52 protein-coding genes, 3 pseudogenes and 1 riboswitch (2 of these 56 only partly in view) are annotated in these 56,745 nt (G+C 71.3%); of the genes and pseudogenes, 43 read left to right on the top strand and 12 right to left on the bottom strand.

Annotated features, from left to right (window positions below; translation table 11 throughout):
- Window positions 1-559, bottom strand: partial view of a methyltransferase domain-containing protein gene (locus ACZ4Z5_RS23345; RefSeq protein WP_468265762.1) — the 5' portion only. 269 nt of this gene lie to the left of the window's left edge; only the first 559 of its 828 coding nucleotides appear in the window; its start codon is at window positions 557-559; its stop codon lies off the left edge, out of view.
- Between the two features lie 206 nt (window positions 560-765).
- Here ACZ4Z5_RS23345 and proS point away from each other — a divergent pair, with 206 nt between their 5' ends.
- The 18 genes from proS to ACZ4Z5_RS23435 all read left to right on the top strand — a co-directional run bounded on the left by proS (window position 766) and on the right by ACZ4Z5_RS23435 (window position 15,527).
- Window positions 766-2,178 carry a proline--tRNA ligase gene (gene proS, locus ACZ4Z5_RS23350; RefSeq protein WP_468265764.1) on the top strand — a complete coding sequence of 471 codons (1,413 nt, stop codon included), beginning with the start codon at window positions 766-768 and terminating at the stop codon, window positions 2,176-2,178.
- A 322-nt stretch (window positions 2,179-2,500) separates the two neighbouring features.
- Window positions 2,501-3,094: a hypothetical protein gene (locus ACZ4Z5_RS23355; protein ID WP_468265766.1), complete on the top strand. Its 594-nt coding sequence runs from the start codon at window positions 2,501-2,503 to the stop codon at window positions 3,092-3,094.
- 156 nt (window positions 3,095-3,250) lie between these two features.
- A complete protein-coding gene (gene rpsP, locus ACZ4Z5_RS23360; protein ID WP_468265768.1) occupies window positions 3,251-3,670 on the top strand; it encodes a 30S ribosomal protein S16 in 420 nt (139 codons plus the stop codon).
- Window positions 3,671-3,672: 2 nt separating this feature from the next.
- The gene (locus ACZ4Z5_RS23365; RefSeq protein ID WP_004924853.1) at window positions 3,673-3,912 is read left to right on the top strand and encodes an RNA-binding protein; all 240 of its coding nucleotides are present in this window, start codon (window positions 3,673-3,675) and stop codon (window positions 3,910-3,912) included.
- Between the two features lie 130 nt (window positions 3,913-4,042).
- Window positions 4,043-4,585: a ribosome maturation factor RimM gene (rimM, locus tag ACZ4Z5_RS23370; RefSeq protein ID WP_468265770.1), complete on the top strand. Its 543-nt coding sequence runs from the start codon at window positions 4,043-4,045 to the stop codon at window positions 4,583-4,585.
- Window positions 4,585-5,406: a tRNA (guanosine(37)-N1)-methyltransferase TrmD gene (gene trmD, locus ACZ4Z5_RS23375; protein WP_468265772.1), complete on the top strand. Its 822-nt coding sequence runs from the start codon at window positions 4,585-4,587 to the stop codon at window positions 5,404-5,406. Before rimM ends, trmD begins: the two co-directional genes overlap by 1 nt.
- A 129-nt stretch (window positions 5,407-5,535) precedes the next feature.
- A complete protein-coding gene (rplS, locus tag ACZ4Z5_RS23380) occupies window positions 5,536-5,886 on the top strand; it encodes a 50S ribosomal protein L19 (protein WP_468265774.1) in 351 nt (116 codons plus the stop codon).
- Window positions 5,887-5,929: 43 nt separating this feature from the next.
- Entirely contained in the window at window positions 5,930-6,652 is a 723-nt protein-coding gene (gene lepB / locus ACZ4Z5_RS23385; RefSeq protein WP_468265776.1) for a signal peptidase I, read from the top strand.
- Entirely contained in the window at window positions 6,645-7,742 is a 1,098-nt protein-coding gene (lepB, locus tag ACZ4Z5_RS23390) for a signal peptidase I (protein WP_468265778.1), read from the top strand. The genes lepB (ACZ4Z5_RS23385) and lepB (ACZ4Z5_RS23390) overlap by 8 nt, the downstream gene beginning before the upstream one ends.
- The gene (gene lepB, locus ACZ4Z5_RS23395; RefSeq protein ID WP_468265780.1) at window positions 7,720-8,529 is read left to right on the top strand and encodes a signal peptidase I; all 810 of its coding nucleotides are present in this window, start codon (window positions 7,720-7,722) and stop codon (window positions 8,527-8,529) included. Before lepB (ACZ4Z5_RS23390) ends, lepB (ACZ4Z5_RS23395) begins: the two co-directional genes overlap by 23 nt.
- A gap of 72 nt (window positions 8,530-8,601) precedes the next feature.
- Window positions 8,602-9,333: a signal peptidase I gene (gene lepB, locus ACZ4Z5_RS23400; protein ID WP_468265782.1), complete on the top strand. Its 732-nt coding sequence runs from the start codon at window positions 8,602-8,604 to the stop codon at window positions 9,331-9,333.
- Between the two features lie 228 nt (window positions 9,334-9,561).
- The gene (locus tag ACZ4Z5_RS23405) at window positions 9,562-10,086 is read left to right on the top strand and encodes an NUDIX hydrolase (RefSeq protein ID WP_468265939.1); all 525 of its coding nucleotides are present in this window, start codon (window positions 9,562-9,564) and stop codon (window positions 10,084-10,086) included.
- A 54-nt stretch (window positions 10,087-10,140) separates the two neighbouring features.
- Window positions 10,141-10,449 (top strand): DUF2469 domain-containing protein, encoded by a 309-nt coding sequence (locus ACZ4Z5_RS23410; RefSeq protein WP_468265784.1) that lies wholly within the window; start codon window positions 10,141-10,143, stop codon window positions 10,447-10,449.
- Window positions 10,450-10,533: 84 nt separating this feature from the next.
- Entirely contained in the window at window positions 10,534-10,896 is a 363-nt protein-coding gene (locus ACZ4Z5_RS23415; protein ID WP_468265786.1) for a YraN family protein, read from the top strand.
- Window positions 10,896-12,509 carry a YifB family Mg chelatase-like AAA ATPase gene (locus ACZ4Z5_RS23420; RefSeq protein WP_468265788.1) on the top strand — a complete coding sequence of 538 codons (1,614 nt, stop codon included), beginning with the start codon at window positions 10,896-10,898 and terminating at the stop codon, window positions 12,507-12,509. Before ACZ4Z5_RS23415 ends, ACZ4Z5_RS23420 begins: the two co-directional genes overlap by 1 nt.
- Before the next feature lie 147 nt (window positions 12,510-12,656).
- Entirely contained in the window at window positions 12,657-13,817 is a 1,161-nt protein-coding gene (gene dprA / locus ACZ4Z5_RS23425) for a DNA-processing protein DprA (protein WP_468265790.1), read from the top strand.
- 241 nt (window positions 13,818-14,058) lie between these two features.
- The gene (whiG, locus tag ACZ4Z5_RS23430) at window positions 14,059-14,892 is read left to right on the top strand and encodes an RNA polymerase sigma factor WhiG (protein ID WP_468265792.1); all 834 of its coding nucleotides are present in this window, start codon (window positions 14,059-14,061) and stop codon (window positions 14,890-14,892) included.
- Between the two features lie 77 nt (window positions 14,893-14,969).
- Entirely contained in the window at window positions 14,970-15,527 is a 558-nt protein-coding gene (locus ACZ4Z5_RS23435; RefSeq protein ID WP_468265941.1) for a TetR/AcrR family transcriptional regulator, read from the top strand.
- Window positions 15,528-15,823: 296 nt separating this feature from the next.
- Here the strand turns inward: ACZ4Z5_RS23435 and ACZ4Z5_RS23440 are convergent.
- Window positions 15,824-16,441, bottom strand: a pseudogene (locus ACZ4Z5_RS23440) (peptidoglycan DD-metalloendopeptidase family protein); the annotation flags it as partial.
- 285 nt (window positions 16,442-16,726) lie between these two features.
- On the opposite strand from ACZ4Z5_RS23440, the gene rpsB reads away from it, so the two are divergent.
- From rpsB to ACZ4Z5_RS23485, 9 genes are all read left to right on the top strand, one after another.
- A complete protein-coding gene (gene rpsB / locus ACZ4Z5_RS23445; RefSeq protein ID WP_468265794.1) occupies window positions 16,727-17,593 on the top strand; it encodes a 30S ribosomal protein S2 in 867 nt (288 codons plus the stop codon).
- Between the two features lie 97 nt (window positions 17,594-17,690).
- The gene (tsf, locus tag ACZ4Z5_RS23450; protein ID WP_468265796.1) at window positions 17,691-18,527 is read left to right on the top strand and encodes a translation elongation factor Ts; all 837 of its coding nucleotides are present in this window, start codon (window positions 17,691-17,693) and stop codon (window positions 18,525-18,527) included.
- 149 nt (window positions 18,528-18,676) lie between these two features.
- Entirely contained in the window at window positions 18,677-19,438 is a 762-nt protein-coding gene (gene pyrH / locus ACZ4Z5_RS23455; protein ID WP_468265943.1) for a UMP kinase, read from the top strand.
- Window positions 19,439-19,576: 138 nt separating this feature from the next.
- Complete coding sequence (frr, locus tag ACZ4Z5_RS23460; RefSeq protein WP_468265798.1) at window positions 19,577-20,134, top strand: ribosome recycling factor; 558 nt, start codon at window positions 19,577-19,579, stop codon at window positions 20,132-20,134.
- Complete coding sequence (locus ACZ4Z5_RS23465) at window positions 20,134-21,201, top strand: phosphatidate cytidylyltransferase (protein ID WP_468265800.1); 1,068 nt, start codon at window positions 20,134-20,136, stop codon at window positions 21,199-21,201. The genes frr and ACZ4Z5_RS23465 overlap by 1 nt, the downstream gene beginning before the upstream one ends.
- A gap of 422 nt (window positions 21,202-21,623) precedes the next feature.
- Window positions 21,624-22,733, top strand: a complete 1,110-nt coding sequence (rlmN, locus tag ACZ4Z5_RS23470; RefSeq protein WP_468265802.1) for a dual-specificity RNA methyltransferase RlmN — start codon at window positions 21,624-21,626, stop codon at window positions 22,731-22,733.
- A 65-nt stretch (window positions 22,734-22,798) separates the two neighbouring features.
- A riboswitch (TPP riboswitch) is annotated at window positions 22,799-22,903 on the top strand.
- On the top strand, window positions 22,899-24,005 hold the full coding sequence (locus ACZ4Z5_RS23475; protein WP_468265803.1) for a thiamine ABC transporter substrate-binding protein: 1,107 nt from the start codon (window positions 22,899-22,901) through the stop codon (window positions 24,003-24,005). (Overlaps the previous riboswitch by 5 nt.)
- Window positions 24,006-24,055: 50 nt before the next feature.
- Complete coding sequence (locus ACZ4Z5_RS23480) at window positions 24,056-25,666, top strand: ABC transporter permease (RefSeq protein WP_468265945.1); 1,611 nt, start codon at window positions 24,056-24,058, stop codon at window positions 25,664-25,666.
- Window positions 25,666-26,694 (top strand): ABC transporter ATP-binding protein, encoded by a 1,029-nt coding sequence (locus ACZ4Z5_RS23485; protein WP_468265805.1) that lies wholly within the window; start codon window positions 25,666-25,668, stop codon window positions 26,692-26,694. The genes ACZ4Z5_RS23480 and ACZ4Z5_RS23485 overlap by 1 nt, the downstream gene beginning before the upstream one ends.
- 15 nt (window positions 26,695-26,709) lie before the next feature.
- On the opposite strand, the gene ACZ4Z5_RS23490 is transcribed toward ACZ4Z5_RS23485, so the two are convergent.
- The 5 genes from ACZ4Z5_RS23490 to ACZ4Z5_RS23510 form a co-directional block, all read right to left on the bottom strand.
- Window positions 26,710-27,633: a DMT family protein gene (locus ACZ4Z5_RS23490; RefSeq protein ID WP_468265807.1), complete on the bottom strand. Its 924-nt coding sequence runs from the start codon at window positions 27,631-27,633 to the stop codon at window positions 26,710-26,712.
- A 211-nt stretch (window positions 27,634-27,844) separates the two neighbouring features.
- A complete protein-coding gene (locus ACZ4Z5_RS23495) occupies window positions 27,845-28,981 on the bottom strand; it encodes a hypothetical protein (RefSeq protein ID WP_468265809.1) in 1,137 nt (378 codons plus the stop codon).
- Window positions 28,963-29,694 (bottom strand): ABC transporter ATP-binding protein, encoded by a 732-nt coding sequence (locus tag ACZ4Z5_RS23500; RefSeq protein ID WP_468265811.1) that lies wholly within the window; start codon window positions 29,692-29,694, stop codon window positions 28,963-28,965. The genes ACZ4Z5_RS23495 and ACZ4Z5_RS23500 overlap by 19 nt, the downstream gene beginning before the upstream one ends.
- Window positions 29,695-29,935: 241 nt before the next feature.
- On the bottom strand, window positions 29,936-31,315 hold the full coding sequence (locus ACZ4Z5_RS23505; protein ID WP_468265813.1) for an aspartate aminotransferase family protein: 1,380 nt from the start codon (window positions 31,313-31,315) through the stop codon (window positions 29,936-29,938).
- Window positions 31,300-31,791, bottom strand: a complete 492-nt coding sequence (locus tag ACZ4Z5_RS23510; RefSeq protein WP_468265815.1) for an Lrp/AsnC family transcriptional regulator — start codon at window positions 31,789-31,791, stop codon at window positions 31,300-31,302. Before ACZ4Z5_RS23510 ends, ACZ4Z5_RS23505 begins: the two co-directional genes overlap by 16 nt.
- A 179-nt stretch (window positions 31,792-31,970) precedes the next feature.
- Between ACZ4Z5_RS23510 and ACZ4Z5_RS23515 the strand changes: the two genes are divergently transcribed.
- From ACZ4Z5_RS23515 to ACZ4Z5_RS23525, 3 genes and pseudogenes are all read left to right on the top strand, one after another.
- Window positions 31,971-33,410: a gamma-aminobutyraldehyde dehydrogenase gene (locus ACZ4Z5_RS23515; protein ID WP_468265817.1), complete on the top strand. Its 1,440-nt coding sequence runs from the start codon at window positions 31,971-31,973 to the stop codon at window positions 33,408-33,410.
- 80 nt (window positions 33,411-33,490) lie between these two features.
- Window positions 33,491-34,393 (top strand): annotated as a pseudogene (locus ACZ4Z5_RS23520) (extracellular solute-binding protein); the annotation flags it as partial.
- Window positions 34,386-34,817: pseudogene (locus tag ACZ4Z5_RS23525) on the top strand (hypothetical protein); the annotation flags it as partial. The pseudogenes ACZ4Z5_RS23520 and ACZ4Z5_RS23525, both read left to right, overlap by 8 nt.
- 61 nt (window positions 34,818-34,878) lie before the next feature.
- Here ACZ4Z5_RS23525 and ACZ4Z5_RS23530 read toward each other — a convergent pair.
- Window positions 34,879-35,562 carry a glycerophosphodiester phosphodiesterase gene (locus tag ACZ4Z5_RS23530; protein WP_468265819.1) on the bottom strand — a complete coding sequence of 228 codons (684 nt, stop codon included), beginning with the start codon at window positions 35,560-35,562 and terminating at the stop codon, window positions 34,879-34,881.
- 14 nt (window positions 35,563-35,576) lie between these two features.
- Entirely contained in the window at window positions 35,577-36,602 is a 1,026-nt protein-coding gene (locus ACZ4Z5_RS23535; RefSeq protein WP_468265821.1) for an adenosine deaminase, read from the bottom strand.
- 109 nt (window positions 36,603-36,711) lie between these two features.
- Here ACZ4Z5_RS23535 and ACZ4Z5_RS23540 point away from each other — a divergent pair, with 109 nt between their 5' ends.
- Window positions 36,712-37,551 (top strand): DUF4190 domain-containing protein, encoded by an 840-nt coding sequence (locus tag ACZ4Z5_RS23540; RefSeq protein WP_468265823.1) that lies wholly within the window; start codon window positions 36,712-36,714, stop codon window positions 37,549-37,551.
- A gap of 102 nt (window positions 37,552-37,653) precedes the next feature.
- Here the strand turns inward: ACZ4Z5_RS23540 and ACZ4Z5_RS23545 are convergent, their stop codons facing one another.
- Window positions 37,654-38,202, bottom strand: coding sequence for an NADAR family protein (locus ACZ4Z5_RS23545; protein WP_468265947.1), 549 nt, complete (start codon window positions 38,200-38,202; stop codon window positions 37,654-37,656).
- Window positions 38,203-38,376: 174 nt separating this feature from the next.
- Here ACZ4Z5_RS23545 and ACZ4Z5_RS23550 point away from each other — a divergent pair, with 174 nt between their 5' ends.
- The 7 genes from ACZ4Z5_RS23550 to ACZ4Z5_RS23580 all read left to right on the top strand — a co-directional run bounded on the left by ACZ4Z5_RS23550 (window position 38,377) and on the right by ACZ4Z5_RS23580 (window position 46,233).
- Complete coding sequence (locus ACZ4Z5_RS23550) at window positions 38,377-39,891, top strand: gamma-aminobutyraldehyde dehydrogenase (protein ID WP_468265825.1); 1,515 nt, start codon at window positions 38,377-38,379, stop codon at window positions 39,889-39,891.
- An 83-nt stretch (window positions 39,892-39,974) separates the two neighbouring features.
- Window positions 39,975-41,222: a polyamine ABC transporter substrate-binding protein gene (locus ACZ4Z5_RS23555; RefSeq protein ID WP_468265827.1), complete on the top strand. Its 1,248-nt coding sequence runs from the start codon at window positions 39,975-39,977 to the stop codon at window positions 41,220-41,222.
- Between the two features lie 46 nt (window positions 41,223-41,268).
- A complete protein-coding gene (locus ACZ4Z5_RS23560) occupies window positions 41,269-42,417 on the top strand; it encodes an ABC transporter ATP-binding protein (RefSeq protein ID WP_468265829.1) in 1,149 nt (382 codons plus the stop codon).
- Window positions 42,414-43,343, top strand: a complete 930-nt coding sequence (locus tag ACZ4Z5_RS23565) for an ABC transporter permease (RefSeq protein WP_468265831.1) — start codon at window positions 42,414-42,416, stop codon at window positions 43,341-43,343. Before ACZ4Z5_RS23560 ends, ACZ4Z5_RS23565 begins: the two co-directional genes overlap by 4 nt.
- Window positions 43,343-44,137, top strand: coding sequence for an ABC transporter permease (locus tag ACZ4Z5_RS23570; protein WP_468265833.1), 795 nt, complete (start codon window positions 43,343-43,345; stop codon window positions 44,135-44,137). The genes ACZ4Z5_RS23565 and ACZ4Z5_RS23570 overlap by 1 nt, the downstream gene beginning before the upstream one ends.
- 58 nt (window positions 44,138-44,195) lie before the next feature.
- Window positions 44,196-45,617 (top strand): NAD(P)/FAD-dependent oxidoreductase, encoded by a 1,422-nt coding sequence (locus ACZ4Z5_RS23575; RefSeq protein WP_468265835.1) that lies wholly within the window; start codon window positions 44,196-44,198, stop codon window positions 45,615-45,617.
- A gap of 127 nt (window positions 45,618-45,744) precedes the next feature.
- Window positions 45,745-46,233, top strand: a complete 489-nt coding sequence (locus ACZ4Z5_RS23580) for a bifunctional DNA primase/polymerase (protein WP_468265837.1) — start codon at window positions 45,745-45,747, stop codon at window positions 46,231-46,233.
- Window positions 46,234-46,337: 104 nt separating this feature from the next.
- On the opposite strand, the gene ACZ4Z5_RS23585 is transcribed toward ACZ4Z5_RS23580, so the two are convergent.
- Entirely contained in the window at window positions 46,338-46,865 is a 528-nt protein-coding gene (locus tag ACZ4Z5_RS23585; protein WP_468265839.1) for a phosphatase PAP2 family protein, read from the bottom strand.
- 398 nt (window positions 46,866-47,263) lie between these two features.
- Window positions 47,264-48,598: a 4-aminobutyrate--2-oxoglutarate transaminase gene (gene gabT, locus ACZ4Z5_RS23590; protein WP_468265841.1), complete on the bottom strand. Its 1,335-nt coding sequence runs from the start codon at window positions 48,596-48,598 to the stop codon at window positions 47,264-47,266.
- A gap of 273 nt (window positions 48,599-48,871) precedes the next feature.
- Between gabT and ACZ4Z5_RS23595 the strand changes: the two genes are divergently transcribed.
- The 5 genes from ACZ4Z5_RS23595 to ACZ4Z5_RS23615 all read left to right on the top strand — a co-directional run.
- On the top strand, window positions 48,872-51,247 hold the full coding sequence (locus ACZ4Z5_RS23595) for a type IV secretory system conjugative DNA transfer family protein (RefSeq protein ID WP_468265843.1): 2,376 nt from the start codon (window positions 48,872-48,874) through the stop codon (window positions 51,245-51,247).
- Between the two features lie 424 nt (window positions 51,248-51,671).
- The gene (locus ACZ4Z5_RS23600; protein WP_468265845.1) at window positions 51,672-53,231 is read left to right on the top strand and encodes a PucR family transcriptional regulator; all 1,560 of its coding nucleotides are present in this window, start codon (window positions 51,672-51,674) and stop codon (window positions 53,229-53,231) included.
- Window positions 53,232-53,480: 249 nt separating this feature from the next.
- Complete coding sequence (locus tag ACZ4Z5_RS23605) at window positions 53,481-54,461, top strand: EamA family transporter (RefSeq protein ID WP_468265847.1); 981 nt, start codon at window positions 53,481-53,483, stop codon at window positions 54,459-54,461.
- Window positions 54,462-54,612: 151 nt separating this feature from the next.
- Window positions 54,613-56,058: an aldehyde dehydrogenase family protein gene (locus ACZ4Z5_RS23610; RefSeq protein ID WP_468265849.1), complete on the top strand. Its 1,446-nt coding sequence runs from the start codon at window positions 54,613-54,615 to the stop codon at window positions 56,056-56,058.
- Between the two features lie 579 nt (window positions 56,059-56,637).
- Window positions 56,638-56,745, top strand: the 5' portion of a protein-coding gene (locus tag ACZ4Z5_RS23615; RefSeq protein WP_468265851.1) for an acyl-CoA dehydrogenase family protein. 1,830 nt of this gene lie beyond the right edge of the window; 108 of the gene's 1,938 nt are visible here — the first part of the coding sequence; its start codon is at window positions 56,638-56,640; its stop codon lies beyond the right edge, outside the window.

Below are 56,745 nucleotides of genomic sequence, written 5' to 3' on the forward strand. Positions count from 1 at the left end.
ACGCCGGCGGGCTGTCCTCCATTCGGGTGGCGATCCGCAGGACGGCCGAGGTGCTGCACCGCTCGGGAGGTCCCCAGCCGGTCAGGACGACCGGGCTGCGGCGGGCCAGCATCGGTACGGCCGCCGCGAGTGAGGCGGCGAGCTCCTTCGAGTCCCCGGCCGCCCAGCCGATCGGGCTGAACGCGGTGGCCAGGTTGTAGACGGTCCCCCGGGCCCGGTCTGCCGTGCCCGTCACCAGCCGGGCCCCGCTGCGGGAGCCGTCCGGCGGGAGGAGCCGCTCGCGGGCCAGCGCCATCCGCTCGGCATGGGTGTCGACCCCGGTGACCTCGGCGCCCCGGCCGGCCGCCATCAGCAGCGCGAGGCCGGACCCGCAGCCGAGGCCGAGCAGCCGGGTGCCGGGGCCGACGTCGAGGCGTTCGTACACCGCTTCGTAGAGCGGCACCAGCATCCGTTCCTGGATCTCGGCCCAGTCCCGGGCCCGGGCGCGGGCGTCGTCGGGCCCCGGGGAAGGGGGAGCCGCGGTCGCGTGCGGGTGGTGCCGGACGAGCGTTGGTGTCATGGAAAGCGCCCCAATCCGCCGAGAGGTCGAGTGTGCCGGTGTGACAGCCCCCGTGTCGGTCCGTGCGCTCGCACGCCCCCTTGTGCCAGGGAACTGCGCATCCGTGTCCGCGTCCAGAGGTCGAGCGGAACCGGGTCGCCGGACCAGCCCGGGTCGCGCCCGGGGCGATTCACGAATCATCATGCGTACGCAATACGATTCCCGCCATGGCAAAGGCACCGGTTCTCACGCCGCAGGCGGAAGACTTCCCCCGCTGGTACCAGGATCTGATCAACAAGGCCGAGCTGGCGGACAACGGCCCGGTGCGCGGCACCATGGTGATCCGGCCCTACGGGTACGGGCTGTGGGAGCGGATGCAGCAGGAGATGGACGCCCGGATCAAGGACGCGGGTGCCTCCAACGCCTACTTCCCGCTGTTCATCCCGCAGTCGTACCTGACGCGGGAGGCCGAGCACGTGGAAGGGTTCGCCCCCGAGCTCGCGGTGGTCACGCACGGTGGCGGCAAGGAGCTGGAGGAGCCGGTCGTCGTCCGCCCCACCTCCGAGACGATCGTCAACGAATACTTCTCCAAGTGGGTGCAGAGCTACCGCGACCTGCCGCTGCTGATCAACCAGTGGGCGAACGTGGTCCGCTGGGAGATGAGGCCGCGCGTGTTCCTGCGAACGAGTGAATTCCTCTGGCAGGAGGGTCACACGGCGCACGCCACCTACGAGGACGCCCGTGACTACGCGGCCCGCATCCACCGGGACGTGTACGCCGACTTCATGGTGAACGTGCTGGGCATCGACGTGGTGCTGGGCCGCAAGACGCCGAAGGAGCGGTTCGCCGGCGCGATCAACACCCTGACGCTCGAAGGCATGATGGGCGACGGCAAGGCGCTGCAGATGGGCACGAGCCACGAGCTGGGCCAGAACTTCTCCAAGGCGTTCAACACGACGTACCTGTCGAAGGACGGCAAGCAGGAGCTGTGCTGGCAGACCTCCTGGGGCGTCTCGACCCGGATGGTCGGCGGACTGATCATGTCGCACGGTGACGACAACGGTCTGCGCGTCCCGCCCCGGCTCGCCCCGGTCCAGGCCGTGGTCCTCGCGATCAAGGGCGATGACGCGGTACTGGCCAAGGTACGCGAGATCGGCGACCGGCTGCGGGCCGCGGGTATCCGTGTCCAGGTCGACGACCGCACGGACACCCCGTTCGGCCGCCGGGCCGTGGACTGGGAGCTCAAGGGCGTCCCGGTGCGGATCGAGGTCGGCCCGCGGGACCTGGAGGCGGGTACGGCGATGCTGGCGCGGCGGATCCCGGGGGGTAAGGAGCCGGTGGCGATCGACGGCCTGGCGGAACTGCTGCCCGCGGTACTGGAGGAGGACCAGGCCCTGCTGCTGAGGCAGTCCCGTGAGCGCCGCGAGTCCCGGACGGCCGACGTGGCGACTCCGGAGGAGGCCGTGGAGGCCTCGGCGACCGGCTGGGCGCGCATCCCGTGGGCAACGCTGGGACCCGAGGGCGAGGCGCGGCTGGCGGAGCACTCGGTGACCGTGCGCTGTCTGCTCGCCGAGGACGGGTCGGTGCCGGATGCCGACGACGCTCCCGGTACCGTCGCAGTCGTGGCACGCGCCTACTGAGCGAAAGCCGCCGGGCGTCCGTATCTCCTGGAGTGGAGTCCTGACGCGGGAGTCCTGACATGGGGAGTCCTGGCGTCCTGTCCCGATGGCGAACAGCGCGGGACTCCGGGCGTCCGCGTCCTGTGCCCAGCGCACGTCGGTTTCCCGCGCGCTGGGGCGTACAAGCCGGTAAGTACCGGCTTGTAGTGAGCTGCGCGGCTTCTCCGCAGATCAGGGCACCCGCCCTCGTCCGGACGCATGAATGGCAACTGACTGGTTGGTGCAAATTATTTGGGATGCCCCGGAATAGGAACACCGGGGCACTCAGGCTCGTTGTCACGACGTGAGCACGACACCACCTGTCCTCGCCGCAGAGCTGGCGCACGCGTGGGCCGACATTCAGCGGTACCACCCCGAGCTGCCGGACCTTGCCGCGCCCGAGTCCCTGATCGGAGAGTCGTCGTCCGCCTGCGGCGCCGAACTCTCCTTCGAGCGACTGCTCCACGAGGCAGTCCACGGCATCGCCGCCGCCCGCGGTGTGCGAGACACCTCCCGCGCCGGCCGCTACCACAACCGCAGATTCCTGGCGATCGCCGAGGAACTCGGCCTGGACCATCCGGAGGAGCCCCACCCCAGCAGTGGCTTCTCCCTGGTCACGCTGAACGCCGAGGCGCGCAGGCGATACCGGCCCACCATCGAGCGGCTGCAGCGTGCGCTGCGGGCGCACAGCGCCGCGACCGCCGCGGACACCAAGCGCAGTTTCCGCGGACCGGCCGCCCGGCACGGCTCCTCGGGAGGGGGCGTACGGGTCAAGGCGGTCTGCGACTGCGGGCGCAATGTGCGCGTGGTGCCGTCGGTGCTGGCCCAGGCCCCGATCGTGTGCGGCGGCTGCGGCAAGCCGTTCCGCATCCCGGAGCCGGTGGCCGCGGCGGGCTGACCGTACGGCGTGTGGCACAATGGCTAGCTGTACTCGACAGTCGCACAGGACCCCTCTCTCCTCCGGCTGACGCGTCCATCGGGCCGATCGGGTACCGCAACCCCACGCGGCATCTCGTAGTGCCCAACCACGTCAAGACCAGGAGACACCACTCCCGTGGCAGTCAAGATCAAGCTGAAGCGTCTGGGCAAGATCCGTGCGCCTCACTACCGCATCGTCGTCGCCGACTCCCGTACCCGCCGTGACGGCCGGGCCATCGAGGAGATCGGTCTGTACCACCCGACGTACAACCCGTCGCGCATCGAGGTCGACGCCGACCGCGTTGCGTACTGGCTGGGTGTCGGCGCGCAGCCGACCGAGCCCGTGCTCGCCATCCTGAAGAAGACCGGCGACTGGCAGAAGTTCAAGGGCGAGCCCGCCCCGGCGCCGCTGCTCGTCGCCGAGCCGAAGGCCGCCCGCCCGTCCTTCGAGGCCCTGGGCACCGGTGACGAGCCCAAGGGTGAGGCCATCACCCAGAAGAAGAAGGCCGAGAAGAAGGACGAGGCTGCGGCCGAGTCCGAGTCGACCGAGGCCTGAGCATGCTCGAGGAGGCTCTCGAGCACCTCGTGAAGGGCATCGTCGACAACCCCGACGACGTGCAGGTCGCCTCGCGCAACCTGCGTCGCGGGCGCGTGCTCGAGGTCCGGGTGCACCCCGACGACCTCGGCAAGGTGATCGGCCGCAACGGCCGCACCGCGCGCGCCCTGCGGACCGTCGTGGGCGCCATCGGCGGGCGGGGCATCCGTGTCGACCTCGTCGACGTGGATCACGTTCGCTGAGAACGTCGAATCACCGGCTCGGGCCGGGGAGCGGTGACACCGTGCGGCTCTGGCCGTGCGGTGGGGCCGCTCCCCGGCCCGTGGTCGTCTGTGCTGCGGCACACTTCATCGAGGACAGGAGAAGTCAGACGTGCAGCTCGTAGTCGCGCGGATCGGCCGCGCCCACGGCATCAAGGGCGAGGTCACCGTCGAGGTGCGGACCGACGAGCCGGAGCTGAGGCTCGGGCCCGGCGCCGTGCTGGCCACCGACCCGGCGTCCCGCGGCCCGCTGACCGTCGAGTCCGGCCGGGTGCACAGCGGCCGCCTCCTGCTGCGCTTCGAGGGCGTCAAGGACCGCAACGGCGCGGAGGAACTCCGCAACACCCTCCTCATCGCCGACATCGACCCGGACGAACTGCCCGAGGACCCCGACGAGTACTACGACCACCAGCTGATCGACCTCGACGTGGTCACGGCCGACGGCACAGAGGTCGGACGGATCACCGAGATCGCGCACCTGCCGTCGCAGGACCTGTTCATCGTCGAGCGTCCCGACGGCAGCGAGGTCATGATCCCGTTCGTCGAGGAGATCGTCGGCGAGATCGACCTGGAGAACCAGCGGGCCGTCGTCACCCCGCCGCCGGGCCTGATCGACGACCGCGCCGTGATCGCCTCCGACCGGGATGAGGCCTGATGCGGATCGACGTCGTCACGATCTTCCCCGAGTACCTGGAGCCGCTGAACGTCTCGCTCGTCGGCAAGGCCCGTGCCCGCGGGGTGCTCGACGTCCACGTCCACGACCTGCGGGACTGGACTCACGACCGGCACAACACCGTCGACGACACCCCGTACGGCGGCGGCCCCGGCATGGTCATGAAGACCGAACCCTGGGGCGAGGCACTCGACGACGCCCTGGCGAACGGATACGAGGCGGGTGCCCACGGCCCCGCCCTGGTCGTCCCGACGCCCAGCGGCCGGCCGTTCACCCAGGAAGTCGCCGTCGAGCTCTCCGCCCGCCCCTGGCTGATCTTCACGCCCGCCCGCTACGAGGGCATCGACCGCCGGGTGATCGACGAGTACGCCACCCGGATACCCGTGTACGAGGTGTCCATCGGCGACTACGTCCTCGCCGGCGGCGAGGCCGCCGTCCTGGTCGTCACCGAGGCCGTCGCCCGGCTGCTGCCCGGTGTCCTCGGCAACGCCGAGTCGCACCGGGACGACTCCTTCGCCCCCGGCGCCATGGCGAACCTCCTGGAAGGCCCCGTCTACACCAAGCCCCCGCAGTGGCGCGGCCGCGGCATCCCCGACGTGCTGCTCAGCGGCCACCACGGGAAGATCGCCCGCTGGCGCCGCGACGAGGCGTTCCGCCGCACCACCCTGAACAGGCCCGACCTGATCGAACGCTGCGACCCCTCCGCCCTCGACAAGAAGGATCGCCAGATGCTCGCCGAGCTGGGCTGGCGCCAGGGTCCGGACGGCCGATTTGGGCGTCCGGCCGAGCACGTGGAAGAATAGGCGGCTGCTGTGCGTCCGGCGTGCGCCCCTGCCACGGGGGGAACGACGCCGCCCGACGTGAACGGCACTCAGAACCCAAGCACGAGATTCCGCCCATGACCTGTGGCATGGGCGAAGAAAGCAGACATCATGTCGCACCTGCTCGACACCGTCGACGCCGCGTCGCTGCGCACCGACGTCCCCGCCTTCCGTCCGGGTGACACCGTGAACGTCCACGTTCGCGTCATCGAGGGCAACCGCTCCCGGATCCAGCAGTTCAAGGGTGTCGTCATCCGCCGCCAGGGCTCCGGCGTCCGCGAGACCTTCACGGTCCGGAAGGTCTCCTTCTCCGTCGGCGTCGAGCGCACCTTCCCGGTGCACAGCCCGATCTTCGAGAAGATCGAGCTCGTCACCCGCGGTGACGTCCGTCGCGCCAAGCTGTACTACCTGCGCGAGCTGCGCGGCAAGGCTGCGAAGATCAAGGAGAAGCGCGAGAACTGATCGCGCGCTCCGTTCCACAGGGAGGCCGGATAGGCTCCCTGTGATGGACACCGAAGCACCAGCCACCGAGCGCGACCGCTCTCCCGGATCCCCCAGCGGGGAGGGAGAGGGGTCGCGCTCGGTGCGTTCGGTCAGCCGTCCGGGTGGTCCGGCCGGCCGGCTCCTGGTGTCCTTCCGCACGTTTGTGGTGCTCGTCACCGGGCTCCTGACCGTATTGCTGCTGGTCACCACGTTCGTGGTGCAGCCCTTCCAGATCCCCAGCGTCTCCATGGAGCCCACGCTCCAGGTCGGAGACCGGGTGCTCGTCAACAAGCTGGCGTACCGTTTCGGTTCCGGGCCGCAACGCGGTGACGTGGTCGTGTTCGACGGCGAGGACTCCTTCGCACGGAGCGGGACCACCGGCATCGACTTCGTGAAACGCGTCGTGGGCGTGGGCGGCGACCGCGTGGCCTGCTGTGACGAACGGGGGAGGATCCAGGTGAACGGCAGAGCTGTGGACGAGGAGTACCTGTATCCGGGAGACACTCCCTCCGAGGTGCCCTTCGACGTCGTCGTCCCGTCCGGCACGCTGTGGGTGATGGGCGACCACCGCAGCAGGTCGAGCGACTCGCGCGACCACCTCGGCGAGCCCGGCGGCGGGATGGTGCCGCTCGACAGGGTCCTCGGCCGGGCCGACTGGATCGCCTGGCCCCACGGCCGCGCCGGGGGTCTTTCCCCCACCGGCGTCTTCGAGGACGTGCCGGTCCCTGGAGGTGCCCATGGGTAGCCGGGGCAAGCCGCGCACCGCGGTCCCCCTGGACGATGTGCTGCCGAACGGGATGCGGCCCACCGGTCCGCGCCCGATGCCCGGCCGCGCCGAACGGCGCAAGCTGGCCCGCAAGGTGAAGCGGCGCCGACGCCGGTCCACGGTCAAGGAAGTGCCGCTGCTCATCGGAGTGGCGCTGCTCATCGCGCTGGTCCTCAAGACCTTCCTGGTACAGGCGTTCGTCATTCCCTCGGGTTCGATGGAGCAGACGATCCAGATCGGCGACCGGGTGCTGGTCGACAAGCTGACCCCGTGGTTCGGGACGAAGCCGCAGCGCGGCGACGTCGTCGTGTTCAGGGACCCCGGCGGTTGGCTGGAGGACGAACAGCTCGACGGCGAGGAGGACCCGGTGGTCGTCAAGCAGGCCAAGGCCGCCCTGGCCTTCATCGGTCTGTTGCCCTCGGACGACGAGCAGGACCTCATCAAGCGGGTCGTGGCAGTCGGGGGGGACACGGTGCGGTGCTGCGACCAGGACGGCCGTGTCACCGTCAACGGCGTGCCGCTGGTCGAGCCGTACATCCACCCCGACAGCAAACCTTCACAGATGCCCTTCGAGGTCCGGGTGCCGCAGGGACGGCTGTTCGTCCTGGGCGACCACCGCTCCGCCTCGGCCGACTCCCGGTTCCACCTGGACGAGCCCGGTCAGGGCACGGTCGGCGAGGACGGCGTCGTCGGACGGGCCGTGGTGATCGCCTGGCCGTTCGACCACTGGCGGGGCCTGGAGGAGGCCGACACCTTCGCGGGTGTTCCGAGCGCGCGGCCGGGGTCGGACACGACGCTCGGTGCTTCGCATAGTGTGTCCCCGGATCACAACGACACGGTCCGGCTCCCGACCCCTGCGGAACTCCCGCTCGTTATGGGAGTGGTGGGCCTGCATCTTGCACGGATCAGGCATGGGTACGGAGTAAGGAGTGAATGTGGGGGATTTGGCGGTCGGCGCACGATCCGGACACGACGAGCCGGAGGAGGGGCCCGCGAGGGCTGCCGGGCACGTCCACGGTTCCGCCGGCGAGATCCCAACCAATGCCATGGACGAGAACCCCGCAGATGAGGCCGAGCCCGGAACGGACGACGAACAGCCCAAGCAGCGCTCGTTCTGGAAGGAGCTGCCGCTGCTGGTCGGCATCGCCCTCCTGCTCGCTCTGCTGATCAAGACGTTCCTGGTCCAGGCCTTCTCGATCCCCTCGGACTCGATGCAGAACACCCTCCAGCGCGGCGACCGGGTGCTGGTGGACAAGCTGACGCCGTGGTTCGGGTCGGAGCCCAAGCGCGGTGAGGTGGTCGTGTTCCACGATCCGGGCGGCTGGCTGGAAGGAACCCCGACGCCCGAGCCGAATGTGGTGCAGAAGTTCCTGAGCTTCATCGGTCTCATGCCGTCCGCCGAGGAGAAGGACCTGATCAAGCGGGTCATCGCGGTCGGCGGCGACACGGTGGAGTGCAAGAAGGGCGGCAAGGTCACCGTCAACGGCAAGCCGCTCGACGAGCCGTACATCTACCCCGGGAACACTCCCTGCGACGACTCGCCGTTCGGACCGATCAAGGTGCCCGAGGGCCGGATCTGGGTGATGGGCGACCACCGGCAGAACTCGCTCGACTCCCGGTACCACCAGGAGCTGCCGGGCAACGGCACCGTGTCCAATGACGAAGTCGTGGGCCGAGCCGTCGTCGTCGCCTGGCCGCTGGACCGCCTGTCGACGCTGCCGGTGCCCGACACCTTCGACCAGCCGGGCCTCAACGCCGCAGCGGCGGCCGCGCCGGGCGTGATCGGCGTCGCGGGTGCCCTGCCCGTGGTGCTGTGGCGCAGGCGACAGCTGACCTCCGGGCGCAGCGACGGATAGGGTTCCGTCCCGAAGCATCGGTTTCCGGGCCGTGTGCCGAGAGGCACCGCGGGTGCCGGGAGAGGAGCGGGGATGGGCGGAGCAGGACGTACGGGCGACGGCCACGGCCGGCTCGGCAGTGTGCTGTCGGGTCTGGCCGTGGCCGTCGGCTGTGTGCTCTTCCTCGGCGGCTTCGTCTGGGGAGCGGTCGTCTACCAGCCCTACACCGTGCCCACCGACTCGATGACGCCGACCGTGAAGGCCGGCTCCAAGGTGCTCGCCGAGCGAATAGACGCCGACCAGGTGCGACGCGGCGACGTGGTCGTCTTCACGAACGAGGTGTGGGGCGACGTCCCGATGCTGAAGCGTGTCGTCGGGATCGGCGGGGACAAGATCGTGTGCTGCGACAAGCAGGGCCGGCTCTCGGTGAACGGCGACCCGCAGGACGAGCCGTACCTCGACGGCGGCGGCCCCGCCTCGACCGTCGGTTTCAGCGCGGACGTGCCGAAGGGCAAGCTGTTCCTGCTCGGTGACGAGCGGGCCACTTCCGTCGACTCGCGCGGACACCTCAACGACTCCACGCAGGGCACCGTCCCGGTTTCCGCGGTAAAGGCGCGGGTGGACGCGGTGGCCTGGCCCAGCGTGTCGATGGTGGAGCGCCCGGCCAACTTCGCGGACATGCCCGGAGGCGTCTCCCGGCCGGGACCGCTGAAGCTCGTGCTCGGCGTGGTCGTCGCCGGGGCGGTGCTGATCTTCGGCGGTGCCGGGATCGGGCCGGCCGTCAGGCGACTGGGGCGCGGAAGGGCCACGAGCCGTGCCGTCTGATCCGCCGGGCGGTCCGCAGGGGACGGCTGGACCGGAGGATCCGGCGGGCTGCCGGAGACGGGCGTACCGGGGGTGAAGGGTGTGAGCGGCGGGCTGCCGGAGACGGGCGTACCGGGGGTGAAGGGTGTGAGCGACGGGCTGCCGGAGACGGGCATACCGGGGGTGACGGGTGTGAGCGACGGGCTGCCGGAGACGGGTGTACCGGGGGTGACGGGTGTGAGCGACGGGCTGCCGGAGACAGGCGTATCCGGGGAGCCGGGCGGGACCGGCGGGCTCCGGAAGGTGGCCCGTGTGGTACTCCTCGACCCCGAGGACCGCATTCTGCTCCTGCACGGCTTCGAACCGGACGATCCCACGGACAACTGGTGGTTCACCCCGGGTGGCGGCGTCGAGGGGGACGAGACGCGAGAGGAGGCCGCCCTGCGGGAGCTCGCGGAGGAGACGGGCATCACCGACGTCCGCCTCGGTCCTCTGCTGTGGCGGCGGACCTGCTCGTTCCCGTTCGACGGACGCCGCTGGGACCAGGAAGAGTGGTACTACCTGGCGCGCACGTCACAAACCGAGACGGCGGGCCCCGTCGCGCTCACCGATCTGGAGGAGCGCAGTCTCGGTGGCCTGAGATGGTGGACGTCCGCCGAACTGTCGGCGGCGCGTGAGACGGTGTATCCGACCAGGCTCGCCGAGCTGCTGCGCACGCTGCTCGACGAGGGTCCTCCGGAAGTGCCGGTGGTCCTGGCCCCGGAAATCGCCTAGGGCCGTGGGCACTGGCGCACAATGGGGGGACGCACGGCTGAAGGGGAACATGCCATGAGCGCCGAGGACCTCGAGAAGTACGAGACCGAGATGGAGCTGAAGCTCTACCGGGAGTACCGCGACGTCGTCGGCCTGTTCAAATACGTGATCGAGACCGAGCGGCGCTTCTACCTCACCAACGACTACGAGATGCAGGTGCACTCCGTGCACGGTGAGGTCTTCTTCGAAGTCTCCATGGCGGACGCCTGGGTCTGGGACATGTACAGGCCGGCCAGGTTCGTGAAGCAGGTCCGTGTCCTCACGTTCAAGGACGTGAACATCGAGGAGCTGAACAAGACCGACCTCGAGCTTCCGGGTGGCTGAGTTATCCACAACCGGTGAGTTGTCCACCAAGATCCACTCCTGAGGATCCAGTGCGTCACAGTCGGTGCCGGAGGTGGTGCCGAAATGAACGCAACGGGGGCATTGGGACGGTACGGCGAGGAAGTGGCGGCCCGACGGCTGGCCGAGGAGGGCGTCTCCGTGCTCGCCCGCAACTGGCGGTGCGGGCGGAGCGGTGAGATCGACATCGTCGCCCGGGAAGGCGACGTCCTGGTCGTCTGCGAGGTCAAGACCCGCCGGGATGGGACCTTCGAACACCCGATGGCGGCCCTCACGCCCGCGAAGACGGCCCGTCTGCGCGGCCTCGCTGAGCGCTGGATCGCCGAACACGGCGGGGCACCACCGGGCGGCGTCCGCATCGATCTGATCGGTGTCGTCCTGCCGACCCGGGGCGGGCCCCTCGTCGAGCACGTGCGAGGGGTGGCCTGATGGGATTCGCCCGCACATGCTCCGTGGCACTCGTCGGGGTCGAGGGGGTGGTCGTCGAGGTCCAGGCCGACCTCGAACCGGGGGTGGCCGCGTTCACCCTCGTGGGGCTTCCCGACAAGAGCCTCGTCGAGAGCAAGGACCGGGTCAGGGCCGCGGTCACGAATTCGGGGGCGGCCTGGCCCCAGAAGAAGCTGACCGTCGGACTCAGCCCGGCGTCCGTGCCCAAGGGCGGCAGCGGCTTCGACCTGGCCGTGGCCGTCGCCGTCCTCGGCGCCGCCGAATGCATCGACCCGGAACAGATCAGCGATCTCGTGCTGATCGGCGAACTGGGACTGGACGGACGGGCACGGCCGGTGCGCGGAGTCCTGCCGGCCGTGCTCGCCGCCGCCGAGGCCGGATACCGGCAGGTCGTCGTTCCCGAGCAGACCGCGGCCGAGGCCGCCCTGGTGCCCGGCGTCGCCGTGCTCGGCGTACGCAGCCTGCGCCAGCTGATCGCGGTGCTCACCGACGCACCCGTGCCCGACGAGGCGCCGGCCGAACCGGGCCGCCCGGACGCCGGACTCTCCGGCCTCCTGGTCCCGGGCGCGGGCCTCGGCGCCGGCCTCGCCACCGCGGGTTCGGCCCGTCCGGACCTCGCGGACGTGGCGGGGCAGCACCTCGCGCGCAGAGCCCTGGAGGTCGCCGCGGCCGGCCGCCACCATCTGCTGCTCTCGGGGCCGCCCGGCGCGGGCAAGACCATGATCGCAGAGCGTCTGCCGGCGATCCTGCCACCCCTCACCAGACGGGAATCCCTCGAGGTGACCGCGGTGCACTCGGTCGCGGGAATCCTGCCGCCCGGCGAGCCGCTCATCGCCACGGCGCCCTACTGCGCACCGCACCACTCGGCGACGATGCAGGCACTCGTCGGAGGGGGCAACGGCCTGCCGCGTCCGGGCGCGGTGTCCCTCGCCCATCGCGGGGTGCTCTTTCTCGACGAGGCGCCGGAGTTCAGCGGCAAGGCCCTGGACGCCCTGCGCCAGCCGCTCGAATCGGGCCATGTGGTCGTGGCCCGCGCCGCCGGGGTGGTGCGGCTGCCCGCCCGTTTCCTGATGGTGCTCGCGGCCAACCCCTGCCCCTGCGGTCGGCACACCCTCACCGGCGACGGATGCGAATGCCCCGCCTCGGTGGTCCGCCGCTACCAGGCACGGCTCTCCGGCCCGCTGCTCGACCGGGTCGACCTGCGCGTCGAGGTCGAGCCCGTGGGACGCGACGACCTGCTCGGCCGCAGCGGGCCGGGCGAGCCGACCGCCGTGGTCGCCGAACGGGTACGCCGGGCCGCCGAACGCGCCGCAGCCCGGTACGCCGACACGCCCTGGACCACCAACAGCGAGGTTCCCGGCCATGAACTGCGCACCCGATGGCAGGCGGCCTCGGGAGCGCTCGCCGTCGCCGAACGCGGCCTGGAGTACGGCCTGCTCACCGCCCGTGGCCTCGATCGCGTGCTCCGCGTCGCCTGGACCATCGCCGACCTCGCCGGACACGACCGCCCCGACGCCATGGACGTCGCGCTCGCCCTCGAACTGCGCACCGGTATCTCCCACGGTGCGCCGGTGCCCGTGGGGGGCTCGTGGTGACGCGGCCGACCATCTGCCTGACGACCGGAGGGACGGCCGGGCCTCCTCGTCGCCGTGCGGCGCGGCCCGGAAGGCGGGGCGGCGGCCGGTGGCGCCGGGCATCGGGACCGGGCATGCGGGCGCGGTGCGGGGACGGGGAGGCGGGGCATGGGGCCGGGTGAGGAGGAGCGTGTCGCCCGGGCGGCCCTGACCCGGATCGTCGAGCCCGGTGACGAGAAGGCGGGGCGGCTGCTCCGACAGCTCGGGCCCCTGGAGATGCTGCAGCGGCTCACCGCCCCCGCCACCGACGCGCCGCCGCTGCCCGGCCTGAGCGCGCGCCGGATCCAGTCGCTCAGGGCACGGGCGGCGCCGGCAGACCCCGAGCGCGACCTCGCCGCGGTCGAGGCCGTCGGCGGGCGCTTCATCTGCCCCGGCGACTCCGAATGGCCCGGACAGCTCGACGACCTCGGTGACGCCGGGCCCATCGGTCTGTGGCTGCGCGGCCCCGCCGGACTGCGGCTCTGGGCGCTGCGCTCCGTGGCCGTCGTCGGCGCCCGGGCCTGCACGGCCTACGGTGCGCACATGGCGGCGGCACTCGCCGCCGGGCTGGCGGAGCGGGGCTGGGTCGTCGTGTCGGGAGCCGCCTTCGGTGTGGACGGAGCCGCCCACCGGGGCGCCCTCGCCGCCGGTGGAGCCACCATGGGGGTGCTGGCGTCCGGTGTCGACGTCGTCTATCCCCGCGGTCACGCGGAGTTGATCGGGCGCATCGCGGAACAGGGCCTGCTGGTGGCCGAGTTGCCGCCGGGCGACCATCCCACGCCCAGCCGGTTCGTCCTGCGGAACCGGGTGATCGCAGCGCTGACCAGAGGAACCGTCGTCGTGGAGGCCGAATACCGCAGCGGTTCCCTCGCGACCGCCCGCGCGGCCCAGCGACTGGGCCGCCACACCATGGGCGTCCCGGGGCCCGTCACCAGTGGTCTCTCCGCAGGGGTCCACGAACTGCTGCGCGGGGAGGCCGCGCTGGTCACCGACGCCGACGAAGTGATCGAACTCGTGGGCAGCATGGGGGACGTGGCTCCGGAGCGCCGTGGCCCGGTGCTGCCGCGGGACCTGCTGGATCCCGCCGCGGCCGCCGTCCTGGAGGCGCTTCCGGCACGCGGCGCGATCGGCCCAGCGGCCGTGGCCCGGGCAGCGTGCACGACCGCCGACGAAGCGCTCGGCAGGCTGTACGAACTCCACTCTTTGGGGTTCGTCGAACGGCGCGGGGACACCTGGCAGTTGGCCTCCGGTGCGCGACGCGCCGGGGGCGCCCCGCCGGGCGGTGCTTGACCTGGGGCGATCCGGTGAAATGGTGAGGGCGATGACCCTCCCCGACCCGCCCGCGCAGGTACCGGGGCCGGCGCACCCCACGCCGCCTCCGGCACCGTGCACGGGCGCAGGCCCGTCATCCCCCAGGAGCGATCCCGGCTCGTTCGCCTACCGCGACGGCTCAGTCACGCTACGCTCACCAGAATTCCGGTCCGGACGGGCGTCTTCGCCCACGTCACAGCAGAACGGCTCGAAGCAACGCATGCCCCAGCACACCTCCGGGTCTGACCGCGCGGCAGTGCCCCCCGCTGCCCGTGGCCCGGTGCGGCCGCCCGCACCCTCGTCGCTCGACGAGCTGTGGCGGTCGTACAAGGCCACGGGTGACGAGCGGCTGCGGGAGCAGCTGATCCTGCACTACTCACCCCTGGTGAAGTACGTGGCGGGCCGCGTCAGCGTGGGGCTCCCGCCGAACGTGGAGCAGGCGGACTTCGTCTCCTCCGGCGTCTTCGGACTGATCGATGCCATCGAGAAGTTCGACATCGAGCGCGCCATCAAGTTCGAGACCTACGCCATCACCCGCATCCGCGGCGCGATGATCGACGAACTGCGCGCACTGGACTGGATCCCCCGTTCGGTGCGGCAGAAGGCGCGCGCCGTGGAACGCGCCTACGCCACGCTGGAGGCGCAGTTGCGGCGCACCCCGTCGGAGAGCGAGGTCGCCGCCGAGATGGGCATCGGGCTGGAGGAACTCCACTCCGTCTTCAGCCAGTTGTCCCTTGCGAACGTCGTCGCGCTGGAAGAGCTCCTGCACGTCGGCGGCGAGGGCGGTGACCTCAGCCTGATGGACACACTGGAGGACACCGCCGCCGACGACCCCGTCGAGGTCGCGGAGGACCGGGAGGTGCGCCGCCTCCTCGCGCGCGCCATCAACACCCTGCCCGAACGTGAGAAGACGGTCGTCACCCTCTATTACTACGAGGGACTCACCCTCGCCGAGATCGGCAACGTCCTCGGTGTCACCGAGAGCCGGGTCAGCCAGATCCACACCAAGTCCGTGCTCCAGCTCCGGGCCAAGCTCGCCGACGTCGGCCGCTGAGCCGATTCGGCGGCAACGCTGAATCGTCCCTGTCCGATCCGTAGAGTGGAGAGGTGCCAAGGATTCGAGCGGCCTCCGTGGCCGAGCACCGCACGATGCAGCGCGACGCCCTGCTGGACGCCGCCCGCACCCTGCTGTCCGAAGGCGGCACGGAGGCCCTGACCTTCCCCGCCCTCGCCGAGCGCACCGGACTCGCCCGGTCCTCCGTCTACGAGTACTTCCGGTCCCGCGCCGCTGTCGTCGAAGAGCTGTGCGCCGTGGACTTCCCGGTCTGGGCCGCCGAGGTCGAGGCCGCGATGGAGCAGGCCACCACCTCCGAGGCCAAGGTCGAGGCCTATGTGCGGACCCAGCTAGCGCTGGTGGGGGACCGCCGTCACCGGGCCGTCGTGGCCATCTCGGCCAGTGAGCTGGACGCCGGTGCGCGCGAGAAGATCCGCGCCGCGCACGGCGGTCTGGTCGCCATCATCGTGGCGGCGCTCGGCGACCTCGGACACGAGCAGCCGAGACTGGCCGCGATGCTGCTCCAGGGGATCGTCGACGCGGCCGTCCGGCGTATCGAGCTCGGCGCCGCCGAGGACCCGGAGGTGATCGCGGACGCCGCGGTCGCGATCGCCCTGCGGGGTCTGCGGGGCTGACGCCTCCGCGCCGCCGAGGCCCGCCCGGTCACCACGGCCGCTGCCAGGCCGGCCGTCCACAGCACCTCCGGCCACGTCGGCGCACCCCTCCCGGCAGCGGTCGACGCTATGGACGCCCCGGCGCCCCGCAGAGTGAAGGGCCCCGCCGCGCGGGCGGAGCCGGGCAGCGGTAAACCGTGCAGGGGCAGCAGCCGTGACGGACCCCTCCGCAGCATCGCGGGCGGTAGCAGCGTCAACGGATCGAGGTAGACGTCACCACGGCGCAGCCCCCAGTGCAGGCACCCGGGCGCACAGTGGAACGGTCCGCTTTCGAGCACGCCCACCAAAGAGCCCGCCGCGACCTCGTCGCCCTCGGCTGCCAGCGCCCGCACCGGCTCGTACGTCGTGCGCAGCGGCGGGTCGCCGGTGCCGGACAGCTCGATGGTGAGCACACCGCGCCCGGCCACCCGGCCCGCGAAGGCCACCCGTCCCGGCGCGGCGGCCAGCACCCCGTCGCCGGGGGCGGCGGCCAGGTCGACGCCGCGGTGACCCGGACCGTACGGGGACGCGGGAGGGGCCCAGCCCCGCACGACCGAAGGCCGTCCTTCCAGCGGCCAGCTGCGGTCCCCCGTACGGGGCGTCGCTCCTATGGGTGCTGTTGCTGTTGCTGTTGCCGCGGCCGTCGCCGTCCCGGCGGGTGCCCGCGCCGCGGCCGTCGCAGTCCTGGCGGCCCCCGCGAGAAGCACGGCGACAAGCACGGCGACGAGCACGGCGACCAGGCCGAGGACGGAAGCCGGGACGAGGACGGAGGCGGCGGGCAGGAGAACCGGCCGACGGTCCGGGGCGAGGGCCCGTGCGGGAGCAGGTGCGAGGACGGGGACGACGACCGGGGCGCGGACCGGGCCCGCGACGAGGGCGGAAGACGTACGACGCATGCCCCACACCGTCCCGCCGCCCCGCGCCGGCGTGTGGATCTTGGCCTGGATCTGTGGACTACTCGCCGGTTGTGGACAGCGCTGTCACCCGGCACCGTACGGGTCCCGTACACTTCATTTGGCGACCCGGGCCACCGGGTCGACTTCGCACGCCCCACCACTCCTTCGAAAACTCGAGAAGAGCGTGGCTGCGCCTCTCGGTCCTCCGCGGCACGGCGCATCGGGGCGTCAGGCGCGACCGCCGTCCGGCGGCCGCGACAACCGAGTATTCCGAGGAGTACGGCCATGGCCGTCGTCACGATGCGGGAGCTGCTGGAGAGCGGCGTCCACTTCGGTCACCAGACCCGCCGTTGGAACCCGAAGATGAAGCGCTTCATCTTCACGGAGCGCAACGGCATCTACATCATCGACCTGCTCCAGTCGCTGTCGTACATCGACCGCGCCTACGAGTTCGTCAAGGAGACCGTTGCGCACGGCGGCTCCATCATGTTCGTCGGCACCAAGAAGCAGGCCCAGGAGGCCATCGCCGAGCAGGCGACCCGCGTCGGCATGCCGTACGTCAACCAGCGCTGGCTGGGTGGCATGCTCACCAACTTCTCCACCGTCTACAAGCGCCTTCAGCGTCTGAAGGAGCTCGAGGCGATCGACTTCGAGGACGTGGCCGCCTCCGGCCTCACCAAGAAGGAGCTCCTGGTCCTCTCCCGTGAGAAGGCCAAGCTGGAGAAGACCCTCGGTGGTATCCGCGAGATGCAGAAGGTGCCCAGCGCCGTCTGGATCGTCGACACCAAGAAGGAGCACATCGCCGTCGGTGAGGCGCGCAAGCTCCACATCCCGGTCGTCGCGATCCTCGACACCAACTGCGACCCCGACGAGGTCGACTACAAGATCCCGGGCAACGACGACGCGATCCGCTCCGTCACCCTGCTCACCCGCGTCATCGCCGACGCCGTCGCCGAGGGCCTGATGGCCCGCTCCGGCGTGGCCGAGGCCGGCAAGGGCGACAAGGCCGCCGGCGAGCCGCTGGCCGAGTGGGAGCGCGACCTGCTCGAGGGCGACAAGAAGGCCGAGGAGGCCCCGGCCGCCGAGGTCCCGGCCGCCGAGGCTCCGGCCGCCGAGGCCGAGAAGCCGGCCGCGGACGCCGAGCAGGCCTGACCCGACCGGACCGGTAGTGGGACGGCGGGGGCCACAAGCCCCCGCCGTCCACCCGTAGATCTCCAGATCTTCGACTTCGAGAGAGATTCACAGAATCATGGCGAACTACACCGCCGCTGACGTCAAGAAGCTCCGCGAGCTCACCGGCGCCGGCATGATGGACTGCAAGAAGGCGCTGGACGAGGCCGAGGGCAACGTCGACAAGGCCGTCGAGCTGCTGCGCATCAAGGGCCAGAAGGGCGTCGCCAAGCGTGAGGGCCGCACCGCCGAGAACGGCGCCGTGGTCTCCCTCATCGCCGACGACAACACCTCCGGTGTCCTGCTGGAGCTGAAGTGCGAGACCGACTTCGTCGCCAAGGGCGAGAAGTTCGTCTCCGTGGCCGAGGCCCTCGCCGCCCACGTCGCCAAGACCTCCCCGGCCGACCTGGAGGCCCTGCTGGGCTCCGAGATCGAGGCCGGCAAGACCGTCCAGGCCTTCGTCGACGAGGCCAACGCGACCCTCGGCGAGAAGATCGTCCTCGACCGCTTCGCGCAGTTCTCCGGCGGCTACGTCGCCGCGTACATGCACCGCACCAGCCCGGACCTGCCCCCGCAGGTCGGCGTCCTGGTCGAGCTCGACAAGGAGAACGCCGAGGTCGCCAAGGACGTCGCGCAGCACATCGCCGCCTTCGCGCCGAAGTACCTCACCCGTGACGAGGTCCCGGCCGAGACCGTCGAGAACGAGCGCCGCGTCGCCGAGGCCACCTCGCGCGAGGAGGGCAAGCCCGAGGCCGCCCTGCCGAAGATCGTCGAGGGCCGGGTGAACGGCTTCTTCAAGGAGGTCGTCGTCCTGGAGCAGGCGTTCGCCAAGGACAACAAGAAGTCCGTCCAGAAGGTTCTGGACGAGGCCGGTGTCACGCTGAAGGGCTTCGCCCGCATCCGCGTCGGCGCCTGAGTCCGTACCGCGATCGACCCGGACCCGGATAGGGTCTGGAGCAGTCGGCCGCGCACCTTACGGACGACCGCAGATCTGACGAGGAGGCCATTGCCGCTCAGGGACACCTGAACCCACCGGCAATGGCCTCTTCGTATGTGTACGAGGAGATCTCCATGAACAAGGCCGACAAGAGCGACGACGGCAAGAAGGCCGGCCGCTTCCTGCTGAAGCTCTCCGGTGAGGCGTTCGCCGGTGGCGGCGGGCTCGGCGTCGACCCCGATGTGGTGCATGCCATCGCCCGGGAGATCGCCGCGGTGGTGCGTGACGGCGCCCAGCTTGCGATCGTCATCGGCGGCGGGAACTTCTTCCGCGGCGCCGAACTCCAGGTGCGCGGTATGGACCGCGCACGCTCCGACTACATGGGCATGCTGGGCACGGTCATGAACTGCCTCGCCCTGCAGGACTTCCTGGAGAAGGAAGGCATCGACTCCCGGGTCCAGACCGCCATCACCATGGGCCAGGTCGCCGAGCCCTACATCCCGCTGCGTGCCGTGCGGCACCTGGAGAAGGGCCGGGTCGTCATCTTCGGCGCCGGTATGGGCATGCCGTACTTCTCCACGGACACCACCGCGGCCCAGCGGGCGCTGGAGATCGACGCCGAGGCCCTGCTCATGGGCAAGAACGGAGTCGACGGGGTCTACGACTCGGACCCGAAGGCCAACCCGGACGCCGTGAAGTTCGACGCCCTCGAGTACGGCGAGGTGATCTCCCGCGACCTCAAGGTCGCCGACGCCACCGCCATCACTCTCTGCCGGGACAACAAGCTCCCCATCCTGGTCTTCGAGCTGCTTGCCGAGGGCAATATCGCTCGGGCCGTCAAGGGTGAGAAGATCGGCACGCTTGTGAGCGACCAGGGCACCCGGTCCTGACCCCGGGGACGCCCCTCGGACTCCGGGGGTGTCCCTCGAAGGATGGACAAAGCCCTGCCGGGCGTAAGACCGTGCAGGGGAAGACGCGACGCAAGGCCTGACACTCCGGGCCCCACTCAAGACACGCAGGAGCAAGTGGTGATCGAAGAAACTCTCCTCGAGGCCGAGGAGAAGATGGAGAAGGCCGTCGTGGTCGCCAAGGAGGACTTCGCCGCGATCCGCACCGGTCGTGCGCACCCGGCGATGTTCAACAAGATCGTGGCCGACTACTACGGTGCGATGACGCCGATCAACCAGCTGGCCTCGTTCGCGGTTCCCGAGCCGCGGATGGCCGTGATCACCCCGTTCGACACGAGCGCCCTGCGCAACATCGAGCAGGCGATCCGCGACTCGGACCTGGGCGTCAACCCCAGCAACGACGGCCGTATCATCCGGGTGGTCTTCCCCGAGCTCACCGAGGACCGTCGCCGCGAGTACATCAAGCTCGCCAAGAGCAAGGGCGAGGACGCCAAGGTCTCCATCCGTTCCGTGCGCCGCAAGGCCAAGGACGCCATCGACAAGCTCGTCAAGGACGGCGAGGTCGGCGAGGACGAGGGCCGCCGCGCGGAGAAGGAGCTCGACGACACCACCGCGAAGTACGTCGCGCAGGTCGACGAGCTGCTGAAGCACAAGGAAGCCGAGCTCCTCGAGGTCTGATGAACGACTCTTCGTGGGGGGCCCCGACGCCCGCCTACCGGTGGCCTCACGACCAGGGGCCTTCCACGGCGGGTCCCGCGTACGATGCGCAGCAGGCCCAGCAGACTGCGGCCATGCCCATCGTGCCGGACGCAGGCCGCGACGCCGACGACCACGATCACCGGGACCGGGGGGCAGCTCCACGGAGCGGCCCCCCGTTCCGCGACGAGAAGCCGCAGGAGCCCATGGCCAGCACCACGCCGCCGCAGAAGAAGCGGGCGGGCCGAGATCTGCGTGCTGCCATAGGGGTCGGCGTCGGACTCGGCGCGGTCATCGTCGCCTCGCTGTTCGTCTTCAAAGCCGTCTTCGTCGGCGTGATAGCGGTCGCCGTCGTCATGGGCCTGTGGGAGCTGACCTCCCGCCTCCAGGAACGCAAGGGCATCAAGGCGCCGCTGGTGCCGCTCGCCGTCGGCGGCGCCGCCATGGTCGTCGCCGGGTACGTCCGGGGAGTCGAGGGCGCCTGGGTCACCATGGCGCTCACCGCGCTCGCGGTGCTCGTCTGGCGGATGACGGAGCCGCCCGAGGGCTATCTGAAGGACGTCACGGCGGGTGTCTTCGCGGCGTTCTACGTGCCGTTCCTGGCCACGTTCGTCTCGCTGATGCTGACGGCCGGGGACGGCCCCGAGAGGGTGCTGACGTTCCTGGTGCTCACCGTGGTCAGCGACACCGGTGCGTACGCCGTCGGCTGGCGTTTCGGCAAGCACAAGCTGGCGCCACGCATCAGCCCCGGGAAGACCCGCGAGGGTCTGTTCGGCGCCGTCGCCTTCGCGATGGTCGCCGGTGCGCTGTGCATGCAGTTCCTCATCGACGGGGGCTCGTGGTGGCAGGGCCTGCTGCTGGGCCTCGCCGTGGCGGCCAGCGCCACCCTCGGGGACCTGGGCGAGTCGATGATCAAGCGGGACCTCGGGATCAAGGACATGGGCAGCCTGCTCCCCGGTCACGGCGGCATCATGGACCGGCTGGACAGCCTGCTGCCGACGGCACCGGTGGTGTGGCTGCTGCTCGTCCTGTTCGTCGGGGCAGGCTGACCGGGGCCGTCCTGATTGTCGGGGCCTGCCGTCCGAGGGCCTGTTCGTCGAGGCCTGTCGTCCGGGGCCGTCCCCGTCGTCCGGACCTGTCGTCCGGGGCCGTCCTGTTCGTCGGGACCTGTCGTCCGGGGCCGTCCCCGTCGTCCGGACCTGTCGTCCGGGGCCGTCCTGTTCGTCGGGGCCGGCCGACCGAGGCCGCCTCGTCGTCCGGACCTGCCGACCTAGGCACTCCTCGTCGTCGGAACCGGCTCGCCGAGGGGCCGGTTACTCTTGAAGGGCGCGCTGCTCATGAGCGGCGCGCCCTTTCGGCCCCGCGACCGCGGGGAGGATCCGGTGAGGTCTCCCGGCTTCGGCACCGCCCTGCCGTCGGCTCCGCAGGAGTGGAGACGCCCAGGCCTCGACGCACTGAGGAGTAACCACTCATGGCCCCCGCCCCGGGAGAACTGACCTTCGTCGCGCCGCGCGGAGCCAAGAAGCCGCCGCGGCACCTGGCCGATCTCTCGCCCGCCGAGCGCCGTGAGGCCGTCGCCGCGATCGGCGAGAAGCCGTTCCGTGCCAAGCAGCTGTCCCAGCACTACTTCGCGCGGTACGCCCACGACCCGGCCGAGTGGACCGACATCCCGGCCGCCGCCCGGGAGCGGCTCGCGGGGGAGCTGCTGCCCGACCTGATGTCCGTGGTGCGGCACATCTCCTGTGACAACGACACCACCCGCAAGACCCTGTGGCGCCTCTTCGACGGCACCCTCGTGGAGTCCGTGCTGATGCGCTACCCGGACCGGGTCACCATGTGCATCTCCTCGCAGGCCGGCTGCGGTATGAACTGCCCGTTCTGCGCCACCGGCCAGGCGGGCCTGGACCGGAACCTCTCCACCGCCGAGATCGTGCACCAGATCGTCGACGGGATGCGCGCCCTGCGCGACGGGGAGATCCCGGGCGGCCCCGCGCGGCTGTCCAACATCGTCTTCATGGGCATGGGCGAGCCCCTGGCCAACTACAACCGGGTCGTCGGCGCCATCCGCCGGCTCACCGACCCGGAGCCCGACGGGCTCGGCCTGTCCCAGCGCGGCATCACCGTCTCCACGGTCGGTCTGGTGCCCGCAATGCTGCGGTTCGCCGACGAGGGCTTCAAGTGCCGTCTCGCCGTGTCGCTGCACGCGCCGGACGACGAGCTGCGCGACACGCTCGTGCCGGTCAACACCCGCTGGAAGGTGCGCGAGGTGCTGGACGCGGCGTGGGAGTACGCCGAGAAGTCCGGCCGTCGCATCTCCATCGAGTACGCCCTGATCCGTGACATCAACGACCAGGCCTGGCGCGGCGACCTGCTGGGCCGGCTGCTCAAGGGCAAGCGGGTGCACGTCAACCTGATCCCGCTCAACCCCACACCCGGTTCGAAGTGGACCGCGAGCCGTCCGGAGGACGAGAAGGCGTTCGTCGAGGCGATCGCCGCCCACGGGGTGCCGGTCACGGTCCGGGACACCCGGGGCCAGGAGATCGACGGGGCGTGCGGGCAGCTCGCGGCGGCTGAGCGCTGAGCGGGGCCCGCCGGCGGGGCTGATACTGTGCCCCGTGCCTGTGCCTTCGCACAAATGAACAACGAACATTCCGACAGGGGAGCGCACACAGCGCTGAGAGTGCGGCGAGGCCGCAGACCCTCGGACCTGATCCGGGTCATACCGGCGTAGGGAGTCAGCACCATCATGAACAGCCAGCTTCGGCGTGCCGTCGGCACCGCACTCGCCGGTGCCCTCGGCGTCACTCTCCTCACCGCCTGCGGCGAGGAGAAGCCCTCCGGCTCCGGGGAGTTGCCCGGCGGGGGAACGAAGTCGAAGACCGTGACCCTGGTCAGCCACGACTCGTTCAACGCCTCCGACGGCGTGCTGAAGGAGTTCACCAAGCAGACCGGCTACACGGTCAAGGTCCTGAAGAGCGGCGACGCCGGTGCCGCCCTCAACCAGGAGATCCTCACCAAGGGCTCCCCGCGCGGCGACGTCTTCTTCGGCGTCGACAACACGCTGCTCTCACGGGCCCTCGACAACGGCCTCTTCACCCCGTACGAGGCCAAGGGACTCGACCAGGTCGCCGCCGACGTCCAGCTCGACAAGGACGAGCACCGGGTCACCCCCGTCGACTCCGGCGACATCTGCGTCAACTACGACAAGAAGTACTTCGCCGACAAGAAGCTCGCGCCGCCGCAGTCCTTCGACGACCTGATCAAGCCCGAGTACAAGGACCTGCTGGTCACCGAGAACGCCGCGACGTCCTCGCCCGGCCTCGGCTTCCTGCTCGGCACCGTCGCGAAGTACGGCGACTCGGGCTGGCAGGACTACTGGACGAAGCTCAGGGCCAACGGCGTGAAGGTCGTCGACGGCTGGGAGCAGGCCTACAACGAGGAGTTCTCCGGTTCGGCCGGAGGCAAGAAGGCCAAGGCCGACCGTCCGCTCGTGGTCTCCTACGCCTCCAGCCCGCCCGTAGAGGTCCTCTACTCCGAGCCGCAGCCCGCAGAGGCGCCCACCGGGGTCTCCACCGGCACCTGCTTCCGCCAGATCGAGTTCGCCGGCCTGCTCAAGGGTGCGAAGAACGAGGCGGGCGGCAAGGCTCTGCTGGACTTCCTCATCGGCAGGAAGTTCCAGGAGGACATGCCGCTGAACATGTTCGTCAACCCGGTCGTGAAGAGCGCCGCGCTGCCCGAACTGTTCACCAAGCACGGCGTGACGATCGCGAAGCCGGAGACCGTGGCCCCCGAGCAGATCGCGAAGAACCGTGAGCAGTGGGTCAAGACGTGGTCCTCGCTCGTGGTGAAGTGACCAAGGCGGCACCCCCGGCCGGCGGCGGCGCCCTGGGCAGACTCGGCCTGATGGCCCTGCCCGTCGCGTTCTTCGCGGTCTTCTTCGCCTGGCCCGTGGCCGCCATCGTCGGCCGCGGGCTCAGGACGGACGGCGGATGGCAGTTCGGCCGGTTCGGCGAGGTGCTGTCCGATCCGGGTCTCCGGGACGTCCTGTGGTTCACCACCTGGCAGGCCCTCGCCTCCACCGCGCTCACCCTCGCGCTTGCCCTGCCCGCGGCATGGGTCTTCGCCCGCCTCGACTTCCCCGGCAAGCATGTGCTGCGGGCCGTCGTCACCGTCCCGTTCGTGCTGCCCACGGTCGTCGTCGGCGCCGCCTTCCTCGGTGTCGCCGGCCGGGGCGGACTGCTCGACGAACTGTGGGGCGTACGGCTCGACACCACCGTCTGGGCCATCCTCCTGGCCCACGCCTTCTTCAACTACGCCGTCGTCGTCCGGACCGTCGGCGGCCTGTGGTCGCAGCTCGACCCGCGGCAGGAGGAAGCCGCGCGGATGCTCGGCGCCGGACGGTTCACCGCATGGCGGCGGGTCACCCTGCCCGCGCTCGCGCCCTCCGTCGCCGCCGCGGCCGTCATGGTCTTCCTCTTCACGTTCACCTCCTTCGGCGTCGTGCAGATCCTCGGCGGACCCGCCTTCGCCACGCTGGAGGTGGAGATCTACCGGCAGACCGCCCACCTCTTCGATCTACGGACTGCCGCCGTGCTCACCATGGTGCAGTTCGCGGCCGTCGGTGTGATCCTCCTCGTGCACGGCTGGACCGTACGGCGCAGGGAGACCGCGCTGCGCCTGGTGGACCCGGCGCTCACCGCACGGCGGCCGCGCGGCGCGGGCCAGTGGGCGCTGCTCGCCGGAGTGCTCACCACCGTGACGGTGCTGATCCTGGTACCGCTCGGGGTGCTCGTCGAACGCTCCCTGGCCACACCGGACGGCTACGGCTTCGCCTACTACCGGGCCCTCCAGTCGCCGGACACCGACGGCACCTTCCTGGTCCCGCCCCTCGAAACGGTCTGGAACTCGCTCCAGTACGCCCTCGCCGCGACGGCCGTCGCCGTCACCGTCGGCGGGCTCGCGGCCGCGGCGCTCACCCGCCGGGCGGGGCGGCTGGTGCGCGGCTTCGACGCCCTGCTGATGCTGCCGCTGGGGGTCTCCGCCGTCACCGTCGGCTTCGGTTTCCTCATCACCCTCGACGAACCACCGCTCGATCTGCGCACCTCGTGGATCCTGGTGCCGCTCGCCCAGGCACTGGTGGGCGTGCCCTTCGTCATCCGCACCATGCTGCCCGTGCTGCGCGCGGTCGACGACCGGCTGCGCGAGGCCGCGGCCGTGCTCGGCGCTTCACCGCTGCGCGCCTGGCGCGAGGTCGATCTGCCGATGGTGCGCCGGGCGCTGCTGATCGCGGCCGGATTCGCGTTCGCCGTCTCCCTCGGCGAGTTCGGGGCGACCGTCTTCATCGCCCGGCCCGACAATCCGACGCTACCCGTGGCCGTGGCCCGGCTGCTGGGACGGCCAGGCGAACTCAACTACGGGCAGGCGATGGCCCTCAGCACGATTCTGATGGCGGTGTGCGCGGTGGCGCTGCTCCTGCTGGAACGCGTCCGCACGGACAGGACGGGGGAGTTCTGATGAGCCTGCTGCGACTGGACGCGGTGACCGTACGGTTCGGGACGCGGACCGCTCTGGACGCGGTCGGGCTCGATGTGGCCGAGCACGAGATCGTCTGCGTCCTCGGGCCCAGCGGCTCCGGCAAGTCGACCCTGCTGCGGGCCGTGGCGGGACTCCAGCCGGTCGACTCCGGCCGGGTGCTGCTCGACGGCGTCGACCGGACCCGAGTACCCGCGCACAAGCGGGGCGTCGGACTGATGTTCCAGGACCACCAGCTGTTCCCGCAGCGGGACGTCGGTGCCAATGTCGCCTTCGGCCTGCGGATGCGCGGTCTGCCCCGGGCCGAACGGGACGCCCGGGTCGCCGAGCTGCTCGACCTCGTCGGGCTGTCGGACGCCGGACGCCGGGCCGTCGGCGAGCTGTCCGGCGGTGAGCAGCAACGGGTCGCGCTGGCCCGTGCGCTGGCCCCCAGCCCGCGGCTGCTGATGCTGGACGAACCGCTCGGCCAGCTCGACCGCACGCTCAGGGAACGGCTCGTCGTCGAACTGCGCGGTCTGTTCGGGCGACTGGGCACCACCGTCCTCGCCGTCACCCACGACCAGGGCGAGGCCTTCGCCCTGGCCGACCGCGTCGTGGTGATGCGGGACGGCCGGATCGAGCAGGCCGGCAGCCCGCTGGAGGTGTGGCAGCGGCCGGCATCCGCATTCGTGGCCCGGTTCCTCGGTTTCGAGAACGTGGTCGAGGCGACCGTCGCCGGGGAGGCCGCGGACACACCGTGGGGCAAGGTCCCCGTACCCGGTGGCGCTCCCCAGGGCCCCTGCCGCCTCCTCGTACGGCCCGGGGGCATCCGGTTCGTCCCCGTGGCGGAGGGCCTGAACTGCACGGTGGAGTCCCGGACGTTCCGCGGCGCGCACGTCGCGGTGCGGCTGCGCCCGGACGAGGGCGGCCCGCGGATCGAGGCGGAGTGCGCGCTGCGGGACGCTCCGGAGCGCGGAGCCGGAGTGGGCGTCGTGTTCGCTCCGGCCGAAGTGGTGGTCCTGCCGGGCTGAGCGTCCCGGCCGCGGTCAGGGCCGCCCGGCTCCCACCAGTTCGCGGGGGGACTCCTGTGCCCCGGCGGGGGCGTCCGGTTCGCCGAACCAGGCGACGGCCACCGCGCCCGCCACCGCCAGGAGGAAGCCGACGACCGCCGCCCAGGCGAAGCCGGGGCGGGAGGCGTCGCCGAGCCAGACCACGCCGATCATGCCCGGGAGCACGGTTTCGCCGACGACCAGTGCGGCAGTCGCGCCGTTCACCGAGCCGATCTGGAGCGCGATGGTGTGGAGGTACATGCCGCCGATACCGGAGACGAGGATCGCGTAGAGCGCGGGGTCGGTCAGCAGCGCTCCGAGGTCGAACGGGTCGATGCCGTTCAGTACGCGGACCCCGACGCCCAGGGCGCCGAAGCCGAGGCCGGACAGCAGACCGGCGAGGATCGCGGCGCTCGCGCCGAGGAGCCGTACGGCCACCGTTCCGCCGACCATCAGCAGCAGCGACACGGCGAGCAGCCACCAGTGGGTGGAGATCGGGGTGTCACCGCTGCCCTCCGGGCCGGCCGCGGTCGCCAGCAGCACCAGGGAGGAGCACACCACGGCGATGGAGGTCCACTCCTTGCCGTTCAGGCGGATGCCGAGCAGCTTGACGCTCAGCAGGGCCGTGATCACGAGATTGGCGCTGATGACGGTCTGGGACAGGAACAGCGGCAGCAGCCGCGCGGCGAGCGCGCCGAGTCCGAAGCCCACGAAGTCCAGGATCGTGCCGACGATGAACTCCCAGGTCATCGCGGCTTTCGCGGTCGAGGAGAGGCTGGGTCCGCCGTGCTGGGTGGTGCCGGTCGTCGAGGACGCCGCCGCCTCGCGCCGGGCGGACTTGCGGGACCCGACGGCTTGCAGGACCGAGCCCGTGCCGTAGCAGATCGATGCCGCTATTGCGGTGATGAGACCGATGAGCACCAAGAGCTCCGTTCAGGCGTGGTTCGGATGCTTGCTCCGAATGCCAGACGCGAGTTCCGGCGCTGACGTTGCCTCCCGACCCGTCCGGGATTCGTCCCGGATCCGTCCCAAGGGCGTTGCCGGCCGCCTGTCCTGGCTGTGGCTCAGGCGGCCGCGCCCGTGGGCGAGCGGCGCCGAGTGCGGCCGGGACGGCCTCCGCGGCCGGGTGCGCTCACGACAGCGGCACCGCGGCCAGCTGCGCGACGATCAGCGTGAGTGGGGCGAAGACCACCAGCACCGCGGCGGCCCGGAGGGTGGCCGCGGTGCGCAGCAGTCTCACCGGGGCTCCGTGCCGGATGAGGATCGTGCGGGTGGCGGCGTGTGCCTGCCGGGATTCGATGACCGTGGTGAGGACCGTGGCGAGGGCGCAGCCGAGGACGACGGTGGCGCCCAGTGCGGAGAGGGGACCGTAGGGGCGGGCGGCTGTTCCCCCGTGTGCGGCGGAGACGGCGACGGCGGCCGCGGCGACCGCGCAGAGGAGACCGAGGGGCGGTCCGATGCGCCGGGCCTCGGCCTGGAGGGTGCGGCCGGCCAGCAGGCGTACCGCTCCCGGGCGGACCGACTGCAGGAGTCTGCCGCACAGATGAGTGAGGCCGGGGCCGACGAGGGCCAGGCCGACGGCGGCCGGGACCCAGGCGGCGAGCATGCCCCAGGGCAGCCGCATGCCGTGACCGTCGACGGACGGCAGATGGCCGACCGCGGCCTCCATCGCCAGCCCGGCCGCGATCAGGGCCATACCCCAGGGGAGACCCGCCGGAGGGGTGAGGAGACGGGCGGGACCGGTTCGGTCGGGGCGCGGCCGGAGCGCCAGGGCGCTGGCCACGGCCCCGAGGGCGGGCGGCAAGCCGGCCAGGGTCAGTGCCGCGGGCACCGGCAGGGGCCGCCCGGCCCCCAGGAACTCCGCGGCGGCACGGTCGAAGGGCAGCCCGGTGATGTCGCCGCGCAGATGGAGGAAGAGCAGCAGGGCCGACGTGCTGCCGACGGCACAGGAGAGCGCGGTGCTCACGGCGGCGAACAGCGACTGCCTGACCGGCCCCAGCCCCATCGCCGCGACCACGGGCAGCCCCGCCCCGGGCCGGGCGCCGGGGTCGGTGCGGGCGACCGCGACCGCGAGGTGCACCGTGGCCGCGAGCGGCACCATGCACCAGAGCAGCCGCAGCAGCGAGCCCGTGGTGGCGTCCGCGTGCGCGAGGGCGTGTCCGAGGGCGCACAGCAGGAGGAACGCCGTGCCGGCCGAGGCCGCGGCGACCAGGAGCCGGCGGAACAGCACCAGCGGGTGGGCGCCGCGGGCTAGACGGAGAGCGAGCACGCGACGGTCCGGCCTTCGGTGTCGGAGGTGTGTCCGGTGGCGACCAGCCTGCCGTCCAGCAGGGTGACGGAACGGTCGGCGAGGGTGGCGACCTCGTCGTCGTGGGTGGCCAGGAGCACGGTCATGCGGTGGGAGCGTGCGGCCGTGGTGAGGGTGCGCAGCGCGAGGGTCCGGTCGAAGGTGTGCAGGCACGCGGTGGGTTCGTCGGCGAACAGCACGGACGGCTCGGTGACGAGGGCGCGGGCGAGGGCGACCCGCTGCCGCTGGGCGTGGAGCAGGTCGTGCGGCCGTTTCCGGGCGTCGGCGCCGATGTCGAGGCGCTCCAGCCATTCGAGGGCGACGGTGCGGGCGGCGCGGTGGGAGGCGCCGCGCAGCAACAGCGGCAGTGCGGCGTTCTCCCAGGCGGTGAGCTCCGGTACGAGGCCGGGGTCGGCGTCGATCCAGCCGAACCGGTCGAGCCGCAGCCGTTCGCGGGCCGGCGGCCCCATGGTGTGGACGGGGGTGCTGTTGAACCACACCTCGCCCTCTTCGGGGAGCAGCTGGCCGGAGAGGCAGCGCAGCAGGGTCGTCTTGCCGGCGCCACGGGGGCCGCGGACGGCGAGGATCTCACCTTCCTGGACGGCCAGGGAGACGCCGGCGAGTGCGGGTGACCCGTTGTGGGAGTAGTGCAGGGAGCGCGCCCAGAGCACGTCGTTGTCCGGCGGGGCAACCATGCGAGCACCTCGGTTCAGATCGGATTCCGTCCCCCGTCCGGGGGAACGAGATCGCGGCCGATGAGTCACTGGCACGGTAGGGACCGGGATGCGGCGGGTGCGGAAAGCACGCGGCCCGGGTGCGTCCGTTCTCACTCGAACGGACGCACCCGGGCCTGTCGTCCGGGACCGCAGGCCGCACCGCACGGCCGCCGGAGGACGACGGGGTGGGAGCGGGTGCGGCACGGGTGCCGCGCGGGGATCAGAGCTTGGTCCAGGCCTCCGCCAGCACCGACCGCAGGATCTGCTCGATCTCGTCGAACGTCGACTGGTCGGAGATCAGCGGCGGGGCCAGCTGCACGACCGGGTCGCCGCGGTCGTCGGCACGGCAGTACAGTCCGGCGTCGAACAGCGCCTTGGAGAGGAAGCCGTACAGGACGCGCTCGGTCTCCTCCTCGTTGAACGACTCCTTGGTGTTCTTGTCCTTGACCAGCTCGATGCCGTAGAAGAAGCCGTTGCCGCGGACGTCGCCGACGATCGGCAGGTCGTGCAGCTTCTGCAGCGTCGACAGGAAGTTGCCCTCGTTGTCGAGCACGTGCTGGTTGATCTTCTCGCGCTCGAAGAGGTCGAGGTTGGCGAGGCCGACGGCCGCGGAGACCGGGTGGCCGCCGAAGGTGTAGCCGTGCAGGAAGGTGTTGTCACCCTTGTAGAACGGCTCGGCCAGGCGGTCGGAGACGATGCACGCGCCGATGGGGGAGTAGCCCGAGGTCATGCCCTTGGCGCAGGTGATCATGTCCGGCACGTAGCCGAACTTGTCGCAGGCGAACACCGTGCCGAGGCGGCCGAAGGCACAGATGACCTCGTCGGAGACGAGCAGCACGTCGTACTGGTCGCAGATCTCGCGGACCCGCTGGAAGTACCCGGGCGGCGGCGGGAAGCAGCCGCCGGCGTTCTGCACCGGCTCCAGGAAGACCGCGGCGACGGTGTCGGCGCCCTCGAAGAGGATCTGCTGCTCGATCTGGTCGGCGGCCCAGCGGCCGAAGGCCTCCGGGTCGTCGCCGTGGATCGGCGCGCGGTAGATGTTGGTGTTGGGCACCTTGTGCGCGCCTGGGACCAGCGGCTCGAAGGGCGCCTTCAGGCCCGGCAGGCCGGTGATGGACAGGGCGCCCTGCGGGGTGCCGTGGTAGGCGACCGCACGGGAGATGACCTTGTACTTGGTCGGCTTGCCCTTGAGCTTGAAGTACTGCTTGGCGAGCTTCCAGGCGGTCTCGACGGCCTCGCCGCCGCCGGTGGTGAAGAAGACCTTGTTGAGGTCGCCCGGGGCGTGCTGGGCGAGCCGCTCGGCGAGCTCGACGGCCTTCGGGTGCGCGTACGACCACACCGGGAAGAACGCCAGTTCCTCGGCCTGCTTGGCGGCGACCTCGGCGAGTTCCCTGCGGCCGTGGCCCGCCTGGACCACGAACAGGCCGGCGAGGCCGTCGAGGTAGCGCTTGCCCTTGTCGTCGTAGATGTAGGTGCCTTCACCGCGCACGATGGTGGGGACGGGGGCGTTCTCGTACGACGACATGCGGGTGAAGTGCATCCACAGGTGGTCGTAGGCGGTCTTGGAGAGGTCCTTGCTCACGGCTATCGGGTTCCCCACATGTAGGTCTGCTTCTTGAGCTTGAGGTAGACGAAGCTCTCGGTGGAGCGCACACCGGGGAGGGTGCGGATGCGCCGGTTGATCACTTCCAGCAGGTGGTCGTCGTCCTCGCAGACGATCTCCACCAGCAGGTCGAAGGAGCCCGCGGTCAGCACCACGTACTCCACTTCCGACATGGCGGTCAGCGCGTCCGCCACGGGGTCGAGGTCGCCCTCGACGTTGATGCCGACCATCGCCTGGCGCCGCAGGCCCACGGTGAGCGGGTCCGTGACGGCGACGATCTGCATCACGCCCTGGTCGAGCAGCTTCTGGACGCGTTGCCGTACGGCCGCCTCGGACAGGCCGACGGCCTTGCCGATCGCGGCGTACGGGCGGCGCCCGTCCTCCTGGAGCTGTTCGATGATGGCGAGGGAGACGGCGTCGATCATCGGGGACGAGCCGGTCCCGGGCCTGGAATCTGCGCTTCGACTGACCACAGCCTCACTGTGCACCGAACCTGTCGTTCTTGCAAGCCCGAATCGATGAAATCCGTTGTGATTGGCTCCCCACATCACTGAATCCGAAGATGCGGCCTGTCAGGCCTGTCGAAATAGTGGCCCGTCGCATTAGGGTGGATGCCTCCCCCAAAGGACATCTGAACAGGAGGGGTGGCAACGTGACCACCGAACTGCGTCGTCTGCGCAACTACATCGACGGAGAGTTCCGGGACGCCGCCGACGGTCGGACCATCGAGGTGGTCAATCCGGCCACCGGAGAGGTCTACGCGACCTCGCCGCTCTCCGGGCAGGCCGACGTCGACGCCGCGATGGACGCGGCCGCGCGGGCCTTCCCGGGCTGGCGCGACACCACGCCCTCGGAGCGCCAGAAGGTACTCCTGAAGATCGCCGACGCCATCGAGGAGCGGGCCGAGGAGCTCATCGCGGCCGAGGTCGAGAACACCGGCAAGCCGGTGGCCCTCACCCGGTCGGAGGAGATCCCTCCGATGGTCGACCAGATCCGGTTCTTCGCCGGCGCCGCCCGCCTCCTGGAGGGCCGCTCGGCCGGCGAGTACATGGAGGGCATGACCTCCATGATCCGCCGTGAGCCGATCGGCGTCTGCGCGCAGGTCGCGCCGTGGAACTACCCGATGATGATGGCCGTGTGGAAGTTCGCCCCGGCGCTCGCCGCGGGCAACACCGTGGTGCTCAAGCCCTCCGACACCACCCCGGCGTCCACGGTCCTGCTGGCCGAGATCATCGGCGCGCTGGTGCCCAAGGGTGTCTTCAACGTCATCTGCGGCGACCGCGAGACCGGCCGCGCGATGGTCGAGCACTCCGTCCCCGCCATGGCCGCGATCACCGGCTCCGTCCGGGCCGGCATGCAGGTCGCCGAGTCCGCCTCCAAGGACGTCAAGCGCGTCCACCTGGAGCTGGGCGGCAAGGCTCCCGTCGTGGTCTTCGAGGACGCCGACATCGCCAAGGCCGTCGAGGACATCTCGGTCGCCGGCTACTTCAACGCCGGCCAGGACTGCACGGCCGCGACCCGCGTCCTGGTCCACGAGTCCGTCCACGACGAGTTCGTCGCCGCCCTGGCCAAGGCCGCCGCCGATACCAAGACCGGCCAGCCGGACGACGAGGACGTGCTCTTCGGCCCCCTGAACAACGCCAACCAGCTGAAGCAGGTCTCCGGCTTCATCGACCGCCTCCCCGCCCACGCCAAGGTCGAGGCGGGCGGCCAGCGGGTCGGCGACAAGGGCTACTTCTACGCCCCGACCGTCGTCTCCGGCCTGAAGCAGGACGACGAGATCGTCCAGCACGAGGTCTTCGGCCCGGTCATCACCGTCCAGTCCTTCTCCGACGAGGACCAGGCCGTCGAGTACGCGAACGGCGTCGAGTACGCCCTCGCCTCCTCGGTGTGGACCAAGGACCATGCGCGCGCCATGCGGATGTCCAAGAAGCTGGACTTCGGCTGCGTCTGGATCAACACGCACATCCCGCTGGTCGCCGAGATGCCGCACGGCGGCTTCAAGAAGTCCGGCTACGGCAAGGACCTCTCCGCGTACGGCTTCGAGGACTACACGCGCATCAAGCACGTGATGACCTCGCTCGACGGCTGACGCACGGCCACACCCGCGGGGCGGGCAGTGGACACAATGTCCATTGCCCGCCCCGCGGCGCGTCGCCGAAGCTGTGGACCATGGCTGACACGGTGGTCCCCCGCCGCACGGCGCACGTCTCCCGGCGCACCGCGCTGCGCGGTCTCGGTGCGGCAGGAGTCCTCGCCGCACTGACCGGATGCGGCATACCCGCCGCCTATGTGGAGCCGGGCGACCGGGCGCGGCGCGACGTGAGCGGACGCGAGAAGAGCCTCGCGTTCGCCAACTGGCCGCTCTACATCGACACCGACGACGAGGACGCCACCCGGCGGCCCACCCTCGACGCGTTCACCGAACGCACCGGGATCTCCGTCCGGTACGCCGAGGAGATCAACGACAACGACGAGTTCTTCGGCAAGATCGGCCCGGCCCTGATGAACCACCAGGAGACCGGCCGTGACCTGGTGGTCGTCAGCGACTGGATGGCCGCCCGGCTCGTACGCCTGGGCTGGGTCCAGGAGATGGACCGCGACCGCCGGCCGAACGTCGACAAGCACCTCGATCCCCAACTGCGCTCGCCCGCCTTCGACGAGGGCCGCCGCCACACCGTGCCATGGCAGTCGGGCATCACCGGCATCGCGTACAACCGCAAGGCCCTCGGCCGGGAGATCCGCCACACGGGCGATCTGTGGGCCGACGACCTGCGCGGGAAGGTCACCCTGCTGTCCGGGCTCGACGAGTCCTTCGCGCTGCTGATGCAGGGCGACGGCGTGGACGTCACCCGCTGGACCGCCGACGACTTCCACCGTATGTGCGACCGGGTCGAACGGCTGGTGCACCGCGGCCACATCCGCCGTTTCACCGGCAACGACTACATCAAGGATCTCTCCTCGGGCGATGTGCTCGCCTGTCAGGCGTACTCCGGTGACGTGGTCCAACTGCAGGCCGACGACCCCGACATCGAGTTCGTCGTGCCCGAGGAAGGCGCCGAACTGGGTGCGGACCGGTCTCGACCGGGCCGATGCCGACCACCCCTTCCTGCTCTACGGCACCGACTGGCTCGCCTTCGCCCACCTCGTCATCGCGGTCGCCTTCTACGGCCCCTACCGCGACCCGGTGCGCAACATCTGGGTGATCGAGTTCGGCGTGATCGCCTGTGCCGGGATCATCCCGCTGGCCCTGATCTGCGGGCCGATCCGCGGAATTCCCTTCTGGTGGTCGGTCATCGACATGTCGTTCGGTGTCTTCGGGGTGATCCCGCTGCTGATCGTGCGGCGCAGGATCAAGCGGCTGGAGGCGCTCACCGGACCGTGGCCTGGTGTGACTGGTGCGACCGGTGCGGCCGGTGTGGCCAGGGCGGAGGCCGGGGCTGCGCGGCCCGGCGACGCTGCCGGGGCCGTGGCGGCTCACGGATCCGTCGACGGCTGACAGCTCGTCAGGGGTCGGACGGCGGCGTGGTGACACCCGCAGGCCATCGGCGCCCCGCCTCTCAACCCCTCGCAGTCCGGGGCGAGTCGGCGAGGACGGAGCGGAGGGCGTCGATGCGGTTGGTGGTGATCGCGTCCACCTCGTGGGCGACCAGACGGCGCATGGTCCACCGGGTGTCCGCCGTCCAGGCGGAGACGAGCATCCCGTCGCCGTGGATACGGTCCGTCAGTTCCCGGCTCAGCAGCCCGAAGCGGTAGTTGAGCCAGCGGGGGCGCAGTGCGTCGAGGAGGACCGGGCGGGGCGGGGCGAGCGTCGTCCAGGTGAGGGCGATCTCCGCGGACGGGTCGACGGCCCGTACGGCGAGCATGGTGGTCGCTCCGCCGCAGTAGTACACGTGCTCGCCCGCACCTGCCTCGTGGACCACGCCGACCACGGCGTCCACTGCCGACGGGGGAAGGTCGATCATGACCCGGTGCGGGCCTGTCTGCCACAGCGTCTCGGCCAGCGTGGGCACGCCCCCGCCGGTCAGCTCGCGCACCTCCCGCAGGCTGAGGTGGGCGAGCGTCCGGTCGTGCCGCCACAGCCGCTCCAGCGTCTCGTCGTGCAGCAGCACGGGAACGCCGTCCCGGGTGAGCCGTACGTCGACCTCCACGGCGTCGGCGCCCCTGGCGAGCGCCGAACGCAGTGAGGGGAGGGTGTTCTCCCGGAAACGGTAGGGGTCGCCGCGGTGCGCCACGGCGGCCACCGGCCGCTCCGCTGCTACCGGGCGAGCCACTGCGCGGTGTACTCGTCGATCTCGGTGATCAGCGCCGCCTTGCCGACCCGGTCGAGGAAGGACGTCTCCACCGCGTTCTTGGCGAGCCGGGCCGTGCCCTGCTCGTCCAGGCCCAGCAGCCGGGCCGCGACCGCGTACTCGTTGTTGAGGTCCGTGCCGAACATCGGCGGGTCGTCGCTGTTGACCGTGACCAGCACCCCGGCGGCCACCATCTCCTTGATCGGGTGCTCGTCGAGGTCGGTGACGGCGCGGGTCGCGATGTTGGACGTGGGGCACACCTCCAGCGCGATGCGGTGCTCCGCGAGGTGGGCGAGCAGGGCCGGGTCCTGGGGAGCGCTGGTGCCGTGCCCGATACGCTCGGCGCGCAGTTCGGTGAGCGCGTCCCAGATCGTCTGCGGGCCGGTCGTCTCGCCCGCGTGCGGCACGCTGTGCAGACCGGCGGCGAGGGCCCGGTCGAAGTAGGGCTTGAACTGCGGGCGGGGCACGCCGATCTCGGGGCCGCCCAGACCGAATGACACCAGGCCCTCGGGGCGCAGGTCCACGGCCAGCCGGGCCGTTTCCTCGGCCGCCTCCATGCCCGCCTCGCCGGGGATGTCGAAGCACCAGCGCAGGATGACGCCGAGTTCCCGCTCGGCGGCCTGGCGTGCGTCCTCGATGGCCTCCATGAAGGCCTTCTCGTCGATGCCCCGGCGGGTCGAGCTGTACGGGGTGATGGTCAGCTCCGCGTACCGGATGTTCTGGCGGGCCATGTCCCGGGCGACCTCGAAGGTCAGCAGCCGCACGTCCTCCGGGGTGCGGATCAGATCCACCACGGACAGGTAGACCTCGATGAAGTGCGCGAAGTCCGTGAACGTGAAGTAGTCGGCGAGTGCCTCGGGGTCGGTCGGCACCTTGGAGTCGGGGTGGCGGGCCGCCAGCTCGGAGACGATCCGCGGCGAGGCGGAGCCCACGTGGTGCACGTGCAGCTCGGCCTTGGGAAGGCCCGCGATGAAGGGGTGCAAGTCGGTCATCGGTTCCTCCGCATCGGAACGTCCGGCATGTCAGGGATCATGGTAGGCGGGGGTGGCTGGGGCCGGAGGGGCAGGCCGTAGCATGACGGAATCACGTTGGGGGAGGCCCATGTCAGACCATGCCGAGCAGCCGCAGGGCACGCCGGGGCCGGCCGAGCCGCCGCAGGACGCGCCGGAACCGTTCGACCCATGGGCCCCGCCCGGGGGACCGGTCTCCTTGGACAAGGGCCCCGATTCCGCGCCGTCACCGTCCCTTTCCCCGTCCCCGTCCCAGTCCCCGCCCGGCGCCCCCCTGCCGCCCGGCGCGTTCCCGCCGCCGTCCCACGAGGGGCGGACCGCGGACTCTACGCCGGGCGGTCCGTCGTCCTCCGGCTTCCCGCCCCCGGCGGGGCAGGCCATGTCGGGGCAGGCCACGGGGGCGGCGACGCCGGACCCGTCGGCGGGCTTCGGTCCGGTCCAGCCGCCGGACGCCGTGCCGCCCCCACCGGTCGGCCCCCACGGCCCCGGCCACGCCGTGCCGGGCAGCTACGGCTACCCGGTGCCGCCCGGTGCCGACCCGGCCGCGGTGTACGGCGCCGGTTACGGCTACCCGGGCTACCCCCACGCCTGGGCCGGTGTCCCCGCGCCGCAGAACGGCATGGGGACGGCGGCCATGGTGCTCGGCATCCTGGCCGTGTGCCTGCTGTGCATGTACGGCATCCCCAGCGTGGTCCTCGGTGTGCTCGCCCTGGTCCTCGGGATCATCGGCCGGAAGAAGGCCGGCCGGGGCGAGGCCGACAACGGCGGCCAGGCGCTCGCCGGCATCATCCTGGGGTCCGTGGGCCTCGCCCTCGGCGCGCTGATCATCGGTGTACTGGTCTGGCTCGTCGCGCACGCCGACGAGTTCGCCCCGGAGGACCCGGACGACGACCCCTTCGCCACCTCGCTCGTCGTGGACGGGCCGCGCTGACGGCCACCGGCTCGCCCCGGGGTGAGCCGTAGGCACAGCACGAGCCCTACCCGCGGGACCAGCCGTACCCCCGCCCCACGACCATGGCCCCGCGCCGGGCCCTCAGCCGCTGCGCAGCCGGTCCCTCGCGTCCATGAGTGCGAAGCCCAGGAGATTGAGTCCCCTCCAGCGGAACGGGTCCGAGGCGCGCTCGTCGTCGGCCGCGAGGCCGATGCCCCAGATACGGTCGACGGGGCTGGCCTCCACCAGCACGCGGTCACCCGTGGACAGCAGGAAGTCCCGCAGGGCGGGGTCCGAGGCGAACTTGTGCACGCTGCCCTCGACGACGATCTCGTAGCGCTCCCGCTTCCACACGCTCTCGTCGAAGCCCCTGACGAGCCGGCCGGCGTTCTTGGCCTCCGCCGGATGTGTCGCCTCCAGCGCCGCACGCTCCGCGTCGGCGTCCCCGAAGAGCCGGGCCTTCCGCGCCATCATCCAGTGCTCTGCCGTCGCATACTCGACCCCGTGGACCGTGAACGAGGACGGCCACCACTGACTCAGGCAGTTCGCCCCGAGCACCCCTTCCCGCCGTGGGGTGTGTCCCCAGAAGTACAGATACTTGACTCGTGCACCACTGCTGACCTGCTGCGTCAGCTCGTCGATCCGCCCCATGGGGGCGAGTGTGGCAGCCACCAGTGACACTCCGTACGGGATTTTGCCGGGGACGCGACACATGGTCGACAGATTCCGTCGCGTAATCAAAAGGCAACAACGGAATCGCTTGTTGAACGCGGGGTGCTCTGTCAGGATCGGCACTCAAATCGAGCTGGAGCTACGGAGAGCGCGATGGGTAACCGTTTCCGAGCACAGGACCGTCTCGCGGACGGCGCTCAGTACATCGGCGGGCGCCTGCGCCCCGGCACCTCGGGAATCCCGCACGACGTGATCGATCCCGCCACGGGCGAGACCGTGTACACATACGGGCTCGCGGGCACCGAGGACGTGGACGCGGCAGTGGCGGCGGCCGGCGCGGCCTTCCCCGACTGGTCCTCGGCCACGCCCGGCGACCGCTCCACGGCCATGCACCGCTTCGCCGAGGTCCTGGCCGAGAAGGCCGACGAGCTGGCCGGGGCCGAGACCCTGCAGTGCGGCAAGCCGATCCGGCTGACCACCGAGTTCGACGTGCCGGGCACGATCGACAACACTGCCTTCTTCGCCGGTGCCGCCCGCCACCTGGAGGGCAAGGCGGCCGGTGAGTACAGCGGCGACCACACCTCCTACGTGCGGCGCGAGGCCATCGGCGTCGTCGGTTCCGTCGCGCCATGGAACTACCCGCTCCAGATGGCCGCCTGGAAGATCCTCCCGGCGATCGCCGCGGGCAACACGATCGTCCTGAAGCCCGCCGAGCTGACCCCGCTGACGTCCCTGCTGTTCGCCGAGGCCGCGACCGAGGCCGGCATCCCGGACGGCGTGGTCAACGTCGTCACCGGCGCGGGCCGGGTGGCCGGCGAGCACCTGGTCGGCCACCCCGACGTGGCCATGACCTCCTTCACCGGTTCCACCGGCGTCGGCAAGCGGGTCGCCGGGATCGCCACCGCCACCGTGAAGCGGCTCCACCTGGAGCTCGGCGGCAAGGCCCCCTTCGTGGTCTTCGACGACGCCGACCTGGAGGCCGCCGTGCACGGCGCGGTCGCCGGGTCGCTGATCAACACCGGCCAGGACTGCACCGCGGCCACCCGCGCCTATGTCCAGCGCCCCCTCTACGACGCCTTCGTCAGCGGCGTCGCCGACCTCATGGGAACCGTCCGTCTCGGCGATCCGTTGGATCCCACGACGGATCTCGGCCCCCTGATCAGCCACACCCAGCGCGACCGGGTCGCCGGATTCGTCGACCGCGCCCGCAGCCACGCCAGCGTCGTCACCGGCGGAGCGGCCCCGCGGGGCGACCTCGCCAAGGGTGCCTACTACCTGCCGACCCTGATCGCCGGTGCCGCCCAGGACAGCGAGATCGTCCAGTCCGAGATCTTCGGACCGGTCCTCGTCGTCCTGCCCTTCGACTCCGACGACGAGGGCATCCGGCTGGCCAACGACACCCCCTACGGACTCGCGGCCTCCGCATGGAGCCGTGACGTCTACCGGACCGGCCGCGCCACGCGCGAGATCAAGGCGGGATGCGTCTGGATCAACGACCACATCCCGATCATCAGCGAGATGCCGCACGGCGGATTCAAGGCGAGCGGCTTCGGAAAGGACATGTCGGCCTACTCCTTCGAGGAGTACACGCAGGTCAAGCACGTCATGTACGACAACACCGCGGTCGCCGCGAAGGACTGGCACCGCACCGTCTTCGGGGGCCGATAGAGCCGCCGCGGTCCTCCGCGACCACACAGGACCGCCGCCAGAACCAGCGGCACGGAACACCATCCCGAAAGGGCACACAGCGCATGGAGCAGTACGAGCCCGACCGCCTCTCCGCGGCGCAGCTGGCGGCCATCCGGCGCAGCATGAAGAACGGCAGGGCCGCCCTCAGCCGCCGTTCGCTGCTGCGCGCCACCAGCGTCGGAGCGCTCACCGCCGGAGGGCTGGCGGGTCTGAGCGCGTGTGGCATCCCGCCCGCCCAGCGCGGAGGAGAAGGCCCCGCGACCACCGACTACTCGAACGCCGAGAAGGTCATCAACTTCTCGAACTGGACGCAGTACATCGACATCAGCGATGACGAGAAGAGCCGCCCCACGCTGGACGCCTTCGCCAAGCGCACCGGCATCAAGGTCAGGTACACCGAGGACATCAACGACAACGTCGAGTTCTTCGGCAAGATCCGGCCCCAGCTCGCCGCGGGCCAGGACACCGGCCGCGACCTGATCTGCGTCACCGACTGGCTCGCCGGCCGCATCATCCGGCTCGGCTGGGCCCAGCGCCTGGACCAGTCGCTGCTGCCGCACGCGTTCGCCAACCTCTCGGCGCAGTTCCGCAGCCCCGACTGGGACCCGGGCCGTGCCTACTCCTACGTCTGGCAGGGCATCTCCACCGTCATCGCCTACAACGCCAAGGCGACCAAGGGCCGCAAGGTGGAGTCGATCACCCAGATGCTGGAGGACCCCGCACTCAAGGGCCGGGTCTCCTTCCTCTCCGAGATGCGCGACTCCGTCGGCATGACGCTCCTCGACATGGGCCACGACCCGGCCAAGGTCACCGACGACCAGTACGACGCCGCCATCGCGCGCCTCCAGAAGGCCGTCGACAAGAAGCAGATCCGCCGCTTCACCGGCAACGACTACACGTCGGACCTCAGCAAGGGCGACCTCGCCGCGTCCGTCGCCTGGGCCGGCGACCTCATCCAGCTCCAGGCCGACAACCCGGACATCCAGTACGTGATCCCCGAGGCCGGCTACATGACCTCCACGGACAACCTGCTGATCCCGGCGAAGGCCCGGCACAAGGCCAATGCCGAGCGGCTCATCGACTACTACTACCAGCCCCCGGTCGCGGCCGAGCTCGCCGCGTACATCAACTACGTCTCCCCCGTGGACGGCGTACGCGAAGAGCTGGCGAAGATCGACCCGGCGCTGGCGAACAACACACTGATCGTCCCGGACAAGGCGATGGCCGCCAAGTCGCACGCCTTCCGCTCCCTCACCGCCAAGGAAGAAAAGGTGTACGAGGAGAAGTTCGCCAAGCTCATCGGCGCCTGAGCCGACCGTTCCCCGCCCGTCACCCACCACCCCGGGACCATGACCCATGACTGACAAGAACGCTGGCGGAGACGTCCGTCTCACCGGGATCAGCAAGACGTACGGCGCGTTCACCGCCGTCCATCCCCTCGACCTGACCGTGCCGCAGGGCTCCTTCTTCGCCCTCCTCGGCGCCTCCGGCTGCGGGAAGACCACCACGCTGCGCATGATCGCCGGCCTGGAGGAGCCCAGCACCGGAACCGTGAAGCTCGGCGACCGGGACGTCACCGACCTCCCGCCCTACAAGCGCCCGGTCAACACCGTCTTCCAGAGCTACGCCCTCTTCCCGCACCTCGACATCTACGAGAACGTCGCCTTCGGTCTGCGGCGGCGCGGCATCAAATCGGTGAAGAAGCAGGTCGAGGAGATGCTGGACCTCGTCCAGCTCGGCGACTTCGCCAAGCGCAAGCCGCACCAGCTCTCCGGCGGACAGCAGCAGCGCGTCGCCGTGGCCCGCGCCCTCATCAACCACCCGCAGGTGCTGCTCCTCGACGAGCCGCTCGGCGCCCTCGACCTCAAGCTGCGCCGCCAGATGCAGCTGGAACTCAAGCGCATCCAGACCGAGGTCGGCATCACCTTCATCCACGTCACGCACGACCAGGAGGAGGCCATGACCATGGCCGACCAGGTCGCCGTGATGAACGCCGGACGGGTCGAGCAGCTCGGCGCCCCCGCCGACCTTTACGAGAACCCGAAGACCACGTTCGTCGCCAACTTCCTGGGCAGCTCCAACCTCATCGAGGCGAAGGTCGTCCACGCCGCGGGCGACATCGTGGTGGAGGCCGGCGGCACCAGGCTGCGCCTGCCCGCCGGACGCACGTCCACGCAGACCCGTACCGGTGAGCCGCTGCTGGTCGGCATCCGCCCCGAGAAGATCTCCCTGGTCCCCGCCGGCGAGCAGGACACCATCGGCAGCGACCGCAACCAGGTCACCGGCCGGATCGTCGACTCCAGCTTCATCGGCGTCTCCACGCAGTACGTCGTGGACAGCCCGGTGGGCAAGGGCCTCTCGGTCTACGAGCAGAACGTCGAACGCCGTGAGGGGCTGCGCCCCGGCGACGAGGTCGTCCTGCACTGGAACCCCGCCCACACCTTCGGACTCGACGCCGAGCAGGACATCGAGGCGGGCGTCGCCCAGGTGGAGGAAACCGCGTGACCGCCACCGAAGCACCACCCGCAGCACCGGCGCCCACCGAGCCGCCCGTGCACCGGACGTCGACCCGCAAGCGGCTCGTGCCGTACTGGCTGCTGCTGCCCGGAATCCTGTGGCTGCTGGTCTTCTTCGTCCTGCCGATGCTCTACCAGGCGTCGACCTCCGTGCAGACCGGCTCCCTCGAAGAGGGCTTCAAGGTCACCTGGCACTTCCAGACCTACTGGCTGGCGCTCCAGGAGTACTACCCGCAGTTCATCAGGTCCCTGCTGTACGCGGGCACGGCCACGGTCCTCTGTCTGGTCCTGGGCTACCCGCTCGCGTATCTGATCGCCTTCAAGGCGGGCCGCTGGCGCAACGTCCTGCTGATCCTCGTCATCGCGCCGTTCTTCACCAGCTTCCTGATCAGGACCCTGGCCTGGAAGACGATCCTCGCGGACGACAGCACGGTGGTCACCGTGCTGGACACCCTGAAGGTGCTGGACGTGACCAGCTGGCTGGGCCTCACCGAGGGCGACCGGGTGCTCGCCACCCCGCTCGCCGTGGTCACCGGTCTGACCTACAACTTCCTGCCGTTCATGATCCTTCCGCTCTACACCTCGCTGGAGCGGATCGACACCCGGCTCCACGAGGCGTCGGGCGACCTCTACGCCACGCCGGCCACCACCTTCCGCAAGGTGACCTTCCCGCTCTCCATGCCCGGTGTCGTCTCCGGCACCCTGCTCACCTTCATCCCGGCGAGCGGCGACTACGTCAATGCGGAGCTGCTCGGCTCGACCGACACCCGCATGATCGGCAACGTCATCCAGTCGCAGTACCTGCGGATCCTCGACTATCCGACGGCCGCAGCGCTGTCCTTCATCCTCATGGCGATCGTCCTGCTGATGGTCACCGTGTACATCCGCCGCGCCGGGACGGAGGAACTGGTCTGATGCGTTGGCTGCGACGAAACTTCGTGGTGATCGCGGGCCTGTGCACGCTCGCGTACCTGATCCTGCCGAACATCGTCGTGACGGTGTTCTCCTTCAACGACCCCGTCGGGCGGTTCAACTACTCCTGGCGGAAGTTCTCCCTGGCCGCCTGGGAGAACCCCTGCGGCGTCGCCGACATGTGCACCTCGCTGTCGCTGTCGCTGCAGATCGCCCTCTGGGCCACGATCGGCGCGACGGTGCTGGGCGCGATGATCGCGTTCGCCCTGGTGCGCTACCGCTTCCGGGCCCGCGGCGTCGTCAACTCGCTGATCTTCATGCCGATGGCGATGCCGGAGATCGTGATGGCGGCCTCGCTGCTCGCCCTGTTCCTGAACATGGGCATCGAGCTGGGCTTCTGGACGATCCTGATCGCCCACATCATGTTCTGCATGAGCTTCGTCGTGGCGGCGGTGAAGGCACGCGTCCTGTCGATGGACCCACGGCTGGAGGAGGCCGCCCGCGACCTCTACGCCGGGCCGGTGCAGACCTTCCTGCGGGTCACCCTGCCGATCGCCGCGCCCGGTATCGCGGCCGGCGCGCTGCTGTCGTTCGCCCTGTCCTTCGACGACTTCATCATCACCAACTTCAACTCGGGCAACACCGTCACCTTCCCCATGTTCGTGTGGGGTTCGGCGCAGCGCGGTACGCCCGTCCAGATCAATGTCATCGGTACGGCGATGTTCGTCATCGCGGTGCTGGTGGTCCTGTTCGCCCAGATCATCGCGGGCCGGCGGAAGAACGCCGTGCGCACCTGAGACGCACGGCTCCCGCCGTCCCCTCCCCTGCAACCCAGGCCAAAGGGAGTTGAAAGTCATGGCCGTGTCCCGAGCCATGCGAACCGCTGCACAATCCCTCACGGACGCCCAGCCCGTCCCGTTCTGGCTGGAGGACCCCGGCAGGCCCGACCCCCTGCCGGCGCTCGCCGGAGACGAGCGCTGCGATCTGCTCGTCGTCGGCGGCGGGTACAGCGGACTGTGGACCGCGCTCCTGGCCAAGGAGCGCGACCCGCAGCGCGATGTCGTCCTGATCGAGGCCAAGGAGGTCGCCTGGGCGGCCTCCGGCCGCAACGGCGGGTTCTGTGCGGCCTCCCTCACCCATGGCCTCGGCAACGGCCTGGCCCGCTGGCCCGGCGAACTCGCGAAGCTGGAGGAGCTGGGCGCGCGCAACCTCGACGACATCGAGGCCACCGTCGCCCGCTACGGCATCGACTGCGGGTTCGAGCGCACCGGCGAGATCGACGTGGCGACCGAACCGCACCAGGTCGACGAGCTGGAGGAGCTGTACGAGGAGGCGCAGCGGCTCGGCCTCGGCGACGGCCTGGAACTCCTCGACCAGGAGGCGGTGAGGGCCGAGGTCGACTCGCCGACCTTCCTGGGCGGCCTCTACGACCGGCGGGGCGTCGCCATGCTGCACCCCGCCAGGCTCGGCTGGGGCCTCAAGCAGGCCTGCCTGGACCTCGGAGTGCGGATCTACGAGCGGACGCCCGGCCTCCGGATGACTCCGGCCGGCGCGGGCATGATGGTCCGCACCCCGTACGGGCGGATCGCGGCGCGCCGGGTCGCCCTGGGCACCAATGTCTTCCCCTCCCTTGTCCGGAGGGTCCGCCACTACATCGTCCCGGTGTACGACTACGCCCTGACGACCGAACCGCTGACGGACGCCCAGCTCGCCTCGATCGGCTGGAAGCACCGGCAGGGACTCGGCGACAGCGCCAACCAGTTCCACTACTTCCGGCTCACCTCGGACAACCGCATCCTGTGGGGCGGCTACGACGCCATCTATCCCTACGGCGGCAAGGTCCAGGCCGAGCTGGACCACCGTCCGGAGACCTACCTGAAACTGGCCGAGCACTTCTTCGACTGCTTCCCGCAGCTGGAGGGCATCAGGTTCAGTCATGCGTGGGGCGGCGCGATCGACACCTGCTCGCGGTTCTCGGCCTTCTTCGGCAGCTCCCACGGCGGGCGGGTCGCCTATGCGGCCGGGTTCACCGGGCTCGGCGTCGGGTCGACCCGGTTCGGCGCGGACGTGATGCTGGACCTCCTGTCGGGGGAGCGCACGGAGCGCACCGAACTGGAGATGGTGCGCCACAAGCCGCTGCCGTTCCCGCCGGAGCCGTTCGCCTGGGCCGGTATCGGGATCACCAAGTGGTCGCTGGCCAGGGCTGATTCCCACGGCGGCCGGCGCAATCTGTGGCTGAAGGCGATGGACCGGCTGGGCCTCGGCTTCGACAGCTGATCGCGTCTCCGCGAGAAAATACCGGCAAGAAGTACTCCGAACCCGCGTCATCGTCCGGCCGGACCCCGCTCTCCTCCCGTGAGCACGCATCGACTGCGTGGGTACCGACACGGAACGGAGGCCGACGATGAGCGGCTCGGCGGCGAAGAGCGCGGTGGAGTGGCTGGCGTCGGCGGCGCCCGATCCCGAGGCCTGCCGCTGGGAGTGGGAGCGCAGCCCGCACGGGGTCGCTCTGCTGCCCGCCGGCAGGCTCTGGGACGTACTCGTCCTTCCCGGCGAACTGGCGGGTCCGACACTCCACGTCCTGAACCGGCTCGTGGGCATGACGGGCCCGGTCCTCGTCGACGTCGACGCGCTCCGGCTGGGGTTCTTCGTACTGCCCGGGACCGCGGCACGCTGGATGGGCACCGGTGTGCGGGGAGCCGGCGCCGGCACCTGGATCGTGGTTCCGTACCCCGGCCGGATCACCGGAACGGTGCGCTGGCTCGTGCCGCCGGACGGTTCCGGGACCCTCACGGATCCGGCGCTGCTGGAGCTGGCGATGCACGAGGCGGTGGCGGACGCGGCGGGTACGGCGGGCGCGGCGGGTAGCGGGAAGGGGAGGAGGGACGGCTGAGTCACGGTGTCGGGTCGCGCCCTCCTCGGACCGGCACCCGCGGATTCCCGGTCCGGTTCCGGGGCGGGGTCCGATGGCCGGACCCGACGGCGGGCCGGACCGGCTCAGCCCGTGCGAGGAGGTTCCGGAGGGCGCCGCACCACACCCATGGTGACCAGCAGCAGCCCGCCGCACAGGAACCAGCTGCCCAGCACGTCCAGCGGCCAGTGGTAGCCGCGCAGCACCAGCCCGATGCCCGTCGCCACCGTCAGCAGCACCGCGACGGGCATCAGCCGCACGGTGACCAGCAGCGCCGCACCGCAGTACGCCACCGCCGCCGTCGCCGCGTGGCCCGACGGGTAGTAGCCGGTCTCGGCGGTCAGCGGGCCCGTCCGGTCGAGGAGCTCCTTCAGTAGCGGTACCAGCAGCGGGACGAGCGCCATCGCGATCACCACCGCCACTGCCTCGCGGCGGCGGCCGCGCCGGAGCGCGTGGACGGCGGCCAGGGCGAGCACCGGGACCGCAACCGCGATGTTGCCCAGGTCGGCGAGCAGTTCGGTGACGGTCCCGGGGCCCAGGCCCACGACCGCACGGTCGACACGCTCGTCCAGCGCGCGCAGCGGACCCCCGGTGGCGATCTGCCAGGTGATCACCGAGAAGAACGAGAAGCAGAGGACGCACAGCGCCAGGAGGGAAGTCGGCCGCCCCGGAACAGGGGGGGAGGTTCCGGGGCGGCCGTCCGGACCGGTTCGCCGCGCGCCCCGGGGGGTGTGGGGCGGGCGGCCATCCGATCGGTGAGGAGTTCCGGAGCGGGAAGCTCCGGTGGTGTGCGCGACGGCACGACCGGTACGGGGCTGGGGAGGCTCCGGCCCGGTGTCGCCCGCAGAACCCTGCGAGCGGGTTGTTTCTCTCATCTGTTCAGACCGTACGGCAGGGAAGCGGGGGACCGACAGGCGGATCTCCAACCCGCCATCGGCCCCCCACATGTTCTTCACAGAGACCGTCCGGTCACGGAGCGCACACGATCACGGAGTGCGTCCGCGGGCCGCCGTCAGACGGCGGCGAGGGCGTTCTCGATGACGTCCAGGCCCTCGTTCAGCAGGTCCTCGCCGATGACCAGGGGGGGCAGGAAGCGCAGGACGTTGCCGTAGGTGCCGCAGGTCAGGACCAGCACACCCTCGGCGTGGCAGGCCTTGGCCAGCGCGCCGGCCGCCTCCGGGTTCGGGGTCTTGGAGGAACGGTCCTTGACCAGTTCGATGGCGATCATCGCGCCGCGGCCGCGGACGTCGCCGATGATGTCGAACTTCTCCTGCATCGCGGCGAGGCGGGCCTTCATGACCTCCTCGATGCGCTTGGCCTTGGCGTTCAGGTCCAGCTCGCGCATGGTCTCGATGGCGCCGAGCGCGCCCGCGCAAGCCACCGGGTTGCCGCCGTAGGTGCCGCCCAGGCCGCCCGCGTGCGGGGCGTCCATGATCTCGGCGCGGCCGGTCACCGCGGCGAGCGGGAGGCCGCCGGCGATGCCCTTGGCGGTGGTGATCAGGTCCGGGACGATGCCCTCGTCCTCGCAGGCGAACCACTGGCCGGTGCGGCAGAAGCCGGACTGGATCTCGTCAGCCACGAACACGATGCCGTTGTCCGCGGCGAACTGGCGGATCGCGGGGAGGAAGCCCTTGGCCGGCTCGATGAAGCCGCCCTCGCCGAGCACCGGCTCGATGATGATCGCGGCGACGTTGTCCGGGCCGACCTGCTTGGTGATCTGGTCGATGGCCATGGCGGCGGCCTCGGGGCCGCAGTTCTCCGGGCCGGTCGGCCAGCGGTAGCCGTAGGCGACCGGCACGCGGTACACCTCGGGGGCGAACGGGCCGAAGCCGTGCTTGTACGGCATGTTCTTGGCGGTCAGCGCCATCGTGAGGTTCGTACGGCCGTGGTAACCGTGGTCGAAGACGACGACGGCCTGGCGCTTGGTGTACGCACGGGCGATCTTGACCGCGTTCTCGACGGCCTCGGCGCCGGAGTTGAACAGTGCCGACTTCTTGGCATGGTCGCCGGGGGTCAGCTCCGCGAGCTGCTCGCAGACCTCGACGTAGCCCTCGTACGGCGTGACCATGAAGCAGGTGTGCGTGAAGTCCGCGAGCTGGGCGGAGGCACGGCGCACGACGGCCTCGGCGGACGCGCCGACCGAGGTCACCGCGATGCCGGAACCGAAGTCGATCAGACGGTTGCCGTCGATGTCCTCGATGATGCCGCCGCCGGCACGGGCCGTGAACACGGGCAGCACGGAGCCCACACCACCGGCGACCGTGGCGGTCCGTCGGGCCTGCAGCTCCTGCGACTTCGGGCCGGGGATGGCGGTGACGACGCGGCGCTCCTGAGGGATTGCGCTCATGTGGGCTCCTGGGGGTGTTACGGACGCTTTCTTCTTTCTCCGCAGGCTAGGTCCGGCCCAGGGGGTCCGGCATGCTCCGTTCGGTAGTGGTGTGATCGTGTCGTTGTCCGCCGCGGACATACCGCCGCGCCCCGCCCGCGGGGCCGCGGCCGGGCGTGCCGGTCGCCCGGATCGCTGAACTCCCCCTGCAGGGGCACTAGATTGAGCGGGGCCCGCACACGGAGCGGCGGCGCACACACGGAACGGGACCGGCTGGTCAGGGGGCACGGGTTCATGGACGCCGAAGGCACGTACGAAAGGGCCGGCACACGGCCCGCCGGCCCGCCCCACGCCGTGCCGCGCCCCGCCGGACCTCCGGCCCCCGACCCGTCCTCCCGCCCGCCGCTCGTGCAGTGGCTCAACACCCCCCGGCGGGCGGAGGCCCCCGGGATCTGGAAGTACGGACACGTCCCGCCGCCCCCGAGGCAGAGCCCCGAGGCGGTACCGAACCGCGCCCTGCTGTTCGGGGCGACGATCTCGCTGCTCTCCGGGCTGCTGCTGTGGACGCTGATGCGGAACGGCTACATCCCGTACTGGCTGGTGCCGCTCAAGCTCTTCACCCCCCAGGAGTGGTGGTACGGCACGACCTTCGGCGGTGCCAGGACGGCCGACGGGGCCCAGGCCGTGGTCGTGTACGTGGTGCTCATCGACGCACTGCTCGGCTACGGATTCGGCCGGCTCGGCAACTGGCGCGAGGTGATCGGCCGGTTCGTCGTCAGACGTCCCCAGCCGGTGCGGGCCGTGCTGGCCGCTGCCTGCGCGGCGATCCTGCAGCTGCTGGTGTGGACCGACGCCGTCCCGCTCTTCGCGGCCGTCTTCGTGGTGGTCCCCGACACCTGGCTCGCGGGCGGCGGCAACCGCTACCTCGCCGCGATCGTGGTCTACGGACTGTACGCCCTGGTCGTGGCCGCCCTGCTGTGGCCCTTCGCCAGGATCGGCGGCTGGACCGCGGGAGTGCGGAGCGGCCTCGCCCGTATCCGGCACCGGGGCGCCGGCCCGCGTCCGGCGGAGGTCCCCGTCGTGCACACCGCACCGGCGGCGGCCCGCGCCAACTGGCCCGAGCTCCGGGAGGCGGGACACCGGGACGCCGCGGAACGGCTCGCCGCCGATGTGCGCACCGGGCTGATGAACGACGTCGACGCCGTCCGCGTACGCCGAGCCTGGGCCGCCGCCCGCAAGGACCCCGACCGCGCCGCAGCGTTCACGGAGACGGTGCTCCGGCACGGCGGCGCCGCGGCCTGGCTGCATCCGTCCGGTGACCGCGACCTGCCCGGGCGCACCGCCGACCACGACCTGCTCAGCGGCCAGGTCCGGATCGGCCGGTGTGCCGCCGAGGACCGCAACCCCTACGAGCGGTGGGGCTCCGGGCTGGCGCTCGACCCGCGGCTGCTCGGCACCTCACTGCTCGCCGTGGGCCCGCCCGGATCGGGGAAGACCCGGCGACTGGCCCGTCCGGTCGTGGAATCGCTCGCGCTCCAGGCGCTCACCGGCAAGTGCGCCGTCGTCGCCGTCTGCGCGGCCGGGACGCCCCTCGGCCCCGACGACGCCTTCGACGTGGTGGTCAGGCCCGGCGACCCCGCGTCGGACTACGACCTCGACCTGTACGGCGGTACCACGGACCCCGACGAGGCCGCGGCCTGTCTGGCGTCCGGCCTCGTCGGCGACCTCGGCTCGGTCGACAGCCGGCGCGCCGCCACGGCCCTCGCCCAGCTCCTCGGCCCGTACCACGCCGCCCACGAGCGCTTCCCCACGGTTCCCGAGCTCTCCGAACTGCTCCACGGCGTCCCCGCCGCGCACGAAGCGCTGCGGGAGAGGCTTGAGGCGGGCGGGGACGCGGCGATGCTCCGGGAGCTCACCACCAGGTCGCGGCTGATGGGCAGCCCCGCCGACCCGTGCCCGGCCCTCGCCGACCGCCTCGCCCTCCTCGACCGTCCCGCCTTCGCCGGTTTCTTCGGCGCCGACGGCACGTCGAGGCCGTTCTCGCTGCGCTCGCTCGCCGGCCTTCCGCTGCGCGTCCGGATCGATCTGCCCGAGCGGGGCCACGCCGAGGCCTCCCGGTTGCTCGCCCGGCTGGTCCTGGCACAGTTCACCGCCGTCGCCGGTGCCCGCACCGACCGGTCCCTCTTCACCTGTCTGGTGCTCGACGACGCATCGGGCACCCTCACCCCGGAGACGGTCCGCGGGATCCAGCAGCTCCGCTCCGCCCATGCCGGCGTGGTGCTGGGCCTGCGCTCCTTCAGCGACGTGCCGGAGTCCCTGCACGTCGGACTGCTCGGCGCGGTCGGCTGCCACATGGCCCTGTCCGGGGTCACCACCTGGGACGGCAGCCGCTTCGCGGAGTCCTGGGGCAAGGAGTGGGTGGAGACCCGGGAGGTCGCCGAGCACACCGTGTTCGCCGACCGGGCGCTGACCCGGGCGGTCCACCTCCTGCGCAGGCTGGTCACCGGCAAGAGCGTCGTCACCAACGCCGTCACGATCAAGAAGGTCGAGCGGGAGCGCTGGTCGGCCTCCGAACTGGCGCACGCACTGCCGGCCGGGCACGCGGTGCTGTCGCTGAAGACGGTGCGCGGGGAGCACGTACCGCCTCTTCTGGTCGACCTCGGGGGGTGAGGGGGCGGTCCCGGGGGGTCTCGGGGGGTGACGGGAGCGGTCCGAGCCGGTCGTGGTGGGTCTCGGGCGTGACGGGAGCACTGCTGACGGGCCTGGGGTGCTGAGTGGAGCGTTCCTGGGAGCCCCGGAGACCGACGTTCGCGCCTCTGATCAGGCCGGGAGGCCGACGGGGCGCGGTCCTGATCGGGCGCGGAGGCCGACCGGGCGCGGCGGAACCGTACGTGCTGGCAGAATCGAGGCGGGCCGTTCATACGCAACGGCAAAAATCCCCCGTCCTGACCCCTCCCGACCCCATCCGCCCCGTCCCGTATCGACCCGACCCAAGACCCGACCCAACCCGATCCGTCTCGTCCCCGCTGCGCCCGCGCGCCTGCCACGGCAGGTCCGCCGCCGACGTCCCGTCGTCCGAAAGCCCGTACCGCCCATGCCGCTCACCCTCGCCTCGCTCGTCCAGCACTCGGCGCTCAAACTCATCGTGCGCGCGGGGCAGGACCGGCTGGACACCCCCGTGCGCTGGGCGCACGTCAGCGAGCTCGCCGACCCCGTCCCCTATATGGAGGGCGGCGAACTGCTCCTCATCACCGCGACCAGCCTGGACGCGGAGGACCCGGAGGAGATGGGCCGCTATGTGCAGCGGCTCGTGGGCGCCGGGGTCGTCGGCCTCGGCTTCGCGGTCGGCGTCAAGTACGACGACATCCCCGACGCACTGGTCGAGGCAGCGCGCCGGGCGGGGCTCCCGCTGCTGGAGGTTCCGCGCCGCACGCCCTTCCTCGCCATCACCAAGGCCGTGTCCGCCGCCATCGCCGCCGACCAGTACCGGGCCGTCACGGCGGGCTTCGAGGCCCAGCGCGAACTGACCAGGGCGGCCCTCGGCGAGGGCCCCGGCGCCCTGCTCGCCCGACTCGCCGCCCATGTCGACGGCTGGGCCGCCCTCTACGACGCCTCGGGATCGGTCGTGGCCGCCGCCCCCGACTGGGCCGCCCGCCGGGCTGCCCGCCTCACCGCGGCCGTGGAACGGCTCAGGGAACGGCCCGCACCCGCCAGCGTGGTCGTCGGCGGCGCCGAGGGCGACCGGGTCGAGCTGCAGTCCCTGGGCACCGGCCGCCGGGCCCGCGGCGCACTCGCCGTCGGCACCGGTGCCCCGCTCGGCACCGCGGAGCGGTACGCGGTGCACTCCGCCATCGCCCTGCTCACCCTCACCACGGAGCGCTCCCGCTCGCTCCAGGCCGCCGAGCAGCGGCTCGGAGCCGCGGTCCTGCAGATGCTGCTGGCCGGACAGTCCGACCACGCCCGGGCGGTGGCCGGGGATCTGTACGGAACACTCCTCGACGCGCCGTTCCGGCTGCTCATCGCCGAACCCCTCGCGGGCCCCGGCGAGGTCCCGGGCCTGGTGGAGGCCCTGGAGTCCGCCGCGGCCCGGGCGGGCGAGACGGTCCTCGTGGTGCCCGACGGCGGTCGTCTGGTCGTCCTCGCCGCCGACGCGGGCGGCGTGCTCGCCGCCTGCACCACGTATGTGCCGGCCGAGGGGGACGAGGTCGTCATCGGGCTGTCCGCCCCCGCCGGTCCCACGGCCGCGGCCGCTGCCTACAAGCAGGCCGAGCAGGCGCTGTCGGTGGCCCGCCGCCGCGGCCGCACCTTGGTCGAGCACGACGAAGTGGCCGCGGGCTCCGTGGTGCCGCTCCTCGCCGACGACGCCGTCCGCGCCTTCGCGGACGGCATGCTCCGCTCCCTCCGCGAACACGACGCGACCGGACGCGGCGACCTCGTCGCCTCGCTCAGGGCCTGGCTGTCCCGCCACGGCCAGTGGGACGCGGCGGCCGCCGACCTCGGCGTACACCGCCACACCCTGCGCTACCGGATGCGCCGCGTCGAGGAGATCCTCGGCCGGTCGCTGGACGACCCGGACGTCCGCATGGAGCTGTGGCTCGCCCTGAAGGCGACCTCCACGCCGCCGCCGGGGACGGGGCCGGAGGGAACGGACTGACGCCGGGCGGAAGGCCGGGCGACGGGGACGGGCGGACGGGGACGGGCCGGCCCCGGGAGGGCGGGACGGACCGACTCCGGGCGGAAGGCCGGGCGGACGAGGACGGACTCGACTCCCGCCTGCCTGCCCGAAGTCGGGCAGATTTCTGGCCCGGCGGAAGTGGAATGCCCTAATCTCCTCTCCACGTTCAACGACATTAGCGTCTTCCATCACGCTCATGACGCTTCCCCGGCAAGGAGGCCGCTCCATATGACTGTCCCGGCTCCACAGACCCCGCAGGACGCCATCGGAGCGCCCGGCGCGACCGAACCGGCGGCCACCGCCGCGAGCGGCACCGGAACCCGCCGGATCGGCGGGGCGGTCTGGGGCGCGCTCGCCATCGTCTACGTCGTCTGGGGCTCCACCTACCTGGGGATCCGCGTCGTCGTCGAGACCATGCCGCCCTTCCTGTCCGCCGGCGCCCGGTTCGTGGTCGCCGGACTGCTGCTCGCCGGCCTCGTGGCCTGGCGGCAGGGGCCCGCGGCACTCCGCGTCGACCGCCGGCAGCTCGCCTCGGCCGCCCTGGTCGGCCTGCTCCTGCTCCTCGGCGGCAACGGCCTCGTCGTCCTCGCCGAGACCTCGGTCCCCTCCGGCCTCGCCGCGCTGCTCGTCGCCGTCGTACCGGTCTGGGTCGTGCTGCTGCGGGCGGGCTTCGGGGAGCGGCCCGGCCTCGCCACCATCGGCGGAGTCCTGCTGGGCGTCGCCGGTCTCGCAGTCCTGACCCTCCCGGGCCTCAGCGGTGCCGTGAAGCTCGGCGGTGTGCTCACCGTGGTCGCCGCGACCCTCATGTGGTCCGTGGGCTCGTTCTCCTCGTCACGCATACCCATGCCGGCCAACCCCTTCGCCGCGAGCGCCTACGAGATGGTGGTGGGCGGCATCGGATGCGCGCTCGTGGGCGTCGGCATGGGCGAGCACGTCGGACTCGACCCGGCCGCGTACTCCGGGCGGTCCTGGGTCGCGCTCGCCTACCTCGTCGTCTTCGGTTCACTGATCGCGTTCACGGCCTACGCCTGGCTGCTGCACTCCGCGCCGCTCTCCCTCGTCGCCACCTACGCCTACGTCAACCCGGTCGTCGCGGTCTTCCTGGGCTGGCTGATCCTGGGCGAGCAGCTGTCCTGGCCGATCGTCCTCGGCGGACTCGTCGTGGTGGCGGGTGTGTGCCTGATCGTCAGCACCGAACGGAAACGGTGACGCCGTCGGCCCGGCAGTGGACCGCTCACCCGCCAAAGAGGCCAGCGCGACGGGCCGACCACTCCACCCCGGACAAACCCCACGGACCGGCCGTCGCCCTACCGTGGGGGAGGAACAACAGACCCACTACTGCGGAAGGGCCGGGACTCGCATGACTTCCACCCACGCCTTCTGGCTGGCCGGCCGCCAGGCCACCGGCGAGGACACGTTCGACGTCACCTCCCCCTGGGACGGCCGGCTCGTCGGCAAGGCCGCCGTCCCGACCGAGGCCCAGGTCGAGGAAGCCGTCGCTGCGGCGCACGCCGTCGTCGACGAGTTCGCCGCCACTCCCGCGCACGTACGGGCCGCGGCCCTCGACCACGTGTCGAAGCGACTGCTGGAGCGCACCGAGGAGATCGCCCAGCTGATCTCCGCCGAGAACGGCAAGCCGATCAAGTGGGCGCGCGGCGAGGTCGGCCGCGCCGTCTCCGTGTTCCGCTTCGCGGCCGAGGAAGCCCGCCGCTTCAACGGCGGCGAGGCCCAGCGCCTCGACACCGACGCCGGCGGCACCGGCCGGCTGGCCCTCACCCGCCGCTTCCCCAAGGGCGTCGTCCTGGGCATCGCACCGTTCAACTTCCCGCTGAACCTGTGCGCCCACAAGGTCGCCCCGGCCATCGCCGTGGGTGCCCCGATCATCCTGAAGCCCGCCCCGGCCACGCCGCTCTCCGCGCTGATCCTCGGCGAGCTGCTCGCCGAGACCGACCTGCCGGCCGGCTCCTGGTCCGTGCTGCCCGTGCCGAACGACCGCATGCCCGCCCTGGTCCAGGACGAGCGCCTGCCGGTCATCTCCTTCACCGGCTCCGACAAGGTCGGCTACGCCATCCAGGAGTCCGTGCCGCACAAGCACTGCACCCTGGAGCTGGGCGGCAACGCCGCCGCCGTCGTCCTCGCCGACTGGTCCTCCGAGGAGGACCTGGACTGGGCCGCGACCCGGGTCGCCATGTTCGCCAACTACCAGGCCGGCCAGTCCTGCATCTCCGTGCAGCGCGTCATCGCCGACGCCTCGGTCTACGACCGGCTCGTGCCGAAGGTCGTCGCCGCCGTCGAGGCCCAGGGCACCGGCGACCCGTCCGACGACTCCACCGACGTCGGCCCCCTGGTCAGCGAGGACGCCGCGAAGCGCGTCGAGGCGTGGGTCGACGAGGCCGTCGCCGCCGGCGCGAAGCTGCTCAGCGGCGGCAAGCGCGAGGGCGCCAGCTACGCCCCGACCGTGATCGCCGACGTCCCGGCCGGCACCACCCTCGCCTGCGAGGAGGTCTTCGGCCCGGTCCTGACCCTGCACCGCGTCGACGGCGAGACCGAGGCCTTCGCCGAGGTCAACAACTCCAAGTTCGGTCTCCAGACCGGCGTCTTCACCCACGACCTGCAGACCGCCTTCCGCGCCCACCGCGCACTGGAGGTCGGCGGCGTGGTCATCGGCGACGCCCCCTCCTACCGCGCCGACCAGATGCCGTACGGCGGCGTCAAGCAGTCCGGCGTGGGCCGTGAGGGCGTCAAGTACGCGATGGACGACTACACGTACGAGCGAGTCCTGGTCCTGACCGGACTCGCCCTGTAGTACGCCACCCGGACCGACGGCCGGAGCCCACTGTGCGGGGGCTCCGGCCGTTGCTTTGTGCCCTCGGGGACGCCGGCAGCCTCGGAGCTGCGCCGGGGGGACGGACCTCACGGTCTCGCCCCGGACGATGAACGCGTCCACGGGGTCGGTTGCGCCCGTGGCGCCTGTGGCGCCGACCGGGCCTGTGGATCCGGTCGTTCCTGTGGGGGCCGCCGGCGTCGTGGACGAGGAGCCGGAGTCCAGGGCGGGAGTCCGCCCGGCCGACTTGGCGGACTGCTGCCGGGACGGACCCCGTGCACGTCGCAGCCGGCGCCTCCGGCTGTCCCGGGCAACGCGGTCGCCGCGTCGTCCGGGGCAGCCCGGACGGCCGGGGTCGCCGTCACCCGATCGGGGCAGGTGAGGGCAATCGCGAAGGACACCCCCGCTGGGCCTGCGGCCGTAGTGTTTCCGCCAGGGCGCGCGCCGGGGGCCGCCGCGGAGGGTGCCCGAGGACTGGTGAGGCTCCCCGGATTCGGGTACATACGGACGAGTAGTACCGAACGGTAATCGGTCCCCACTCCGCGGCGAGGTGAGCTCCTCATGACCGCTCCGACCAAGCCCAAAGTCACCGAACGCGAAGCCCGGCAAGTGGCCGAGGCCGCACGCGAGCAGGACTGGCGAAAGCCGAGCTTCGCCAAGGAACTGTTC

The sequence above is a fragment of the Streptomyces sp. NPDC030222 genome, assembly GCF_055573115.1.

Bases quoted from the DNA above. Each gene is read 5' to 3' on its own strand.
- ACZ4Z5_RS23550 (WP_468265825.1), top strand. From the start codon at position 38,377: ATGGGTAACCGTTTCCGAGCACAGGACCGTCTCGCGGACGGCGCTCAG.
- ACZ4Z5_RS23555 (WP_468265827.1), top strand. From the start codon at position 39,975: ATGGAGCAGTACGAGCCCGACCGCCTCTCCGCGGCGCAGCTGGCGGCC.
- rlmN (WP_468265802.1), top strand. From the start codon at position 21,624: ATGGCCCCCGCCCCGGGAGAACTGACCTTCGTCGCGCCGCGCGGAGCC.
- ACZ4Z5_RS23595 (WP_468265843.1), top strand. From the start codon at position 48,872: ATGGACGCCGAAGGCACGTACGAAAGGGCCGGCACACGGCCCGCCGGC.
- lepB (WP_468265778.1), top strand. From the start codon at position 6,645: ATGGGTAGCCGGGGCAAGCCGCGCACCGCGGTCCCCCTGGACGATGTG.
- ACZ4Z5_RS23485 (WP_468265805.1), top strand. From the start codon at position 25,666: ATGAGCCTGCTGCGACTGGACGCGGTGACCGTACGGTTCGGGACGCGG.
- gabT (WP_468265841.1), bottom strand. From the start codon at position 48,598: ATGAGCGCAATCCCTCAGGAGCGCCGCGTCGTCACCGCCATCCCCGGC.
- ACZ4Z5_RS23465 (WP_468265800.1), top strand. From the start codon at position 20,134: ATGAACGACTCTTCGTGGGGGGCCCCGACGCCCGCCTACCGGTGGCCT.
- ACZ4Z5_RS23580 (WP_468265837.1), top strand. From the start codon at position 45,745: ATGAGCGGCTCGGCGGCGAAGAGCGCGGTGGAGTGGCTGGCGTCGGCG.
- ACZ4Z5_RS23545 (WP_468265947.1), bottom strand. From the start codon at position 38,202: ATGGGGCGGATCGACGAGCTGACGCAGCAGGTCAGCAGTGGTGCACGA.
- rplS (WP_468265774.1), top strand. From the start codon at position 5,536: ATGTCGCACCTGCTCGACACCGTCGACGCCGCGTCGCTGCGCACCGAC.
- dprA (WP_468265790.1), top strand. From the start codon at position 12,657: ATGGGGCCGGGTGAGGAGGAGCGTGTCGCCCGGGCGGCCCTGACCCGG.
- ACZ4Z5_RS23415 (WP_468265786.1), top strand. From the start codon at position 10,534: ATGAACGCAACGGGGGCATTGGGACGGTACGGCGAGGAAGTGGCGGCC.
- ACZ4Z5_RS23410 (WP_468265784.1), top strand. From the start codon at position 10,141: ATGAGCGCCGAGGACCTCGAGAAGTACGAGACCGAGATGGAGCTGAAG.
- trmD (WP_468265772.1), top strand. From the start codon at position 4,585: ATGCGGATCGACGTCGTCACGATCTTCCCCGAGTACCTGGAGCCGCTG.
- lepB (WP_468265780.1), top strand. From the start codon at position 7,720: ATGGACGAGAACCCCGCAGATGAGGCCGAGCCCGGAACGGACGACGAA.
- ACZ4Z5_RS23475 (WP_468265803.1), top strand. From the start codon at position 22,899: ATGAACAGCCAGCTTCGGCGTGCCGTCGGCACCGCACTCGCCGGTGCC.
- lepB (WP_468265776.1), top strand. From the start codon at position 5,930: ATGGACACCGAAGCACCAGCCACCGAGCGCGACCGCTCTCCCGGATCC.
- lepB (WP_468265782.1), top strand. From the start codon at position 8,602: ATGGGCGGAGCAGGACGTACGGGCGACGGCCACGGCCGGCTCGGCAGT.
- ACZ4Z5_RS23560 (WP_468265829.1), top strand. From the start codon at position 41,269: ATGACTGACAAGAACGCTGGCGGAGACGTCCGTCTCACCGGGATCAGC.
- rpsB (WP_468265794.1), top strand. From the start codon at position 16,727: ATGGCCGTCGTCACGATGCGGGAGCTGCTGGAGAGCGGCGTCCACTTC.
- ACZ4Z5_RS23480 (WP_468265945.1), top strand. From the start codon at position 24,056: ATGGCCCTGCCCGTCGCGTTCTTCGCGGTCTTCTTCGCCTGGCCCGTG.
- ACZ4Z5_RS23420 (WP_468265788.1), top strand. From the start codon at position 10,896: ATGGGATTCGCCCGCACATGCTCCGTGGCACTCGTCGGGGTCGAGGGG.
- ACZ4Z5_RS23605 (WP_468265847.1), top strand. From the start codon at position 53,481: ATGACTGTCCCGGCTCCACAGACCCCGCAGGACGCCATCGGAGCGCCC.
- ACZ4Z5_RS23570 (WP_468265833.1), top strand. From the start codon at position 43,343: ATGCGTTGGCTGCGACGAAACTTCGTGGTGATCGCGGGCCTGTGCACG.
- proS (WP_468265764.1), top strand. From the start codon at position 766: ATGGCAAAGGCACCGGTTCTCACGCCGCAGGCGGAAGACTTCCCCCGC.
- tsf (WP_468265796.1), top strand. From the start codon at position 17,691: ATGGCGAACTACACCGCCGCTGACGTCAAGAAGCTCCGCGAGCTCACC.
- ACZ4Z5_RS23600 (WP_468265845.1), top strand. From the start codon at position 51,672: ATGCCGCTCACCCTCGCCTCGCTCGTCCAGCACTCGGCGCTCAAACTC.
- whiG (WP_468265792.1), top strand. From the start codon at position 14,059: ATGCCCCAGCACACCTCCGGGTCTGACCGCGCGGCAGTGCCCCCCGCT.
- ACZ4Z5_RS23365 (WP_004924853.1), top strand. From the start codon at position 3,673: ATGCTCGAGGAGGCTCTCGAGCACCTCGTGAAGGGCATCGTCGACAAC.
- ACZ4Z5_RS23540 (WP_468265823.1), top strand. From the start codon at position 36,712: ATGTCAGACCATGCCGAGCAGCCGCAGGGCACGCCGGGGCCGGCCGAG.
- ACZ4Z5_RS23500 (WP_468265811.1), bottom strand. From the start codon at position 29,694: ATGGTTGCCCCGCCGGACAACGACGTGCTCTGGGCGCGCTCCCTGCAC.
- ACZ4Z5_RS23610 (WP_468265849.1), top strand. From the start codon at position 54,613: ATGACTTCCACCCACGCCTTCTGGCTGGCCGGCCGCCAGGCCACCGGC.
- ACZ4Z5_RS23535 (WP_468265821.1), bottom strand. From the start codon at position 36,602: ATGACCGACTTGCACCCCTTCATCGCGGGCCTTCCCAAGGCCGAGCTG.
- ACZ4Z5_RS23575 (WP_468265835.1), top strand. From the start codon at position 44,196: ATGGCCGTGTCCCGAGCCATGCGAACCGCTGCACAATCCCTCACGGAC.